At 72.0% G+C, this 57,671-nt stretch carries 41 protein-coding genes and 2 tRNA genes (1 of these 43 only partly in view); 10 read left to right on the forward strand and 33 right to left on the reverse strand.

Going from position 1 to position 57,671, the window contains the following annotated elements:
• Window positions 1-54 precede the first annotated feature (54 nt).
• From proB to galE, 3 genes are all read right to left on the reverse strand, one after another.
• Window positions 55-1,218: a glutamate 5-kinase gene (gene proB, locus ACIGHB_RS22535; protein WP_360307698.1), complete on the reverse strand. Its 1,164-nt coding sequence runs from the start codon at window positions 1,216-1,218 to the stop codon at window positions 55-57.
• A 94-nt stretch (window positions 1,219-1,312) separates the two neighbouring features.
• Window positions 1,313-1,798 (reverse strand): GtrA family protein, encoded by a 486-nt coding sequence (locus ACIGHB_RS22540; protein ID WP_399915377.1) that lies wholly within the window; start codon window positions 1,796-1,798, stop codon window positions 1,313-1,315.
• Window positions 1,799-2,041: 243 nt separating this feature from the next.
• Window positions 2,042-3,028: a UDP-glucose 4-epimerase GalE gene (galE, locus tag ACIGHB_RS22545; RefSeq protein ID WP_399915379.1), complete on the reverse strand. Its 987-nt coding sequence runs from the start codon at window positions 3,026-3,028 to the stop codon at window positions 2,042-2,044.
• 306 nt (window positions 3,029-3,334) lie between these two features.
• On the opposite strand from galE, the gene ACIGHB_RS22550 reads away from it, so the two are divergent.
• A complete protein-coding gene (locus ACIGHB_RS22550) occupies window positions 3,335-5,092 on the forward strand; it encodes a stealth family protein (protein WP_360307358.1) in 1,758 nt (585 codons plus the stop codon).
• 87 nt (window positions 5,093-5,179) lie between these two features.
• Here ACIGHB_RS22550 and ACIGHB_RS22555 read toward each other — a convergent pair whose 3' ends face one another.
• The 8 genes from ACIGHB_RS22555 to ACIGHB_RS22590 all read right to left on the reverse strand — a co-directional run bounded on the left by ACIGHB_RS22555 (window position 5,180) and on the right by ACIGHB_RS22590 (window position 17,623).
• Window positions 5,180-7,999, reverse strand: a complete 2,820-nt coding sequence (locus tag ACIGHB_RS22555; protein WP_399915381.1) for a stealth conserved region 3 domain-containing protein — start codon at window positions 7,997-7,999, stop codon at window positions 5,180-5,182.
• On the reverse strand, window positions 7,996-9,072 hold the full coding sequence (locus tag ACIGHB_RS22560) for a hypothetical protein (protein WP_399915383.1): 1,077 nt from the start codon (window positions 9,070-9,072) through the stop codon (window positions 7,996-7,998). Before ACIGHB_RS22560 ends, ACIGHB_RS22555 begins: the two co-directional genes overlap by 4 nt.
• A 443-nt stretch (window positions 9,073-9,515) precedes the next feature.
• Window positions 9,516-10,955: a GTPase ObgE gene (gene obgE, locus ACIGHB_RS22565; RefSeq protein ID WP_360307349.1), complete on the reverse strand. Its 1,440-nt coding sequence runs from the start codon at window positions 10,953-10,955 to the stop codon at window positions 9,516-9,518.
• Window positions 10,956-11,080: 125 nt separating this feature from the next.
• The gene (gene rpmA / locus ACIGHB_RS22570; RefSeq protein ID WP_030494090.1) at window positions 11,081-11,335 is read right to left on the reverse strand and encodes a 50S ribosomal protein L27; all 255 of its coding nucleotides are present in this window, start codon (window positions 11,333-11,335) and stop codon (window positions 11,081-11,083) included.
• 14 nt (window positions 11,336-11,349) lie between these two features.
• On the reverse strand, window positions 11,350-11,670 hold the full coding sequence (gene rplU / locus ACIGHB_RS22575) for a 50S ribosomal protein L21 (RefSeq protein WP_399915385.1): 321 nt from the start codon (window positions 11,668-11,670) through the stop codon (window positions 11,350-11,352).
• A gap of 259 nt (window positions 11,671-11,929) precedes the next feature.
• A complete protein-coding gene (locus tag ACIGHB_RS22580; RefSeq protein WP_399915387.1) occupies window positions 11,930-15,709 on the reverse strand; it encodes a ribonuclease E/G in 3,780 nt (1,259 codons plus the stop codon).
• Window positions 15,710-15,941: 232 nt separating this feature from the next.
• Window positions 15,942-16,733, reverse strand: a complete 792-nt coding sequence (locus tag ACIGHB_RS22585; protein WP_399915388.1) for a TIGR03936 family radical SAM-associated protein — start codon at window positions 16,731-16,733, stop codon at window positions 15,942-15,944.
• Between the two features lie 254 nt (window positions 16,734-16,987).
• Window positions 16,988-17,623 (reverse strand): hypothetical protein, encoded by a 636-nt coding sequence (locus ACIGHB_RS22590; protein ID WP_399915390.1) that lies wholly within the window; start codon window positions 17,621-17,623, stop codon window positions 16,988-16,990.
• A gap of 226 nt (window positions 17,624-17,849) precedes the next feature.
• On the opposite strand from ACIGHB_RS22590, the gene ACIGHB_RS22595 reads away from it, so the two are divergent.
• Window positions 17,850-19,871 (forward strand): glycosyltransferase, encoded by a 2,022-nt coding sequence (locus tag ACIGHB_RS22595; RefSeq protein ID WP_399915392.1) that lies wholly within the window; start codon window positions 17,850-17,852, stop codon window positions 19,869-19,871.
• 66 nt (window positions 19,872-19,937) lie between these two features.
• On the opposite strand, the gene ACIGHB_RS22600 is transcribed toward ACIGHB_RS22595, so the two are convergent.
• Complete coding sequence (locus ACIGHB_RS22600; RefSeq protein WP_360321746.1) at window positions 19,938-23,531, reverse strand: CDP-glycerol glycerophosphotransferase family protein; 3,594 nt, start codon at window positions 23,529-23,531, stop codon at window positions 19,938-19,940.
• 352 nt (window positions 23,532-23,883) lie between these two features.
• Here ACIGHB_RS22600 and ACIGHB_RS22605 point away from each other — a divergent pair, with 352 nt between their 5' ends.
• Entirely contained in the window at window positions 23,884-26,181 is a 2,298-nt protein-coding gene (locus ACIGHB_RS22605) for a CDP-glycerol glycerophosphotransferase family protein (protein WP_399915395.1), read from the forward strand.
• A 74-nt stretch (window positions 26,182-26,255) separates the two neighbouring features.
• On the opposite strand, the gene ACIGHB_RS22610 is transcribed toward ACIGHB_RS22605, so the two are convergent.
• From ACIGHB_RS22610 to ACIGHB_RS22655, 10 genes are all read right to left on the reverse strand, one after another.
• Entirely contained in the window at window positions 26,256-28,184 is a 1,929-nt protein-coding gene (locus ACIGHB_RS22610) for a TIGR03960 family B12-binding radical SAM protein (RefSeq protein WP_399915397.1), read from the reverse strand.
• A 51-nt stretch (window positions 28,185-28,235) separates the two neighbouring features.
• The gene (locus tag ACIGHB_RS22615) at window positions 28,236-29,759 is read right to left on the reverse strand and encodes a CHAD domain-containing protein (RefSeq protein WP_399915399.1); all 1,524 of its coding nucleotides are present in this window, start codon (window positions 29,757-29,759) and stop codon (window positions 28,236-28,238) included.
• A gap of 45 nt (window positions 29,760-29,804) precedes the next feature.
• Complete coding sequence (gene rodA / locus ACIGHB_RS22620; RefSeq protein ID WP_360309388.1) at window positions 29,805-31,004, reverse strand: rod shape-determining protein RodA; 1,200 nt, start codon at window positions 31,002-31,004, stop codon at window positions 29,805-29,807.
• Window positions 31,005-31,008: 4 nt separating this feature from the next.
• The gene (mrdA, locus tag ACIGHB_RS22625) at window positions 31,009-33,201 is read right to left on the reverse strand and encodes a penicillin-binding protein 2 (RefSeq protein WP_360309390.1); all 2,193 of its coding nucleotides are present in this window, start codon (window positions 33,199-33,201) and stop codon (window positions 31,009-31,011) included.
• A gap of 19 nt (window positions 33,202-33,220) precedes the next feature.
• Complete coding sequence (gene mreD, locus ACIGHB_RS22630) at window positions 33,221-33,889, reverse strand: rod shape-determining protein MreD (protein WP_360309392.1); 669 nt, start codon at window positions 33,887-33,889, stop codon at window positions 33,221-33,223.
• A complete protein-coding gene (gene mreC / locus ACIGHB_RS22635; protein ID WP_399915403.1) occupies window positions 33,886-34,950 on the reverse strand; it encodes a rod shape-determining protein MreC in 1,065 nt (354 codons plus the stop codon). Before mreC ends, mreD begins: the two co-directional genes overlap by 4 nt.
• 76 nt (window positions 34,951-35,026) lie before the next feature.
• Window positions 35,027-36,046 (reverse strand): rod shape-determining protein, encoded by a 1,020-nt coding sequence (locus tag ACIGHB_RS22640; RefSeq protein ID WP_019886273.1) that lies wholly within the window; start codon window positions 36,044-36,046, stop codon window positions 35,027-35,029.
• Window positions 36,047-36,304: 258 nt separating this feature from the next.
• Window positions 36,305-36,718: a nucleoside-diphosphate kinase gene (gene ndk, locus ACIGHB_RS22645; protein WP_360309396.1), complete on the reverse strand. Its 414-nt coding sequence runs from the start codon at window positions 36,716-36,718 to the stop codon at window positions 36,305-36,307.
• Between the two features lie 70 nt (window positions 36,719-36,788).
• Entirely contained in the window at window positions 36,789-37,157 is a 369-nt protein-coding gene (locus tag ACIGHB_RS22650) for a DUF4233 domain-containing protein (protein ID WP_360309398.1), read from the reverse strand.
• 6 nt (window positions 37,158-37,163) lie between these two features.
• On the reverse strand, window positions 37,164-38,690 hold the full coding sequence (locus ACIGHB_RS22655) for a bifunctional folylpolyglutamate synthase/dihydrofolate synthase (protein WP_399915406.1): 1,527 nt from the start codon (window positions 38,688-38,690) through the stop codon (window positions 37,164-37,166).
• 101 nt (window positions 38,691-38,791) lie between these two features.
• On the opposite strand from ACIGHB_RS22655, the gene ACIGHB_RS22660 reads away from it, so the two are divergent.
• Window positions 38,792-39,814, forward strand: coding sequence for a rod shape-determining protein (locus ACIGHB_RS22660; protein WP_360309402.1), 1,023 nt, complete (start codon window positions 38,792-38,794; stop codon window positions 39,812-39,814).
• Window positions 39,815-39,945: 131 nt separating this feature from the next.
• Here ACIGHB_RS22660 and ACIGHB_RS22665 read toward each other — a convergent pair whose 3' ends face one another.
• Complete coding sequence (locus ACIGHB_RS22665) at window positions 39,946-41,085, reverse strand: ATP-binding protein (RefSeq protein ID WP_360309404.1); 1,140 nt, start codon at window positions 41,083-41,085, stop codon at window positions 39,946-39,948.
• Window positions 41,086-41,186: 101 nt separating this feature from the next.
• On the opposite strand from ACIGHB_RS22665, the gene ACIGHB_RS22670 reads away from it, so the two are divergent.
• The 4 genes from ACIGHB_RS22670 (at window position 41,187) to ACIGHB_RS22685 (ending at window position 45,754) form a co-directional block, all read left to right on the forward strand.
• Window positions 41,187-42,407, forward strand: coding sequence for an ATP-binding protein (locus ACIGHB_RS22670; protein ID WP_399915409.1), 1,221 nt, complete (start codon window positions 41,187-41,189; stop codon window positions 42,405-42,407).
• Entirely contained in the window at window positions 42,404-43,087 is a 684-nt protein-coding gene (locus tag ACIGHB_RS22675) for a response regulator transcription factor (RefSeq protein WP_360309408.1), read from the forward strand. The genes ACIGHB_RS22670 and ACIGHB_RS22675 overlap by 4 nt, the downstream gene beginning before the upstream one ends.
• A 131-nt stretch (window positions 43,088-43,218) precedes the next feature.
• Window positions 43,219-44,361 (forward strand): non-hydrolyzing UDP-N-acetylglucosamine 2-epimerase, encoded by a 1,143-nt coding sequence (wecB, locus tag ACIGHB_RS22680; protein ID WP_360309410.1) that lies wholly within the window; start codon window positions 43,219-43,221, stop codon window positions 44,359-44,361.
• Window positions 44,362-44,407: 46 nt separating this feature from the next.
• On the forward strand, window positions 44,408-45,754 hold the full coding sequence (locus ACIGHB_RS22685) for a glycosyltransferase (RefSeq protein ID WP_360309412.1): 1,347 nt from the start codon (window positions 44,408-44,410) through the stop codon (window positions 45,752-45,754).
• Window positions 45,755-45,825: 71 nt separating this feature from the next.
• Here ACIGHB_RS22685 and ACIGHB_RS22690 read toward each other — a convergent pair whose 3' ends face one another.
• Window positions 45,826-48,447, reverse strand: coding sequence for a valine--tRNA ligase (locus ACIGHB_RS22690; RefSeq protein ID WP_399915412.1), 2,622 nt, complete (start codon window positions 48,445-48,447; stop codon window positions 45,826-45,828).
• A 138-nt stretch (window positions 48,448-48,585) separates the two neighbouring features.
• On the opposite strand from ACIGHB_RS22690, the gene ACIGHB_RS22695 reads away from it, so the two are divergent.
• Complete coding sequence (locus ACIGHB_RS22695) at window positions 48,586-49,500, forward strand: hypothetical protein (protein ID WP_399915414.1); 915 nt, start codon at window positions 48,586-48,588, stop codon at window positions 49,498-49,500.
• Between the two features lie 71 nt (window positions 49,501-49,571).
• Here ACIGHB_RS22695 and clpX read toward each other — a convergent pair whose 3' ends face one another.
• The 5 genes from clpX to ACIGHB_RS22720 form a co-directional block, all read right to left on the reverse strand.
• The gene (clpX, locus tag ACIGHB_RS22700) at window positions 49,572-50,855 is read right to left on the reverse strand and encodes an ATP-dependent Clp protease ATP-binding subunit ClpX (protein WP_360309418.1); all 1,284 of its coding nucleotides are present in this window, start codon (window positions 50,853-50,855) and stop codon (window positions 49,572-49,574) included.
• Window positions 50,856-51,020: 165 nt separating this feature from the next.
• A complete protein-coding gene (locus ACIGHB_RS22705) occupies window positions 51,021-51,683 on the reverse strand; it encodes an ATP-dependent Clp protease proteolytic subunit (protein WP_043221639.1) in 663 nt (220 codons plus the stop codon).
• Window positions 51,684-51,748: 65 nt separating this feature from the next.
• Window positions 51,749-52,366: an ATP-dependent Clp protease proteolytic subunit gene (locus tag ACIGHB_RS22710; RefSeq protein ID WP_132914109.1), complete on the reverse strand. Its 618-nt coding sequence runs from the start codon at window positions 52,364-52,366 to the stop codon at window positions 51,749-51,751.
• 263 nt (window positions 52,367-52,629) lie between these two features.
• On the reverse strand, window positions 52,630-54,015 hold the full coding sequence (gene tig / locus ACIGHB_RS22715; protein ID WP_388877699.1) for a trigger factor: 1,386 nt from the start codon (window positions 54,013-54,015) through the stop codon (window positions 52,630-52,632).
• A 187-nt stretch (window positions 54,016-54,202) separates the two neighbouring features.
• Window positions 54,203-54,279 (reverse strand) — tRNA-Pro (locus ACIGHB_RS22720).
• Window positions 54,280-54,410: 131 nt separating this feature from the next.
• Here ACIGHB_RS22720 and ACIGHB_RS22725 point away from each other — a divergent pair.
• Window positions 54,411-54,484, forward strand: a tRNA-Gly gene (locus ACIGHB_RS22725).
• A 65-nt stretch (window positions 54,485-54,549) separates the two neighbouring features.
• Here the strand turns inward: ACIGHB_RS22725 and ACIGHB_RS22730 are convergent.
• The 4 genes in view from ACIGHB_RS22730 to ACIGHB_RS22745 are tightly spaced (at most 26 nt apart) and all read right to left on the reverse strand, a layout consistent with a single transcriptional unit that may run on beyond the window.
• Window positions 54,550-55,695: a tyrosine-type recombinase/integrase gene (locus ACIGHB_RS22730; RefSeq protein ID WP_399915417.1), complete on the reverse strand. Its 1,146-nt coding sequence runs from the start codon at window positions 55,693-55,695 to the stop codon at window positions 54,550-54,552.
• Complete coding sequence (locus ACIGHB_RS22735; RefSeq protein ID WP_399915419.1) at window positions 55,695-55,895, reverse strand: excisionase family DNA-binding protein; 201 nt, start codon at window positions 55,893-55,895, stop codon at window positions 55,695-55,697. The genes ACIGHB_RS22730 and ACIGHB_RS22735 overlap by 1 nt, the downstream gene beginning before the upstream one ends.
• Before the next feature lie 2 nt (window positions 55,896-55,897).
• Window positions 55,898-57,289 carry a replication initiator protein RepSA gene (repSA, locus tag ACIGHB_RS22740; protein WP_399915649.1) on the reverse strand — a complete coding sequence of 464 codons (1,392 nt, stop codon included), beginning with the start codon at window positions 57,287-57,289 and terminating at the stop codon, window positions 55,898-55,900.
• Between the two features lie 26 nt (window positions 57,290-57,315).
• Window positions 57,316-57,671 carry the 3' portion of a hypothetical protein gene (locus ACIGHB_RS22745; protein ID WP_399915421.1) on the reverse strand. Its footprint extends 67 nt past the window's final position, so 356 of the gene's 423 nt are visible here — the last part of the coding sequence; its start codon lies off the right edge, out of view — the gene reads right to left on this strand; its stop codon occupies window positions 57,316-57,318.

Raw genomic sequence — 57,671 nt, forward strand, 5'->3', positions numbered from 1 at the left:
CGGACGCGGTGCCGGGACGCCGCAGCCTCGGTGCCGGGCGGTGGTCCGGCGGTGTCAGCCGAGGACGACGAGGTCGTCGCGGTGGACGACCTCGCGCTCGTACTCGGGGCCGAGCTCCCGGGCGAGTTCGTGCGTGGAGCGGCCCAGCATCCGGGGGAGTTCCTTGGCGTCGAAGTTGACGAGGCCGCGGGCGACGGCGCGGCCCGTGCTGTCGCGGAGCTCGACCGGGTCACCGGCGACGAAGTCGCCCTCCACGGCCGCGACACCGGCGGCGAGCAGCGATTTCTTGCCCTCGACGACGGCCCGGACGGCCCCGTCGTCCAGGGCGAGGGAGCCCTGCGGGGTGGAGGCGTGGGCGAGCCAGAGGAGCCGGTCGGCGGAGCGGCGGCCGGTGCGCTGGAAGTACGTGCCGGTGTCGCGTCCCGCGAGGGCGTCGGCGGCGCGGGACGCGGAGGTGAGGACGACGGGGATGCCGGCGGCGGCGGCGATCCGCGCGGCCTCGACCTTGGTGACCATGCCGCCGGTGCCGACGCCGGCCTTGCCGGCGGAGCCGATCTCGACGTGGGCGATCGACGCCGGGCCGGTGACCTCGGCGATCCGGGAGGTGCCGGGCTTGGCGGGGTCGCCGTCGTAGAGGCCGTCGACGTCGGAGAGGAGGACGAGGAGGTCGGCGCGGACGAGGTGGGCGACGAGGGCGGCGAGCCGGTCGTTGTCGCCGAAGCGGATCTCGTCGGTGGCGACGGTGTCGTTCTCGTTGACGACCGGCAGCGCGCCCATGGCGAGGAGCTGGTCGAGGGTGCGGTACGCGTTGCGGTAGTGGGCGCGGCGGCTGGTGTCGTCGGTGGTGAGCAGCACCTGGCCGACGCGGACGCCGTAGCGGGCGAAGGAGGCGGTGTAGCGGGCGACGAGGAGGCCCTGGCCGACGCTGGCGGCGGCCTGCTGGCGGGCCAGGTCCTTGGGGCGGCGGGTGAGGCCGAGCGGGGCGAGGCCGGCGGCGATGGCGCCGGAGGAGACCAGTACGACCTCCTTCTCGCCTCCGCTGCGGACCTTGGCGAGGACGTCGACGAGGGCGTCGACCCGGTCGGCGTCGAGGCCGCCGGCGGCGGTGGTGAGGGAGGAGGAGCCGACCTTGACGACGATGCGGCGGGCCTCGGTGACGAACGGGCGGGTCACCGACGGCGGGGTGGCGGGGCTCGGAGTCGCGTCCTGTCGGGTCATGTCCTGCTGCACCGTCGCCATCTCCGTCGCCACCTGGGCCGTCCTCGCTCGCTGTTCCGGCGCCGTGCGCTCCCGGCACGGTCGCGAGGGCAATCTACGCGAGCCGGGACGGCCGCCGCTCCTCCATTCCGCCCTCCGGACCGCCGCTCTCCGGCAGGCCGGGCTCCGCGCCGCCGCGCTCCGGCACCCCGGCCGGCTCCGGCGCGGGGCCCCGGCTGACCAGGATCCGGCGGGAGATCACGTAGGTGAAGGGGATGGCGACGACGGCGGCCACGAGTGGCGCGATCCTGTCGTCCATTCCGGCCCAGGTGACGAGCGCGTACAGGCCGGCGCTCTGCACCACGTAGTTGGTGACGTTGGTGAGGGGGAAGAGGGCGAACTTCTTCCAGGTGGGGCGGGTGCGGTAGGTGAAGTACGTGTTCAGGAAGAAGGAGCCCACCATGCTGAGCAGGAAGGCGAGGGTGTACGCGGCGAAGTACGGCATCCAGGGGTGGAGCAGCAGGTAGCAGCCGAAGAAGGTGCCGGTGTTGATCCCGCCCACCACGCCGAAGCGGATGATCTGGCCGAGCTGGTCTCGCATGGGCCCATCAGATCGCCGCGAGATGAACGGCGCATGCCGTGGGAGCGACGCCCGCACGACGAACGGCCCCCGCGCACGCCTGCGCGAGCGCCCCGGACGGCTTACGAGCCGGGCCCCCAGCGTACGAGCTCCGCGCCCCCGGCGTACGAGCCCGCGCCCCCCGGCTACGAGCCGCGCCCCGGCGTACGAGACGTACGCCGGGGCGCGAGAGGGCCGCTCGGGTGGTGCCGCGGGTCGCCGCGGTCAGGCGTTCGCGCCGCGGCGGGCGGTCCAGCCGGCCCAGGCGGAGCCGATCATGTCGCGCACGTCGTACCGGGCCTTCCAGCCCAGCTCGGCGGCGATGCGGTCGGCGGAGGCGACGACGCGGGCCGGGTCGCCGGGGCGGCGCGGGGTGACGACGGGCTCGGTGGTGTGCTCGGTGATCTCGTTGATGAGGGCGACCATCTCGGTGACGGAGACGCCCTCGCCGCGGCCGATGTTGACGGTGAGGTCGCGCGGCTCGCCGGCCTCGGCCCACTCGGCCAGCTTGCGGGCGGCGACGAGGTGGGCGTCGGCGAGGTCCTCGACGTGGATGTAGTCGCGGATGCAGGTGCCGTCGGGGGTGGCGTAGTCGTCGCCGAAGACGCGGGGCGCCTCGCCGGCGTCGAGCCGCTCGAAGACCATCGGCACCAGGTTGAAGACACCGGTGTCGGCGAGCTCGGGGGTGGCCGCGCCGGCCACGTTGAAGTAGCGCAGGCAGGCGGTGGCGATGCCGTGCGCCTGGCCGGCCGCGCGGACCAGCCACTCGCCCGCGAGCTTGGTCTCGCCGTACGGGCTGAGCGGGGCGCAGGGGGTGTCCTCGGTGACGAGGTCCACGTCCGGCATGCCGTACACGGCGGCGGAGGACGAGAAGAGGAAGTTGCGCACGCCGGCGGCGGCGACCGCCTCCAGGAGGACGGTGAGGCCGACGACGTTCTCGCGGTAGTAGTGCAGCGGCAGTTCGACGGACTCGCCGACCTGCTTCTTCGCGGCGAGGTGGACGACTCCGGTGATGCCGTGCTCGGCGAGCGTCCGGTCGAGCAGCTCGCGGTCCAGGGTGGAACCGACGACCAGCGGTACGCCCTCCGGCACCCGGTGCGCGTAGCCCGTCGACAGGTCGTCGAGGACGACCACCCGCTCCCCCGCCGCCGTCATGGCCCGGACCACGTGCGCGCCGATGTAACCGGCACCGCCGGTGATCAGGTACGTCATGCTCTCCCCACATCCCTTGTCGCTGAGCATCTGTCGCTGAGCATCTGTCGCCAAGCGTCCGTCGCTGAGCATCTGTCGCCGAGCGTCCGTCGCTGAGCCTCGCGGACATCCACCGCGGACCTCTCGCGGAAACACACCGTACCTGCTGCCCGCCAGGACGTCGAAACGCCCCCGTCCCGACGCAGGCGCACGGCGCTCCGGAGGGGCGCGTGAGCAGTGCTCGCGCGCCCCGGGGGCAGCCCCCGGAGGCTGCATACTGGTGCTGCTCACTCTCCGCATATGTACGTGTTCGAGGAGTAAACAGCAGTGCGAAATCCCGAGTCACCCCGGCTGCTGGGGGTCTACCGCCGAGCCGTCCCCGACCGCGTGCGACGGGCCGTCGTCGCACAGCTGGACGCCGATGTGCGCCGCCGCGTGAAGCTGCGCATCGCGGGCGGGACGGCCGCCGCCGAGCGGCTCCGCCTGAACCGGCTGGCCCGGCGGTACGCCGCGCTCACCGCGGGCCCCGACCGCGCGGTGATCACCGTCGGCCGCGAGCCGAAGGTGGCGCTGGTCGCCGAGGGGATCACCCCGCTGCGGGCCCGCCGGGCCAATCTGGACGCGGTGCTCGGCGCCCTCGCCGCCGCCGGCGTCCCGCACTTCTGCGTCCCCGGCAAGTCGGACACCTCCTCCGCGGTGGCCGTGCGCGAGGAGGACCGGGCCACGGCGCTCGCCGCCCTCGCCGCCGCCTGCGCGCGCGAGCCCGGCTACGCGACCGCGGTGAGCGGGAACGGCACGGCGACCCGCGGCTCCCGGCCCGGTTTCGCCGCGGCGACCTGGCACCGGCTGCGTAACGCCCCCGTCCTGCGGCTGACCTGGTACCGCGCCGACCCCACCCACCAGCTCAAGCTGGGCGAGCCGTACGGCTGCGACGTGGAGTTCTGGCGCCGGGAGGGCGGCGAGCTGACCGCGCCCCGCGCCGGCCGGATCACCGCCTGCCTCCCCTGCGAGGGCCGTCTCGTGGACGCCCCGGAGTCCTGCTTCACCGACTTCACGGACGTCCGGCCCGGCGCCAGGACCACCCCCGAGGGCGCCCCGCTCGTCCCGGCCCGCGCCGAGACCGCCGTCGTCCGCAGCGACCAGGTCACCTTCCCCGTCGACGTCGTCTACACCTGGGTGGACGGCTCGGACCCGGAGTGGCTGCGGCGGCGCGCCGAGTACGCCGGCGAGGGCTACCACGCGGAGGCGGCGAACGCGGCCCGCTACCTCAGCCGCGACGAGCTGCGCTACTCGCTGCGCTCGCTGCACCTCTACGCGCCCTGGGTGCGGACCGTCTTCCTGGTCACCGACGACCAGACGCCGGCCTGGCTGGACACCACCGTCCCCGGCCTGCGGGTCGTCTCGCACAAGGAGATCTTCCGCTCCCCCGAGGTGCTGCCGACCTTCAACTCGCACGCGATCGAGTCGCAGCTGCACCACATCGACGGGCTCGCGGAGCACTTCCTCTACCTCAACGACGACGTGATGCTCAGCCGCGAGGTGACCCCCAGGGACTTCTTCCACGCCAGCGGGCTCACCAAGTTCTTCCCCTCCCCCGCGCTCGTGCCGCTGGGCGAGCGGAGCGCCGACGACCCGCCGGTGGCCGCCGCGGGCAAGAACAACCGCCGGCTGATCGAGCAGCGGTACGGCTCCGTCCTGGTGCAGAAGATGAAGCACATGCCGCATCCGCTGCGGCGCAGCGTGCTGGCCGAGATCGAGACGGAGTTCGCCGCCGAGTACCGGCGCACCGAGGCGAACCGCTTCCGCAGCGTGGACGACATCTCGATCGCCTCCTCGCTCCACCACTACTACGCGTTCCACACCGGCCGCGCGGTCCCCTCGAACGACCTGCCGTACGCGTACCTGGACCTGACCCACCCCTGGACGGAGACGCGCCTCGGCCGGCTCCTCGCCCAGCGCGACCGCGCGGTGTTCTGCGTCAACGACACGGTCTCGACGGAGCAGGACGCGGGCGGTCAGAAGGACCTCATCACCCCGTTCCTGGAGGCGTACTTCCCGGTCCCGAGCCCGTACGAGAAGCGGTAGCGGTACGCGCGGGAGACGCGCGAGGGGGGTGCCCGGACCCGGGCGCCCCCCTCGCTCGTCTGCGGGCCCCTCAGCCCGTCGTACCGCTCAGCCCTTCTCGTACGGCGAGCGCACCGGGAAGTACGCCTCCAGGAAGGCGCGCAGCACCCGGTCCTGCTCGTCCAGCGGCACCTCCGCCTCCGCGGACTCGCCGACGCAGATGACGTCCCGGTGGCGGGCCGCGAGGAGGCGGCTGAGCGCCACGTGGTGCTTGTAGTCGCCGATGTTGGCGTACGCGGCGGAGATGCCGCCGGGCGACGCCTTGCCCGTCAGGTAGCCGTAGTGGTGGTGGAGCGAGGAGGTGATCGACAGGTCGGTCCGGCCGCGGAACGGCGTCGCGGCGGTCCGCGCGGTCTCCTCCGGCCAGCGCTCGGCGATCTCCGCGAGGACGCTGCGGCGCAGCGGGTGCGGGGTGTGCAGGAAACCGTGGGTGGCGACCCGGCCGAAGGCCGCCTCCAGGAGGGTCTGGTTGTTCTTGGCGGCGACGAAGTAGCCCTCGGTCTCCTCGGTGACGTCGCCGGGCGGGACGGCGGTCGGCGAGCGGAAGAAGAGCGAGTTGCCGTTCGACTGGAAGAACTTGTTCGGGGCGAGCGGGCGGCCGAAGAACACGTCGTCGTTGACGTAGAGGAAGTGCTCGGCGAGCCCCTCGATGCGGTGCAGCTGCGACTCGATGGCGTGCGAGTTGAAGCTGGGCAGCCACGCCGGGTCGGCGAACAGCTCGCGGTGGCTGACCACCTCGATCGACGGGTGGGCGGTGTCCAGCCAGGACGGCGCCTGGTCGTCGGTGACCAGGAAGATCCGCCGGATCCAGGGGGCGTGCGCGGCGATGGAGCGCAGCGAGTAGCGCAGCTCGTCGCGGTTGCGGAAGCGGACGTCGCCGGACTGGGCGTCGTCCGTGGCGAGCCCCTGCGCGCGGCGGGCGGCGTCGCGCTTGGCCCGCCACACGGGGTCGGTGTCGTCCACCCAGGTGTAGACGGCGTCGACCGGGAAGTCGACGTTCCACATCAGCTTCTTGGTGAAGACCTCCAGGGTCGGGTACTCCCGGCCGGCCACCAGGACCCGGGCGTCCCCGTCGAGGGAGGGCAGGCGGGGGCCGACCAGGGTGGTGCCGCGGGGGGCGGTGTACCAGCCGGTGTCGCCCTCCTCCTCGGACCAGAACTCGACGCCGCAGCCGTACACCGGCCCGTACCTGAGGGTCCGGCTGTCGCTGACCAGCGGCTTGAAGATCCGGACGCCGGCGACCTCGGGGGCGTGGGTGAGGGTCTCGGCGAGCCGGGCGCCGGGGGCGGCGGTCCGGGGGGCGACCAGCTCGGCGTAGACCGCCTGTCCGTGCAGCTCGGTGCCGAGGGCGCGCAGCGCGCGCTCCCGGTCGGGCTCCCTGACGGCGAGGCGGTGGCTGACGGTGGTGGGGTCGTGGAGCAGGACGAAGGGGACGCCGTGCCGCTCCAGGGCCTGGGCGGTCAGCTCCAGGTTGATCTCGCCCATGCGCCAGGACGGCACGTCGTCGCGGACCTCGGCGAGCCGGCCGGCCGAGCGGACCAGGGACTTGGGGTCCTTGGCCTGGAGGATCACCTCGCGGGCCTTCTGCTCGTCGGCGGAGGGCGAGAGCCTGCTGATCGGCGCGGAGACGGCGAAGCTGCGGCTGCCGCCGGCGGCGACCCGGTGGGCGGCGCGGTCGGCGCGGGCGGCGGCGCGGGTGGCCGGGCCCTCGGCGTGGAGGGCGGTGAACAGCTCGTCCCAGCGGGCGGTGACGAGCTCCGGGGCGAAGCGCTCGCGGGCCCCGGCGCGGGCGGCGGCGCCGTAGCCGGCGCGCAGCTCGTCGTCGCCCATCAGACGGGAGAGGGCCGCGCCGAGCGAGGTGATGTCGTCGGCGGGCACGAGGAGGCCGTCCACCTCGTGGCGGACGATCTGGGAGGGGCCGGTGAGGGTGTCGTACGCGACGACCGGGACGCCCGCGGTGAACGCCTCCAGCATGACCAGGCCGAAGGACTCCACGCGCGAGGGCATCAGGCAGATCGCGGCGGTGGCCCACTCCTCGGCCATCCGGCGGCTGCGGCCCACGAGTTCGACCCGGTCGTGCACGCCGAGGCCCTCCACGAGCCGGCGCAGGGCGGACAGCTGGGGGCCGTCGCCGAAGATCCGCAGCGTCCAGCCGGGGTGCTCGCCCGCGATGTCGGCGAACGCCTGGATCGCGTGGTCGAGCTGCTTCTCCGGGACCAGCCGGCCGGCCACCACGACGGTCTTCGAGCCGAGGTCGGAGCGGGGCCGGTACCCCTCGGGCATGGCGTTGGGGATGGTGGCGAGACGCGGGGCGGCGGTGCCGAGCGACTCGGCGAACCAGTCGGTGGTCAGTTCGGTGAGCGAGACCAGGGCGTCGAGCCGGGGGGCGTGGGTGAGGAGCGGTTCGCCGGTGGCGCCGCGCAGCTGGGAGACGCGGTGCTCCTGGTGGACGACGGCGACCCGGGCGGGGGCGAGGGTCACGGCGGCGGCCATCAGGGCGGGGGTGGTGGTGACCAGGACGTCCGCGTCGAGACCGGAGAGGGCGGCGGTCAGCTCGATGTCGGAGAGCCGGTCGAAGGTGGGCTCCCAGGCGGTCGCGATCAGTTCGCTGGGCAGCTTGGCGAGCGCCTCGCACTCGCCTGCGGTGAGCGCGGAGGGGCGCACCGGGCGCGGCGAACGGCCGGTGCGGTCGACCAGGTAGCGGACGGGAACCCCCTTCGCCTCCGGCAGGAACGGCTCCGCCTCCGTCCTGAACACGCTGAGGATCTCCACCTCGTGACGCGGCATCAGCTGGGCGGCCTGGGTGTAGGCGGCCATCTCGGTGCCGCCCATGGCGTCGCCCCAGGTGAGCAGGATGGTGATCTTCATACGCGTCCCTCCGCGCCGTCGGGGGCGCCTTCGAACCCGACGCAGGAGACGGCGAGCGCCCCGGCCGAGGTGATGTAGGCATGCACTCGGAGGAGCGAGCCGTCTTCCAGGGCGATGATCCGGAACGAGGTGCGGATCACCTGGTTGCGCCGGCGCAGGTCGGTGAGCCTGCGGCCGATCTTGAGGCCGGTGCGCCCCTGCTGGAGCTGGATGTCCCAGCGCAGGGCCTTGCGGCCGGAGACCATGCCGGCGAGCGGCAGGTCGAAGGCGAAGGCGTCGCCGTCCCACTCCAGCGGGGCCTGGACGACGGCGCCGCCGCCCCGGCGGACCGCCTGGGCGGTGTACGCGGCGGGCGGGGCCTGCGGGGCGACGACCCGGCCGCGGACCGAGATCCGGTCCCAGCGGAGGGCGAAGGTGTCGAGTTCGGCCTGGTGGGCGGGGGCGCGGACCTTGAGGACGGCGAAGCCGTCGACCGAGCGCATCAGGCGGAAGTGGGCGCCGCCGGCCGGGTCGGGCGAGACGGGGGCGATGGGCCCGTCGGTCGCGGGGAGCGGCACGGCGGCGACGCCGGTGCGCTGCTCCTGCCCGTCGGGGCGGGTGAGGACGGTGCCGACGCGCCACAGGCCGGGGGTGAGGGCGAGACCGGCCCGGCCGGGGGTGAGGGCGAGACCGGCCCGGCCGGGGGTGAGGCCGAGACCGGCCCGGCCGGGGCCGGTGTCCGTCCCGGTGCCGGCGGGGGCGTCGGTGAGGCGGAGGGCGGTGGTCGCGGTGAGCAGGAGGGTGCCGTCGGGCTGCGGTTCGAGCTCCAGCGGCAGCCGGTGGACGCGGCCGCCGCGGGCGAGTTCGAGCCGGGCGGAGGCGAGGTCGGTGCCGGGCGGGGCGAAGAGGGCGGCGTTGAGGGTCCGGCCGCCGAGGACCGAGAGGTGGAGGGGGCGGAGCGCGGGCCGCGGCGGGATCCCCCCGCCGAACGCAGGCGCGGTGTGCAGTCGCTCGACCCGGCGGCGCATCCGCACCGCCACCCGCCGGGCTCGTTTCGCGGCACCCACCGCGTAGGGCAGCAAGGCGTCACTCACGACAATCCCGGCTTCCGTTCTGGGGGTTGACAGTCGGGCGCCACATAGTGGCAAGGCCGTCCATTCGAAGGCAAACCGGCGCCGAAGCGTCCGTCCGGTGAAATTCCGGTGCCCGCCGACCGCTCCCGAGACGACCTCGGTACGGGCTGCGCCGCCGTTCACCGCCCCTCCCCCGGCGGGCCCGTCGTCCGCCGGGCGCCCGGCCGGGCGCCCATGACCTCGGCGTACACCCCCGCAGGGCACGTCCCCGTCGCCCGGCGCCGGCCCTCCCCCGCGGCCCGGCCGGAGCCGCGCGCCCGCGGCGAGCCGCCGCGCACGCGGTGGGCGCACGAGCCCGTCCCCGCGCCAGGCTTCTCACCCGATAGAGGGACCCCGGCACAGCGGAAACCCCCGGCGGCCGAAGCCACCGGGGGTTCCCGGACCGTTTCCGTGTACCGCTGGTACTAGAACGGGTTGAACTCGTCGTACTCGCGGTCCGCGTCGTCGCGCTCCGCGTCGCGGTCACGGCGGCGCTGGACAGCGGGACGGGGGGCGTCGAGGCGGTGGTCCTCGCCCCGGCGGCCCAGCATCTCGGCGCCCGCCATGACGGTGGGCTCCCAGTCGAAGACGACCGCGTTCTCCTCGGCACCGATGGCGACGCCGTCGCCGGCGCGGGCGCCGGCCTTCATCAGCGCGTCCTCGACGCCGAGGCGGTTGAGGCGGTCGGCGAGGTAGCCGACGGCCTCGTCGTTGTTGAAGTCGGTCTGGCGGACCCAGCGCTCCGGCTTCTCGCCGCGCACCCGGTACACGTCCTCGTGCTCCTCGTACGTGACGGTGAAGCCGGCGTCGTCGACGGCCTTCGGGCGGATGACGATCCGGGTCGCCTCCTCCTTCGGCTTCGCGGCGCGGGCCTTCCCGACGATGTCGGCGAGGGCGAAGGAGAGCTCCTTCAGGCCGGTGCGGGCGACCGCGGAGACCTCGAAGACGCGGTAGCCGCGCTCCTCCAGGTCCGGGCGGATCATGTCCGCGAGGTCCTGGCCGTCCGGGATGTCGATCTTGTTGAGGACGACGATGCGCGGACGGTCGTCGAGGCCGCCGTACTGCTTCAGCTCCTCCTCGATGACGTCGAGGTCGGTGACCGGGTCGCGGTCGGACTCCAGCGTCGCCGTGTCGAGGACGTGGACGAGGACCGAGCAGCGCTCGACGTGGCGCAGGAACTCCAGGCCGAGGCCGCGGCCCTGGCTGGCGCCGGGGATGAGGCCGGGGACGTCGGCGATCGTGTAGACGGTCGAGCCGGCGGTCACCACGCCCAGGTTCGGGACGAGGGTCGTGAAGGGGTAGTCCGCGATCTTCGGCTTGGCGGCCGAGAGGACGGAGATCAGCGAGGACTTGCCGGCGCTGGGGTAGCCGACGAGCGCCACGTCGGCGACGGTCTTCAGCTCCAGGACGATGTCCTGGAGGTCGCCGGGGACACCGAGCAGCGCGAAGCCGGGGGCCTTGCGGCGGGCGGAGGACAGCGCCGCGTTGCCGAGGCCGCCGCGGCCGCCCTCGGCGGCGACGTACGTCGTGCCGTGGCCGACGAGGTCCGCGAGGACCTCGCCCTTCTTGTCCAGGACGACGGTGCCGTCGGGCACGTACAGGACGAGGTCCTGGCCGTCCTTGCCGGCCCGGTTGCCGCCCTCTCCGGGCTTGCCGTTGGTGGCCTTGCGGTGCGGCGAGTGGTGGTACTCCAGGAGTGTGGTGACGGACTGGTCGACGACCAGGATCACGTCACCGCCCCGGCCGCCGTTGCCGCCGTCGGGGCCGCCGAGCGGCTTGAACTTCTCCCGGTGGACGGAGGCGCAGCCGTGGCCCCCGTTACCCGCGGCGACGTGCAGCTCGACGCGGTCCACGAAGGTGGTCATGGTTCTGTGCCTCCAGAAGAGCGAAGTACGGGAAAGCTATGTACGGGAATGTCTATCTAGTAACACGCGAAAGGCGGACCCTCTTCCCAGCCGGGAAGTGAGGTCCGCCTCCGCAAAGCGTCCGATCAGGCGACCGGAACGATGTTCACGACCTTGCGGCCACGGAAGGTGCCGAACTGCACCGAACCGGCCTGCAGGGCGAACAGCGTGTCGTCGCCACCGCGACCGACACCCGAGCCCGGGTGGAAGTGGGTGCCGCGCTGGCGGACCAGGATCTCACCGGCGTTGACGACCTGACCGCCGAAGCGCTTCACGCCGAGCCGCTGGGCGTTGGAATCGCGACCGTTCCGGGTGGACGATGCGCCCTTCTTGTGTGCCATTGCTCAGTCCCTCTTTACTTCGCGGCCGACGGGATGGACGTGACCTTGATCGCCGTGTACTGCTGACGGTGACCCTGGCGACGGCGGTAGCCGGTCTTGTTCTTGTAGCGCAGGATGTCGATCTTGGCGCCCTTGGTGTGGTCCACGACCTCGGCCACGACCTTGATGCCCGCCAGGACCCACGGGTCGCTGGTCACGGCGTCGCCGTCGACGACGAGCAGGGCCGAGAGCTCGACCGTGTCGCCGATCTTGGCGGTGGAAATCTTGTCAACCTCAACGATGTCGCCGACAGCAACCTTGTGCTGGCGACCACCGCTGCGCACGATGGCGTACACGCGGATCTCTCTCTCACTCGGGAACGGGACCTCTGACGCCAGCCGCTCACGCGCGGGCCCGGGGGCCCACGACGATCCGGATCGGACGAGCGGCCTCTCCCGACGGGCGGAAGGGGGGTGCTCAGAGGCGCGGCGCGTCAGAGACACGCCGACGGTCTAGGTTACGGGCGCCTGCCACAGGGGGTCAAATTCGCCCGTCCGGGTGCGGACCGCCCCGGTGGGCCCCCTCGGTCAGGAGGCCCACCGGGGCGGGACCGGCTCAGTCCTGGGCCGGGGCCGCGGTCTTCTCCGCGGCCTTCTTGGCCGTGGTCTTCTTGGCGGCCGTCTTCTTCGCCACCGTCTTCTTGGCCGCCGTCTTCTTCGTGGCGGCCTTCTTGGCGGTGGCCTTCTTGGCGGTCTTCCGCGCGGTCTTCTTGGCCGCGGGGGCGGCCTCCGTCTCCTCGGCGTCCGCCTGCGGCTCCTCGGCCGGGGCGGCCGCGGCCACCACGATCTCGGCGGCCTCGGCGCCGGCGGGGGCACCGGCCGGGGCGGTGGCCTTGCGGACCACCCGGCGGCGGGCGCGCGGCGCGGCGGCCGCGGGGGCCTCCTCGGCGACGGGCTCGGCGACCGGCTCGGGCGCGGTCTCCACGACCGGCTCCGGTACGGCCTCCGGCTCCGTTACGGCCTCCGGCTCCGCCGGCGCGAAGAAGGGCTCGGGCTCGGCCGGCTCGGCGGCCGTCGACACGACCGGGGAGGTCACGCGACGGGTGGCCCGGCGGCGGGTGCGGGGCGCGGGCGCCGCCTCCACCGTCTCCACGGCCTCGGCGACCGGCTCCGGCGCGGCCTGTGCCGCGACGGGCTCGGCCACGACGGGCTCGGGCTCCGCGATCGGGGTCGGGGCGGGGGCGGGGGTCGGGGTCACCGGCGCGGTCACCTTGCGGGTGACGCGGCGGCGGCCACGCCCGCGGGTCGCGGCGGCCTCGGCCTCGGCGACGCTGCCGTACAGCTCCTCGTCCGGGGCGATCGGGACCGGCACGGCCACCGGGGCGGCCAGCTCGGCCGCGACCTCGGCCTCGGTCTCGGCCTCCGCGGAGACCTCGGCCTCGTGCGTCTCGTGGGCGTGCTCGTGGGCGTGGTCGTGGCCCTCGCCGCCGCGGCCGCGCTTCTTCGAGCGCTTGCCGCCACCGCCGCCGCCGTGCGTGGCCGGCTGCTCCATGTGGACGATGACACCGCGGCCGTTGCAGTGGACGCAGGTCTCGGAGAAGGACTCCAGGAGGCCCTGGCCGACCCGCTTGCGGGTCATCTGGACCAGGCCCAGCGAGGTGACCTCGGCCACCTGGTGCTTGGTCCGGTCGCGGCCCAGGCACTCCAGGAGGCGGCGGAGCACCAGGTCGCGGTTGGACTCCAGGACCATGTCGATGAAGTCGATGACGACGATGCCGCCGAGGTCGCGCAGCCGCAGCTGGCGCACGATCTCCTCGGCCGCCTCCAGGTTGTTCCTGGTGACGGTCTCCTCCAGGTTGCCGCCCTGGCCGGTGAACTTGCCGGTGTTGACGTCGACGACGATCATCGCCTCGGTCTTGTCGATCACCAGCGAGCCGCCGGACGGCAGCCACACCTTCCGGTCGAGCGCCTTCATCAGCTGCTCGTCGATCCGGTAGGTGGCGAAGACGTCGACCTCGCTGGTCCACCGCTGGAGGCGGTCGGCCAGGTCGGGCGCGACGTGCGAGACGTAGCCGTGGATGGTCTCCCAGGCGTCGTCGCCGCTCACGATGACCTTGGAGAAGTCCTCGTTGAAGATGTCGCGGACGACCCGGACGGTCATGTCCGGCTCGCCGTAGAGCAGGCTCGGCGCGGACGTCGAGATCTGGGTGGCCTTCTTCTGGATGTCGGCCCACTGCGCCTGGAGGCGCTCGACGTCGCGGCGCAGCTCGTCCTCGCTCGCGCCCTCGGCGGCGGTGCGCACGATGACGCCCGCGTCCTCGGGGACGATCTTCTTGAGGATGGTCTTCAGGCGGGCGCGCTCGGTGTCCGGGAGCTTGCGGCTGATGCCGGTCATCGAGCCCTCGGGGACGTACACGAGGTAGCGGCCGGGCAGGGAGACCTGGCTGGTGAGGCGGGCGCCCTTGTGGCCGATCGGGTCCTTGGTGACCTGCACCAGGACGGACTGGCCGGACTTGAGGGCGGACTCGATGCGGCGCGGGCCGTGGCCCATGCCGAGCGCCTCGAAGTTGACCTCGCCGGCGTACAGGACGGCGTTGCGGCCCTTGCCGATGTCGACGAAGGCGGCCTCCATGGACGGCAGCACGTTCTGGACCTTGCCCAGGTAGACGTTGCCGACGTACGAGGTGGCCTGCTCCTTGTTGACGTAGTGCTCGACGAGCACGTTGTCTTCCAGGACGCCGATCTGGGTGCGCTCGCCGTTCTGGCGGACGACCATGACGCGCTCGACGGCCTCGCGGCGGGCGAGGAACTCGGCCTCGGTGATGATCGGGACGCGGCGGCGGCCCTGCTCGCGGCCTTCGCGGCGGCGCTGCTTCTTGGCCTCCAGGCGGGTGGAGCCCTTGATGGACTGGACCTCGTCGGCGCCGGTGCCGGGTTCGGCCTTCTCACGGGCCGGGCGGGGCTCGCGGACCTTGACGACCGTGCGGACGCCGTCCTCGTCGGTGGTCTCGGCCTCGCCGGAGGCGTCACCGCTGCGGCGGCGACGGCGGCGGCGACGGCGGGAGCTGCTGGAGCCGCCGAAGCCGGACTCGTCCTCGGCGTCCTCCTCGGCCTCCGCCTCGTCCTCGGCGTGCGGCTCGTCGGTCTCCTCGCCCTCCTCGGCGTCCTCCGCCTCGGCGGACTCGCCGCGGCGGCGGCGACGGCCGCCCCGACGGCGGCGGCGGGACGGGCGGTCGCCGTACTCGTCGGTGTCCTCCGCCTCCTCGGCCTCCTCGGCCTCGTCGGCGACGTGCTCGACCTCGGGCTCGTCGGCGACGGTGGACGGGACGGGCTCGACGGCGACGGGCTCGCCGCGGCGGCGGCGACGGCGGCGGCCGGCCCCGTCGCGCTCGGCGGGCTCCACGGCCTCGGCCGGCTCGACCGTCTCGACGACGGTCTCCTCGGCCTCCTCCGGCTCCTCCTCGACCTCGACCTCGGCGGCAGCGGCGGCGGCGAAGGCGGCGGTCTCCGGCGTCTGGAACATCGGCTCGGCGAAGACCGGGGCCTGGAAGACGGCGACGGCCGGGCGCTCGGCGCGGCGGCGGCGCGGGGTCTCCTCGGCGGCGGGCGGCTCGGTGAACTGCGGCGTGGCGACCCGGCGGCCACGGCCACGGCCGCGGGTGGCGGCGGCCTCGGCGGCGGCGACGTCGGCACCGTGGGAGGCGATCTCCTCGACGGTGTCCTCGGGCAGCTCCTCGCCGGAGGTCGGCGCGGCGAGCTCGGCGGCCACGTCCGGGGTGATCTCGGGCGCGGCGGCGCGGCGGGTGGCGCGGCGGCGGGTGCGGGCCGGGGCGGCGGCCTCGGCGGGCTCCTCCACCACGGCGGGCTCGGCGGCCGGGGCCTCGGCGGCGGGCTCCTCGACGGGGGCCGGGGAGGCGACCGGGGCGCTGGCGCGGCGCGTGGCGCGGCGGCGGGTGCGGGCCGGGGCGGCCTCGGGCTCGGCCTCGGCGGCCGGGGCCTCGGCGGCGACGGGCTCGGCGGCCTCCTCGGCGGCCGTCTCGTCGGCGGCCGGGGAGGTCACGGGCGCGGTGGCCTTGCGGGTGGCGCGGCGGCGGGTCCGGGCCGGGGCGGCGGCCTCGGCGGGCTCCTCCACCACGACGGCCGGAGCGGCGGGCTCCGCGGCCGGAGCGGCGGTCTTGCGGGTGGCGCGGCGGCGGGTGCGGGCCGGGGCGGCCTCGGCGGCCGGGGCCACGGTGGGCTCCACGACCTCGGCCGCGGCCTCGGCGGTCTCGCCGGCGGCGGCCACCGGCGGGCCGGCGGGCCGGGAGGCGGCGCGGCGCCTGCGGCGCGGCGGCAGCTTGTCCCCGGGTGCGTTGCTGTCGTTGTTCTCGGCGGTCTCGTTGGTGTCTTCGAGCATGCGGGCGGTTCTCCCGTCACGCTCCCGGGCGCCGCGTCGGATTCCGGTGGGCGGCACGGACGCGCGTCGTGCGCGGTGCCGCCGTCCGGGGCGCGGGCGCCGCACGGGAGCTGAATGTCTGGCTCGCCGGTTCCGTACGCCCGATGCGTACGGCCTGGCGAAAGTCTTCTGGTCAGTGCGCCGCCCGACCCAGGTGGCTCCCGAGTGCCAGGGCTGCGCTCGACGTCGTCCCCTACGCGGGGCCTGCCTCCGGCGCCGTCACCGGGGCGGTCGCGGCGGCCGTGGATGGGGCGGCCGTGACTGCCTCGCGGTCGGGCGCGAGCGGGTCGGTCACCGTGCCGGACTCCTCGTCGAAGAGCCCCTGCGCCAGCCTGGTCACCGCTGCGGGGACCGGCGGCGCCAGGTCGGCCACAGCTCGGAGACCGGACAGGACGTCGTCGGGTCGCACGGCAGGTGTCACGTGCCGAACAACCAGCCGCAGTATCGCACAGGCATCGGCGGCGGGCCTATCACCCTGGGGATCGCCCTGGGGACGGTCCGCGACGAGCCCGGCGACCGCGGAGCGGGCGTCGAAGGTACGGATGCCGTTCTTGGTCTTGCGCTGCACCTCCACCGTCTCGGCGGCGAGGAAGGCGTCGACGGCCGCGCGGGCGTCGTCGACGGGGACGCCGTCGAGCCGGAGCTCCCACACGGAGGCGGTGAGCCGGTCGGCGAGGCCCGAGCTGCGGGCCTCCACGGCGTCGGTGATGTCGAGACCGTCCGGGAGGGACTCGTCGAGCAGGGCCCGCAGGATCTCGGGGTCACGGCGCTCGGTGAGGGCGATCTCCAGGAACTCGGCCTCGGAGCCCGTACCCGTGGGGGCGGCGTTGGCGTACGACACCTTGGGGTGCGGGGTGAAGCCGGCCGAGTACGCCATGGGCACCTCGGCGCGGCGCAGGGCGCGCTCGAAGGCGCGCTGGAAGTCACGGTGGCTGGTGAACCGGAGGCGGCCGCGCTTGGTGTAGCGCAGACGGATGCGCTGCACCGCCGGTGCGGGCGGCGGGCCTTCGGGCTGTCGCTTGCCCAGTGGTTCTTCTCCTCGGTGCGGGGCGGGCGCGGGTGGCGCTCCGCCCGGAAGCTCTTGGGCGTCCCGTGGGCTCCCGCCCGGACCACCCCCGCCCGGGGCGGGGGGTTCTCGGGGGCGGGCGCCGCGCCGGGGACGTTCGTTGTACTACCCAGAGTACGCGCCCGGGCCACCTCGGGTTCCCGGGCGGGGCGCCGGGGACACGCGCGGGCGGGTCAGCGGGGGCCGCCGAAGAGGGCGGTCCGCACCTCCCCGGCGGCGGTGCGGACGGCCCGGCCGACGACGGCGAGCGGCTCCCACACCCAGGTCCGCAGCCAGTGGCCGACGGGGGTGAGGATCACCCGGTACACCCAGGCGAGGGGGCGGCCGACCGCGTTCCACAGCACCCAGCGGATCGCCCGGCCGACGGCCCCCGCGATCTGCCCGGCGATCCGCCAGGCCCAGACGACGGCCGCGCCGACGAAGCGGCAGACGGGGCCGAGCACGTACCGCCAGAGCCAGGTGAGGGGGGTGACGATCAGGAGGTCGACGACCCACCAGACGGCCCTGCCGACAGGGGCGAGGACCCATTCCCACAGCCATTGGAGGGGAATCACGAGCAGATGGTGGAGCAGCCACCGCACGGCACGGCCCGCCGGGGCGAGCACCCATTCCCACAACCACTGGAGGGGAACGACGACCAGATAGTGGAGCAGCCAGCCCAGGGCGCGGCCGACCGGGGCGAGGATCCAGCGCCACAACTGCCGGAAACACCAGGCGAGAGCGTCCCACACCAGCCGGAGGGGCAGGACGACGACGAGGGCGATGGCGCGCGCCACTCCCGTGAGGCAGCCCGGGTTTTCCGTGTTCATGCCCAGAACGACGTGCCGGGCGGTCGTCCAGTTCCGGCCGCGGCGGCCGATACCAAGGCGTTACGAGACGGTGTGCGCGGGGCATCCGTACGGTTGCGGACGGAGCCGCCCCGCTTCCGGGTCACGGCCCCGTAACCTAAGGTGCGTCACCTCCGTGCTCGACGGCACGTACCGAACGCCCCCACCCCGGGGGTTCCCCCCTCTTCCGCAGACATCGAGGCTCGGCGTGAAAATATCCTTCCTCCTGGTGGACCGCTGCCACATCGGCGGCGTAGTGAGCGCGATCCACAACCTGGCCGGGGCACTCGTGGAGGACCACGAGGTCGAACTCGTCGCCCTCCGGCGCAACCGCGACCAGGCGTACTTCCCGCTCGACCCCCGGGTGAAGACCCTCGCCCTGACCGACTACCGGAAGCACTCCCACACGTACGACGGCGACGACCCGCAGATCGAGGTCTTCCCGCACATCTACCCGAACGAGCCCACGGACAAGAAGCCGTGGATCAGCCGTCTGGGCGAGAAGCGGCTGATGGAGTACCTGGCCACCACCGACGCCGACGTCGTGGTCAGCAACAACCCCAAGATCACCATCATGCTGGCCCACTCCGACCGCGACTTCCTCAAGGTCGCGATGGAGCACTCGCGCCCCGCGCGCTACGGCCCGCACATCCGCGACGCCCTCTTCCGGGACGCGTACCCGAAGATGGACGCGATCACCGCGCCCACCCCGGACGAGTGCCGCACCATCGCCGGCGTCGTCCCCGCCGTGACCCACCTGCTCTCGCCGATGCCCAACTGCATCCCGGCCCACGAGGGCCAGATGTCCACCGGAGACAACAAGATCGTCGTCACGGCCGGCCTGCTCAAGCCGCACAAGGGCTTCGCCGACCTCATCGAGGCGTTCTCCTCGGTCGCGCCGCGCCACCCGGACTGGAGCCTGCGGATCTACGGCTCCGGCCCCGAGCGCGCCAACCTGCGCAAGAAGATCGACGAGAGCGACAGCAACAACCAGGTCTTCCTGATGGGCCCGGCCACCCCGGTCACCCCCGAGTTCGCCAAGGGCTCCATCTTCGTCCTCCCCTCCCACCTGGAGGCGTTCGGCAACGTCACCGTCGAGGCCATGGCGGCCGGCCTGCCCGCCGTCTGCTACGACGCCCCGCACGGCCCGCGCAACATCATCAAGCAGGGCGAGGACGGCTACGTCGTCCCGCTCGGCGACAAGAAGGCCCTCGCCGAGCACATCGAGAAGCTGATGGCCGACGAGGACCTGCGCCGCAAGATGGCGGCCGCCGCCGTGGCCAACGTCGTCCGCTTCCACGAGGCCGCGACCGCCGCCCGCTTCGAGGAGCTCGTGGAGACCATGCGGGCCCGCCGGGCCATCCCCCGCACGGCCGCCTCCGTGGTCACCCCGCAGGGCGACGTCCGGGTGACGGTCGCCGGCCTGCCCGGCGACAGCGGCGCCCAGCTGGTCTGCAAGGACATCCGCAAGAAGGCCGACGAGGTCGTCGTCCCCTTCGTCGGCGAGGAGGCCGTGGTCCCCGCGCTCGGCAAGCTCGTCGAGGGCGACTGGCAGCTCCAGATCCGCGCCGCCGGCTACGACCTGCCGCTGCGCTCCTCCGGCTGCGACACCCTCCAGATCCTGTCGCTGAAGCTCCCCCGCGCCGAGGGCCCCGCCCTCTCCCTGCTGCTGCCGCACGCCCACACGGACGGCACCCTGCGGGTGCAGAGCCGGGTGCGCGCCCAGCACGTGGAGGTCTCGGCCATCCAGGCCGGCGCCACCGCCATCACCGTCGACGCCGCCACGTGGGGCGTGAAGACCGGCGCCAAGAGCGTCATCGAGGCCGTCCACCGCCAGGACGCCGACAAGAACTTCACCTTCCCCGTGAAGCCCGGCGCCGACGGACGCTTCACGGCCTCCCTGGACAACGCCGCCGCGGCCCGTCTCCACCAGCCCGGCACCGAGGACGTCTGGGACATGTGGCTGCTGCCCGACCAGGACTCCCCGCGGATCCGCGTCTGCAAGCTGGCCCACGACGTGCTCGTCCCGATGGACGTCTTCACCTACCCGTACCCGGTGGTGAAGCAGTCCGGCGCCCCCGTCCCCGCCTCCGTGGACACCAGGCCGAAGAGCGGCTGGCGCAACCGGCTCTCCTCCGTGCCGACCGCCGTCGCCGGCACCCGGCACGAGCTGCGCCCCTACTTCGCCAGCAACGGGCAGCTCTCGCTGAAGATCATCGACAAGAAGTAGCCGCCTCCGGCAGAAGCGAAGGAGCCCCGGTCCGCGTCAGCGGACCGGGGCTCCTTCGTACGCGCGCTACAGCGGCGCGCCCTCCTCGGCGATCTTGAACATCAGGTCGGCGACACGGCCGGCCGCGTGGCCGTCGTCAAGGTCGCAGAACTGGTGGTGGAACTCGTCGTACTTCTCCTGGTACTCGGCCGCGACCTCGTCGATCTCCCGGATGGCCTGGAGCAGGTCGTCCGAGGTCTCCACCAGCGGGCCCGGGGCGTCGTTCTCGAAGTCGAAGTAGAAGCCCCGCAGACGGTCCCGGTAGTGCTCCAGGTCGTACGTGAAGAAGAGCATCGGGCGGCGCAGGTGCGCGTAGTCGAACATGACCGACGAGTAGTCCGTGATCATGATGTCGGCCGCCAGGTACAGGTCCGCGATGTCCGGGTACTCCGAGACGTCGTAGACGAAGCCGTTCCCGGCGCCCGGGATGCTGTCCACGATGTTGGAGTGGCGCCGGATCAGGAAGACGTGGTCGTCGCCGAGGCGGCGGCGGGCGTCCTCCAGGTCCACCCGGAGGTCGAACTTGAACTGGCCGCGGGCGTGCGACAGGTCGTCGCGCCAGGTCGGCGCGTACAGCACGACCTTCTTGTCCGCGGGCAGGCCCAGCTTCCGCTTCACCTCGGCCGCGCGCTCCTCGCGGTCCTCGGCGTACAGGTAGTCGTTGCGCGGGTAGCCCGTCTCCGCGATCAGACCGTTGTAGCCCATGGCCCGCTTGAGGATCGGGGTGGAGAAACGGTTCGACGAGACCAGGACGTTCCAGCTCTCGGCTTCCTTGACCAGACGCTCGTGGTAGTTCGGGTCGAACTTCGGCGCGTCGATGTCCAGGCCGATCTTCTTCAGCATCGTGCCGTGCCAGGTCTGCACGATCACCTGGCCCGCCCGGCGGCGGATCCAGTGCGGCAGGTGGGCGTTGGTGATGATGTAGCGCGAACGGGCCAGCGCCTCGTACCACTCACGGCCCTGGAAGCGGACCGGCCGCACCGTGTCCGGCAGCTCGACCTGACCGTCACGGACCAGCCACAAGTGCTCGACGTCGGCGCCCCTGCGCAGCAGCTCCTCGTGGATCGCGCGCGGGCTGTCCGAGTACTGCTTGCCGTTGTAGCTGATGTACAGCACCGAGTCGCGCAGCGGCAGCTCGCGGCCCTTCTCGTACACCTCCTGGCGCAGCTGGTACTGGCGGTTGTCACCGCGCTCCAGCGGGCTCAGGTCGGGCAGGCAGTTGAGCTGCGGGTGGTCCTGCCAGTGGACCTCCAGCCAGTTCTCACGCCCGTTGTGGACGCCCTGGAGCGGGAACTGGTCGACCGCGGTCCGGTCGACGACGAGCGGCAGCTGCGGCGCGTCCTCCCCGGCCTCCAGACGGAAGACCCAGCGGCCGGCCTTCAGCGGCAGGCCGCCGCCGGTGCCGGACATGGTGGACGGGCGGAAGGTCGCCTCGAAGGTTCCGTCCTTGCCGATGTTCAGCGGGACGGTCCGCTCGTCGAAGCGGTTCTTGGCGCTGATGACCAGGTGGTAGTCGGCCAGGTCCAGCGGCGCCGTGCCACGGATCAGGAAGGTGCCGTCGGTGGTGGCGATGCCGGTGATCCGGCCGCGCAGCGGACGGCCCGAGAACTTCAGGTAGCCGTTGGTGCCGGACAGGACCGCCACCTCGTTGAGCGGCGCGTCCTCGCCGAACGTCTCGGGGAGACGGACCTGGAGGTCGGTCACGCCGTCCCGGACGACGACCTTGTAACGGCGCCACTTCTCGCCCTCGGGCTGCAGCTGGAGCTGGGTGCTCCAGTTGCGGCGCATGTTCTTGGCCGGGTCGGCACCGGCGGTGTCCGTCTCCAGGTGCTCCGGGAGCAGGGCCACGTCCTTCAGCGGGACGCGGAACCGGATCTCGGTGTGGGCACCGGCCGGGGTCACCGCGTCGGCGGGGACGAAGAACGCCTCGCCGCTGCTCTGGTTGATGATCCGCAGGGAGACCTCGACACCCGGGTCGACCGTCTCGCGCAGCAGACCGTCCACGACGATCGCGTCCCCGTCCGGCGCGAAACCGGTGATCGAGAACGGGACCTTCTCGACGCGCAGCTTCAGCGCGGCGCGGCGCAGCTCGGGGACGATCCGGTGGGTCTCGTCCAGCCAGTGCGGCGAGGGGTAGGCGGTGCGGTCGGAGCCGTACGAGTGGACCGAGCGGGAGCGCACCAGACCGCCGGAGAGCACGCGCATGCCGACGTGCCAGAGGCCCTCCTGCCACTGGCCGCCCTTGCGGAAGCGGCTCAGGTCGATCTCGGTCTCCCAGCCGGCCCAGTCGAAGCTGTGCCCGCGGTTCTTCCAGCCGGCCGCCGTGGTGGCGTCCTCGGTCTGGAGGTTCTTCAGCGGGATCAGCATCCGCCGCTGGGTGCCGTCCTTCTTCAGCTGGAGCAGCTTCACCACGCTCCGCCGGCTGCTCTGGTCGACCCGGTCGATCCAGGCGTTGCCCGCCAGCCGCAGCTTCCCGCCCGGCAGCCACTCCAGCTCCTTCAGCGGCGAGCGCAGCTGGAGGTCCTGGTCCATGCGGAGGACCTTCTTGGGCAGCTGGGTGCTCTCCAGGGCCGGGTACACCGCGTACCGGCGGAAGGCGCCGTCGAGCTCGACCGGCTCGCCCAGGCGCTCGGCCTCGATGAACGACAGCAGCTCGGCCAGGGCGTGCTTGCGGACCAGCAGCCACTTGACGCGCAGCGCGGTGGGCAGCGTCTTGACCGTCTTCAGGTCGATCTGGTCGAGGAACTTGTTGGCCGCGGCCATGAACTCCGCGCGGTACTCCTCGTCGCCGTCGGGCAGCACGTTGAGGAAGATGCGCAGGTCACCGGTGAGCACGGTCTTGTCGTACTCGCGCTTGAGCTCCTCGGCACCCGGCTCGGTGCGCGCGGCGAGGAAGCGGCTGACGCTCTCCACCGCGGAGGCGCGGTCGCGGGCGGCCTTGGGCTCGGTGCGGCGCTGGGTGATCGACGGGGCGGCCTCGCCCTCGCGCAGACGCCAGTAGTACGTGGTCTCGCTGATGATGTCGACGGACTCGGCGAGGTACTGCGCCGGGACGATCACCGGGGTGTCCTCGTACAGGACGCCCTCGGGGAAGCGGAAGCCGTTGCGCTCCCAGAAGTCACGGCGGAAGACCTTGTTGCAGGCGATGCGGTCCGTGAGCAGCGCGCGCTTGCGGCTGACGTGGGTCTTCTTGACCGCGCCCCGGGAGAGGAAGCGGTGCATCGGGGACTGCCAGATGCGGGTGGAGTTGATGTGCTCCACGTTGCCGGTGGCGAAGGAGGAGCCCGTCTCGTCCAGGGTCTCGATCATCAGCCGGTAGGCGTCCGGCGGGATCAGGTCGTCGCTGTCGACGAAGGCGACGAACTCGCTCTCCGGCGCCAGGGTGTCCAGACCGGTGTTACGGGCGGCGCCCAGACCGGCGTTCTCCTTCCGGATGAGCCGGAAGCGGTCGTCCTTCGCCGCGAACTCCGCCGCGATCTCGTTGGACTCGTCGGTCGACCCGTCGTCCACCATGATCACTTCCAGGTCGTGGAAGGTCTGCACGGCGAGCGAGTTCAGGCAGGCGGGCAGGTAGTACGCCACGTTGTATATCGGGACGATGACGCTGAGCCTGGGAGCCATGTAGTTCTGCGTTCCTTTCCGGTTCAGACCCGCTCGACAGGCTCGAGCGTCTGAGGGGGTGACGGGGCGTGCTTTCGGTTGTTCCAGCGGACCGATGGGGGGTGTCTCCCCTCCGAGAAAGACCCGCCTGCCGGCCCGTCCGCCCCGGCGCCGGAGCGCAGCACCGCCGCAGCTCTTCAGAATAGACGATGGGCTCCTCGGCCGTTCGAACCCAGTTGGCCCCCGCCTCACCCGCCGGGAACACGCCGTTCACCCCGCCCGGGACCCGTACGGGCGCCCGCACCCCCGGAACGCGTTCGAGTACTCCTGTCATACTGCGCTTGAGCGGTTCGACTGAGGAGAGACACACGGTATGCCGTCTGCAGCTACCCCCCGGTTCAGCGTGATCATCCCGGTCTACGGGGTCGAGGGCTACATACGCGAATGCCTCGAATCGATCACCTCGCAGAGCTACCCGGACTTCGAGATCATCGCGGTCGACGACTGCTCGCAGGACAGCAGCGGCGCCATCATCGACGAGTTCGCCGCCCGCGACGCGCGCGTCCGCGCCGTCCACCGCGAGCAGAACGGCGGCATCGGCGCCGCCCGCAACACCGGCATCGCCCACGCCCGCGGCGACTACCTGCTCTTCCTCGACGGCGACGACTCCATCCGCCCCGGCTCCCTGCGGGCGCTCGCCGACCGGCTCGCCGAGACCGACGACCCCGAGATCCTCCTCTTCGACTACGTCCGCACCCATGTGGACGGCACCGTCGAGCCCAGCAAGTCCGGCCGGTTCATCGCCCCGCTCGGCGCCGAGGTGGTCCGCCCGGTCGACCGGCTCGAACTGCTGCGGATCTTCGCCGTCGTCTGGAACCGCGTCTACCGCCGCGACTTCTTCACCACCGGCGGCCCCGCCGGCGACGGCTTCCGCTTCACCGACGGCCTCTACGAGGACGCGCTCATGGTCTACACGACCATGGCCGCCGCCCGGCGCGTCGCCGGCCTGGAGTACGTCGTCGTCGAGTACCGCCAGCGCCGCCAGGGCAGCTCCATGCGGAGCAGCTCGCCGCGCAAGCACTTCGTGATCTTCGAGCAGTACCAGCGGGTCTTCGACCAGCTCGAAGGCCGCCCCGGCCTCGACGAGTACCGCAAGATCGTCTTCGAGCGGATGGTCAGCCACTTCCTCTACACCCTCGCCCGCGGCTTCCGAATACCGCGCAGCCACCGCCGCGCCTACGTCCGCGAGGCCGGCAAGGCGTACCGCAGGAACGAGCCCAAGGGCTTCACCCCGCCGCCCGGCATCACCGGCCTGAAGTTCAAGGTGCTGAGGACCGGCTCGTACGCGGCCTTCGAATCGCTCAAGGCGGCCAACGGCACCCGCGAGACCGCCTTCCGCGCGCTGGGCCGCTCGAAGCGCTGGGGCGGCCGCAAGGCCCTGAAGACGTACTACGCGGTGCAGCGCCGGCTCCCCGTCGACGAGAACCTCGCCGTCTACTCCGCCTACTGGGGCCGCACCCCCGGCTGCAACCCGCTCGCCGTCCACGACGCCGCCAAGAAGCTCGCGCCGAACCTGCGCGGGGTCTGGGTGGTCAACCAGGGGTACACCGACAAGCTGCCCGCGGGCATCACCCGGGTCGCCCCCGCCACCTTCGGCTACTGGAAGGCCATGGCCCGGGCGAAGTACCTGGTCAACAACGTGAACTTCCCGGACTCGGTGGTCAAGCGCCCCGGCCAGGTCCACCTCCAGACCCACCACGGCACCCCGCTCAAGCGGATGGGCCTGGACCAGCAGCACTACCCGGCCGTCGCCAAGAGCATGGACTTCGACAAGCTCATGGAGCGGGTCGACCGCTGGGACTGGAGCGTCTCCTCCAACCAGCACTCCACCGAACAGTGGGAGCGGGTCTACCCGGCGCCGTTCCGCAGCCTCAACACCGGCTACCCGCGCAACGACGTCTACTACCGGGCCGGCGCCGAGGACGTGCGCCGGATCCGCGGCGCCCTGGGCATCGCCCCCGGCAAGAAGGCGATCCTGTACGCGCCCACCGTCCGCGACCACCAGAAGGACGCCTTCGTCTCCCGCCTGGACCTGGCCCGCTTCGCCCGCGAGCTCGGCCCCGACTACGTCCTCCTGGTCCGCGCCCACTACTTCTACGGCGCCGACCCGGAGCTGAGCGCGCTCGCCGAGCGGGGCGCCCTGGTCGACGTCTCCCGCCACCCCTCGGTGGAGGAGCTGTGCCTGGCGGCCGACGCGCTGATCACGGACTACTCGTCGATCATGTTCGACTACGCCAACCTCGACCGGCCGATCGTCACCTACGCCGACGACTGGGAGATGTACCGCACCTGCCGCGGTGTGACCTTCGACCTGCTCTCCGGCGAGCCCGGTGACACCCCCGGTGTGATCGCCACCACCGAGGACGAGCTGATCGACGCCTTCCGCGGCGGCGCCTGGGCCGGCGAGCCCGCCGCCGCGCTGCGCCGGGCCTTCCGCGAGCGCTTCTGCGCGTGGGACGACGGCCACGCCGCCGAGCGCGTCGTCCGCGCCGTCTTCCTGGCCGAGCAGACCCCGAACCCGCCCGTGATCCCGGTCGCCGACCGCACCCCGGCCCCCACCCCGGAAGCCGCCGAAACCGCCACCACCCGCCCGGAACACGTCCCGGGCTGACCCCGGCACCCACGAACGAAGAGGGGCGCCCGGACGGATTTCCGTCCGGGCGCCCCTCTCGCTCGAACGGGGACCTACTTGACCACGCTCAGCGGCAGCAGCTTCTTGCCCGTGGGGCCGATCTGGATGTGGGTGTCCATCTGCGGGCAGACGCCGCAGTCGAAGCACGGGGTCCAGCGGCAGTCCTCGACCTCGGTCTCGTCGAGGGCGTCCTGCCAGTCCTCCCAGAGCCAGTCCTTGTCGAGGCCGGAGTCCAGGTGGTCCCAGGGCAGGACCTCCTCGTAGGAGCGCTCGCGGGTGGTGTACCAGGCGACGTCCACGCCGTACTCGGGGAGGGTCTTCTCCGCGCAGGCCATCCAGCGGTCGTAGCTGAAGTGCTCGCGCCAGCCGTCGAAGCGGCCGCCGTCCTCGTAGACCGCGCGGATGACGGCGCCGATGCGGCGGTCGCCGCGGGAGAGCAGGCCCTCGACGATGCCGGGCTTGCCGTCGTGGTAGCGGAAGCCGATCGAGCGGCCGTACTTCTTGTCGCCGCGGATCTTGTCGCGGAGCTTGGCCAGGCGCTCGTCCGTCTCCTCCGCCGACAGCTGCGGGGCCCACTGGAAGGGGGTGTGCGGCTTGGGGACGAAGCCGCCGATGGAGACGGTGCAGCGGATGTCGTTCTGGCCGGAGACCTTGCGGCCCTCGGCGATCACGTTCATCGCCATGTCGGCGATCTGGAGGACGTCCTCGTCGGTCTCCGTCGGCAGGCCGCACATGAAGTACAGCTTCACCTGGCGCCAGCCGTTGCCGTACGCCGTGGAGACGGTCCGGATCAGGTCCTCCTCCGAGACCATCTTGTTGATGACCTTGCGCATGCGCTCGGAGCCGCCCTCGGGGGCGAAGGTGAGGCCGGAGCGGCGCCCGTTCCGGGTCAGCTCGTTGGCGAGGTCCACGTTGAAGGCGTCGACGCGGGTCGAGGGGAGGGAGAGGCCCACCTTGTCCTCGGTGTACCGGTCGGCGAGGCCCTTGGCGATGTCGCCGATCTCCGAGTGGTCCGCGGAGGAGAGGGAGAGGAGGCCGACCTCCTCGAAGCCCGTCGTCTTGAGACCCTTCTCGACCATCTCGCCGATGCCGGTGATGCTTCGCTCCCGCACGGGGCGCGTGATCATGCCGGCCTGGCAGAAGCGGCAGCCGCGGGTGCAGCCGCGGAAGATCTCGACGGACATGCGCTCGTGGACGGTCTCCGCGAGCGGGACGAGGGGCTGCTTGGGGTACGGCCACTCGTCGAGGTCCATGACGGTGTGCTTGGACACGCGCCACGGCACGCCCGAGCGGTTGGGGACGACGCGGCCGATGCGGCCGTCCGGCAGGTACTCGACGTCGTAGAACGCCGGGATGTAGACGCTGCCGGTCTTGGAGAGGCGGAGGAGGACCTCCTCGCGGCCGCCGGGGCGCCCCTCGGCCTTCCAGGCCCGGATGATCTCGGTCATGTCGAGGACGGCCTGCTCGCCGTCGCCGATGATCGCCGCGTCGATGAAGTCCGCGATCGGCTCGGGGTTGAAGGCCGCGTGGCCGCCGGCGAGCACGATGGGGTGGTCGACGGTGCGGTCCTTCGACTCCAGCGGGATGCCCGCCAGGTCGAGCGCCGTGAGCATGTTGGTGTAGCCCAGCTCCGTGGAGAAGGACAGGCCGAACACGTCGAAGGCACCGACCGGGCGGTGGCTGTCGACCGTGAACTGCGGCACCTTGTGCTCGCGCATCAGCTCTTCGAGGTCCGGCCACACGCTGTAGGTGCGCTCGGCGAGGACGCCCTCGCGCTCGTTCAGCACCTCGTAGAGGATCATGACGCCCTGGTTGGGCAGACCGACCTCGTAGGCGTCCGGGTACATCAGCGCCCAGCGGACGTCGGCGCTCTCCCACGGCTTGACCGTGGAGTTCAGCTCTCCACCGACGTACTGGATCGGCTTCTGCACGTGCGGGAGCAGAGCTTCGAGCTGCGGGAAGACAGACTCGGCAGCAGACATCTCGAACCTTCGTGAGCTGGCAGGGGGCGACTCTCAAGCGTACCCCGGTGCTCAGTGGCCCAGCGCCGCCCGGAGTCCCGGCGTCACGGCCTTCTCCCACACCTCCGGCAGCCTCCGCTCCTGGGCCGCGGCGGCGGCTTCCTGGCGGGCGTGGAGAACGCCCCAGGTGAAGGAGGGTTCGCCGGCCGATTCGGCCTGGCGGGCGAGGTCGTCCAGGGCGGTGCGGGCGACGACGGTGTCCTGGTGGTCGCCGAGGAGGCTCTGGACCTTCTTCACCTTCTTGGCGAACCGCTTCGCCGGCTTGCCGAGGGCCGGGGCGGCGGCCTCGGCGGCGTACCGGGTCCGTTTGGCGGCCTTGCGGGCCTCGTGGAGGGCGAGGTCGCGCTCGTGGCCGGGGTCGAGGCCGAGCGCGGGGCCCATCCGGTCGGCGAGGCGCCGGTGGTCGCGGCGGATCGCCTTCGGCAGTACCTTGCCGGCCTTCTTCCGGGCGGCGGGCCGCAGCGGCGGGTCGGCGAGCAGTCCGTCGAGGGTGTCGAGGAGGGCGAGGTGGCGGGGTGAGTCGAGGGCGTCGAGGGCCTGGTGCCGGGCGCTACGGGAGCGGGCGTTGCCCCAGGTGCGGAGGCGGCCGCGGACGGGGCCGTGGCGCAGGTCGCGGGGCAGCGCGTCGAGGGCGTCGCCGATCCGGGCGTCCAGGACCTCCTGGTCGCGGGAGTGGCCGAGCTCGCCGGCGAGCCACTTGAGCTCGGCGCCGATCGGGTCGGTGACCTCGCGGTCGAGGACCTTGCGGTAGGTCTTGAAGGCGCTGCGGAGGCGGCGGCAGGCGACCCGCATCTGGTGGACGGCGTCGGGCAGGTCGCGGCGGACGGCGGGGTCGAGCCGGACGACGGCCTCGATCTGTTCCCGGACGTACGCGAGGACGGCGGCGCCCGCCGTGCCGTCACCGGCCGGCGGCGTGGGGTGGCGGGGCTGGGGGGCGAGGCCGGTCCGGTCGAGGGCGTGGGCCAGTTTGGAGGGGGCTTCGGAGGGGTGGATGCCGGCTTTCCGCAGCCGCTTCTCGACGGCGTCGAGGACCGCCGGGTCGGTGTCGTCGGCGAGCTCGACCTCGATCTCGGTCCAGGCGGCCGAGCCGCCGCCGCCGAGGAGGCGGTCGGCGTGGACGGTGTCCACGGAGAGCTCGGCGAGGATCGTGCCGTCGGCGTCCCTCAGGTGCTTCACGTCGCGGGAGGAGCGGAGGCGGACGACGGGGACGACCTCGGTGTGGCGCAGCCGGGAGCGCAGGAGCTCCGCCAGGGAGGGCGGGAGGGTCTCCGAGAGCGGGGCCGCGATCTCGTCGCGGACGCCGGCGGCGACGGGGAACTTGAGGTGCCAGCCGGCGTCCCGGCCGCCGGTGCGGCGCCGGAGCGTGAGGGAGTCGGCCGCGAGTCTCAGGTCGGCCGTGTCGTAGTAGACCGCGTCGAGCGCGGTGACGCCCTCGCCGGTGACCGAGGCGACCCCGGCCGCGCGGGTGAGGTCCGGCAGCCGGGTCTCCTCGGTGGCTTCGTACTTCCGCTCGATCTCGCGCTTGGTCTCCGCCATACGTCGAATCTAACCGCCGGGGCGGTCTCGCATGCCTCGGTCGCGTCAGGCGGTCATCGGGCGCTGCACCCGGATGGACTGGAGGAGTCCGATCGCGACCCAGACGGCGAACATCGACGAACCGCCGTAGGAGACGAAGGGCAGCGGCAGGCCGGCGACGGGCATGATGCCGAGGTTCATGCCGATGTTCTCGAAGGACTGGAAGGCGAACCAGGCGATGATGCCGGCGGCGACGATGGTGCCGTACAGCTCGGTGGTCTCGCGGGCGATCCGGCAGGCCCGCCAGAGGACGATGCCGATCAGCAGCAGGATGAAGCCGGAGCCGATGAAGCCCAGCTCCTCGCCGGCGACGGTGAAGACGAAGTCGGTCTGCTGTTCGGGGACGAACTGGCCGCTGGTCTGGTGGCCGTTGAAGAGGCCGGCGCCCCTGAGTCCGCCGCCGCCGATGGCGATGCGGGCCTGGTTGGTGTTGTAGCCGACGCCGGAGGGGTCGAGGTCGGGGTTGGCGAAGGCGGCGAAGCGGTTGATCTGGTACTCGTCGAGCATGCCGAGGGTGGTGACGAGGACCGCGCCGGCGATGCCGGAGCCGATGAGGCCGAGGACCCAGCGGTTGGAGGCGCCGGAGGCGAGCAGGACGCCGAGCACGATCACGATCATCACCATGACCGAGCCGAGGTCGGGCATGAGCATGACGATGCCCATGGGGAGGGCGGCGAGCACCAGGGACTTGGCGACGGTGCCGTGGTCCGGATGGATCTGGTCGCCCGCGTCCACCTTCGAGGCGAGCAGCATCGCCATCACCAGGATGATGGTGATCTTGACGAACTCGCTGGGCTGGAGCGAGAAGCCGCCGCCGACCACGATCCACGCGTGGGCGCCGTTGATGGTGGCGCCGAGCGGGGTGAGGACGGCGAGGATCAACACGATCGACAGGCCGTAGAGGAACGGGACGGCGCCGCGCAGGGTGCGGTGGCCGAGCCAGACCGTGCCGATCATCAGCACCACGCCGATGCCGGTGTTGAGCAGGTGGCGGAAGAGGAAGTAGTACGGGTCGCCGTTGTTCAGCTCGGTGCGGCCCCGGGTCGCCGACCACACCAGCAGCGAGCCGATGAGGGAGAGCGCCAGGGCCGAGAGCAGGATCGGCCAGTCGAGCCGGCGGACCACCGAGTCGCGGGCGGTCAGCCGGGCGAGGGTGCCGCGCTCGGGGGCGTAACGGGAGACGAAGAATCTTCTCCGCTTCGGCATCGGGTCAGTCCCTCCTGTTGGGGGGCGTGCCCGCGAGCGGCGGCGGCGCGGCGCCGTTCGCCTCGTTCGGGTCGACCAGCTGGGACTTGGGGTCGTACGCCTTGATCGTCGGCGCGTCGATGGTGCCGTCGGGCTGGACCTTGGGCAGCGTCTTCTGCGGCCCGGGGAGCAGGGCGCGCTTGAGGTCCTGGTTGCCGGCGTCGTCGAGGCCGTAGAGGGCGTCGTAGATGTTGCGGACGGCGGGGCCGGAGGCGCCGGAGCCGGTGCCGCCCTGGGAGATGGTCATGACGATGGTGAAGTCGTCGGTGTAGGTGGCGAGCCAAGAGGTGGTCTGCTTGCCGTAGACCTGGGCGGTGCCGGTCTTGGCGCGCATCGGGATCTTGTCCTGGGGCCAGCCGCCGAAGCGCCAGGCGGCGGTGCCGCCGGGTTCGACGACGGAGCGCAGGCCCTTGTCGAGGTCGCGGACGGTCTCGGCGCTGACGGGCAGCTTGCCGTGGGCCTTGGGCTTGATCTCGCGGATCTGCTTGCCGTCGGGGCTGATGACGGCCTTGCCGACGGAGGGGTCGTAGAGGGTGCCGCCGTTGCTGATGGCCGCGTAGATGGTGGCCATCTGGATGGGGGTGACGAGGACGTCGCCCTGTCCGATGGCGAAGTTGATGCTGTCGTACGCCTTCAGCTGGTTGCCTTCGAGGCAGTTCTCGTACGCGATCTGCTCGACGTAGCTGCCGCCCTTCTTGCCCTGCTTGCACCAGGCGTCCTTGTTGGCCTCCCAGAACGCCTGCTTCCACTGGCGGTCCGGGATCCGGCCCTTGACCTCGTTGGGCAGGTCGATGCCGGTCTCCGAGCCGAGGCCGAAGTCGCGGGCGGTCACGTAGAACCAGTCCTTGGAGTCCTTGTTCGCGGTGATGCCGCCGTCCTTCTGCCACTCCTTGTGGCCGAGGGCGTAGAAGACGGTGTTGCAGGAGTACTTGAGGGCGTCCCCGAGGGTGATGGGGCCGTGGCCCTGGGACTCGAAGTTGGCGAAGCTGCGGCTGCCGAGGCTGTAGGAGGCGCTGCAGTTGTACTTGTCGTTGAAGTCGTAGCCGGCCCGGACGGCGGCGCTCGCGGAGATCACCTTGAAGATGGAGCCGGCCGGGGCCTGGCCCTGGATGCCGCGGTTGAGCAGCGGGTAGTTGGAGTTCTTGCTGGTGAGGGCGGCGTAGTCCTTGGCGGAGATGCCGCCGATCCAGACGTTGGGGTCGTAGTCGGGCTGGGAGGCCATGGCGACGACGCGCCCGGTCCTGGTCTCCATGACGACGACGGCGCCGGAGTCGGCCTCGTACTTGCGGCCGGTGATCTTGTCGGTCTCGCCGCGGACGGTCTTCATCGCCTGCGCGAGCTCGTACTCGGCGACGGACTGGACGCGGGCGTCGATGCTGGTGACGAGGGTGGAGCCGGCCACGCCCGGGTCGGACTTGGTCTGGCCCATGACGCGCCCGAGGTTGTCGACCTCGTAGCGGGTCACGCCGGCCTTGCCGCGCAGCTCCTTGTCGTAGGTGCGCTCGATGCCGGAGCGGCCGACCTGGTCGGAGCGGAGGAAGGGGGAGTCGGTGTCCTTGGCCTTGGTGATCTCGTCGTCGGTGACGGGCGAGAGGTAGCCGAGGACCTGGGCGGTGCGGGCCTTGCCGGGGGCCGGGTAGCGGCGGACGGCGGTGAGCTCGGCGGTGATTCCGGGGAAGTCCTCGGTGCTCTCCCGGATGGTGAGCGCCTGCTGGACGGTGGCCTCGTCGGTGACCGGGATCGGCTGGTAGGGCGAGCCGTTCCAGCAGGGCTTGGGCGTCTTGGAGTCGCAGAGCCGGATCTTGTTGGCGACGTCCTCGGGCTTCATGTTCAGGACGCCGGCGAGCCGGGTGAGGACGGCTTCGCCGTCGTCCTTCATCTTCATCAGCTCGGTGCGCGAGGCGGAGACCACGAGCCGGGTCTCGTTGTCGGCGAGCGGGACTCCGCGGGCGTCGAGGATGGAGCCGCGGACGGCCGGGGTGACGACCTGCTGGATGTTGTTGGACTTGGCCTCGTCGGCGTACTCCTTGCCGTTGCGGATCTGGAGGTACCAGAGCCGGCCGCCCAGGGTGAGCAGCAGCGAGAAGACGAGGACCTGGATGACGATGAGCCGGGTCTGGACCCGTGGGGTCCGTCCGGTCTCGGGGATGTTGCTCATGCTGCCGGTGCCCCCTCGGTCACAGTCGCTTGACTCCCTTGATGCGTCCGGCGCGGCCGGCGCGGGTGCGGGCGGCCTTGACGCGGAGGCCGCCGCGCTGGGTGCCGATCCTCAGGCCGGTGCCGGAGGCGAGCCAGCCGGAGGCGACGTCTCCCGCGCCCGCCCCCGTGGCGTCGGCGACCGGGTCGTTCTCGGCGCGGCGGGCCAGCGCCATGATGAGCGGCACGGTGAAGGGGGCCAGCAGCAGGTCGTAGACGACGGCGGTGAAGAGCAGCGAGGCGAGGCCGACGTGGCGGGCGGCGGTGTCGCCGACGAGGGCGCCGACGCCCGCGTAGAGCAGGGTCGAGCCGACGGCGGCGCCGACGACGGCGGCCATCGGGCCGATCGCGGAGGTGAAGCGGCCGTTCTCGGGCCGGACGAGGCCGACGAGGTAGCCGACGACGCAGAGGACGAGGGCGTAGCGTCCTGCGGCGTGGTCGGCGGGCGGGGCCAGGTCGGCGAGGAGGCCGGCGGAGAAGCCGACGAGCGAGCCGGTGACGGGGCCGTGGACGAGCGCGAGGGCGACGACGGTGAGGAGGACGAGGTCGGGGACGGCGCCGGGGAGCTGGAGCCGGGCGAGGACGGAGACCTGGACGACGAGGGCGACCACGATCAGGGTCGCGGAGAGGAGGATGCGGTTGAACTTCACGGTGTCGCGTCCTCCTGGTCGTCCGGGTTCTGATCCTGAGCCTGGCCCTCGTTCCGCGGCTGGGCCTGGTCCTGCGCGGCCGGGTTCTGGTCCTGGTCCTGGATCGGCTGCTCGGCCTGGCCCTGGGGCTGTTCGCCGGCCTGCTCGCCGTCGGCGGGCGGCTTCGCGGTGACCGTGACGGTGACGGTCGGCGCGGGCTTCGGCTTCTCCGGCAGCACCGTGTCGCGCGGGTCGGAGCGGGGGGCCTGCACGACGACGCCGACGATGTCGAGCTTGCTGAAGCCGACGTACGGGCGGACGTAGACGTTGCGGGTGAGGCCGCCGCCCAGCGGGTCGACGCGGACGATCTCGCCGACGGGCACGCCGGGTACGAACGGCCGGTTGCCGGCCGAGCCGAAGGTGACGAGGCGGTCGCCCGCCTTCACCTTGGCCTTGCCGTTGAGGAGCTGGACGAGGAGCGGGCGGTCGCCCTGGCCGGTGGCGAAGCCGAGTTCGTCGCTCTTCTCCATCCGGGTGCCGACGGTGAAGTCGGGGTCGTTGGCGAGGAGGACCGTGGAGGTGGACGGGCCGACGGTGGTGACCCGGCCGACGAGTCCGGCGCCGTTGAGGACGGTCATGTCGCGCTGGATGCCGTCGCGGGCGCCGACGTCGATGGTGACGGTCCAGGAGAAGCCCTGGGCCGACCCTATGGCGATGACCTGGGCGCCCTTGATGCCGTACTGGCCGGCGCCGGCGGTCTTGAGCAGGGCGTCGAGTTCGCGCACCCGGTTGCGGTTGCGGTCGTCGCTGCCGAGCTCGGCCTTGAGCTCGGCGTTCTCCTTCTCCAGGGCGGCGATGCGGGTGTTGCGCTCGCCGGAGTCGCGGACGGCGCCTATGGCGTTGCCGATCGGGTCGACCGCGGCCGCGACGCCGTTCTCGACGGGGCCGAAGACGGCGGCGGCGGCCTGCCGGGCGCCGTCGACCGGCGACTCCTGGCCGCCGCGGATGTCGACCGTGATCAGCGCGAACGCGACGGCGACCAGCAGCACCAGGAGCAGCCGGCTCTCTCGTGTGTCCCTCACGTGCGGCGGCCGTGCCCTTCCTCGTGGTTCGTTGTGCAGATGTTCGTACCGTACGGGCTCGCGCCCGGCCGATGGGTCAGCGGCGCGGCTGGGCGTCCAGGACCTGCTGGAGGGCCTCGAACTCCTCGACGCACTTGCCCGATCCGAGGGCGACCGAGTCCAGCGGGTCCTCGGCGATGTGGATCGGCATGCCGGTCTCGCGGCGCAGCCGCTCGTCGAGGCCGCGCAGCAGGGCGCCGCCACCCGTGAGAACGATGCCGCGGTCCATCACGTCACCGGAGAGCTCCGGCGGGCACTTGTCGAGGGTGGTCTTCACGGCGTCGACGATCGCGTTGACCGGCTCCTCGATCGCCTTGCGGACCTCGGCGGCCGAGATGACGACGGTCTTCGGGAGGCCGGAGACGAGGTCGCGGCCGCGGATCTCGGTGTGCTCGTCCTGCTCCAGGTCGTAGGCCGAACCGATGGTGATCTTGATCTGTTCGGCGGTGCGCTCGCCGAGGAGGAGCGAGTACTCCTTCTTGATGTGCTGGATGATCGCGTTGTCCAGCTCGTCGCCGGCGACCCGGATCGACTGTGCCGTGACGATTCCTCCGAGGGAGATGACCGCGACCTCGGTGGTGCCGCCGCCGATGTCGACGACCATGTTGCCGGTGGCCTCGTGGACGGGGAGGCCGGAGCCGATGGCGGCGGCCATGGGCTCCTCGATGATGTGCACCTGACGGGCGCCCGCCTGGGTGGACGCCTCGATGACGGCGCGGCGCTCGACTCCGGTGATGCCGGAGGGCACGCAGACGACGACCCGGGGGCGGGCGAGGTAGCGCCGCTTGTGGATCTTGAGGATGAAGTAGCGGAGCATCCGCTCGGTGATCTCGAAGTCGGCGATGACGCCGTCCTTCAGCGGGCGGACGGCGACGATGTTGCCGGGGGTCCTGCCGATCATCTTCTTCGCCTCGGCACCCACCGCGAGGATTCCGCCGGTGTTGGTGTTGATCGCGACGACGGACGGCTCGTTGAGGACGATGCCTCGACCCCTGACGTACACCAGCGTGTTGGCGGTCCCGAGGTCGACAGCCATGTCACGGCCGATGAACGACATGAAGTTCCCCTTGTTTCCCATGGCTGAGGGTGGTGCGGCGAAGAGTTTTCATCGTAGTGCCGCTCACGCGGGATGGCGCGCGCTGGTCCACCTCTGTACTAGGTGACGGTAGGACGCGGCGATCCGTTCCCGGGATTGGCGTTCATATGCCTGGGGGCGGCCGAATTCCTTCGGTCGCCCCACAACTGGCTGCTGTTCGGCTGACGGCGGGTCAGCCGGAGGTCGCCGCGCGGCGGACCGGGCCGGGGAGGACCCGGGTCAGGCGAGACCGGGGAAGAAGATCTTCAGCTCGCGCGCGGCGGACTCCTCGGAGTCCGAGGCGTGGATGAGGTTCTCGCGGACGATGGTGCCGAAGTCGCCGCGGATGGAGCCCGGGGCGGCGGCGATCGGGTCGGTCGGGCCGGCCAGCTGGCGGACGCCCTCGATGACCCGCTCGCCCTCGACGACGAGCGCGACGACCGGACCGGAGGACATGAAGCCCATCAGCGGCTCGTAGAAGGGCTTGCCCTTGTGCTCGCCGTAGTGGAGCTCCAGCGTCTCCTGGTCCAGCTCGCGCAGCTCCAGGGCCGCGAGGGTCCAGCCGGCCTTGCGCTCGATGCGGCCGATGATCTCGCCGATCAGGCCGCGGCGGACCGCGTCGGGCTTGAGCAGGACGAGCGTGCGCTGGCTCACGGGGGGAACTCCTTCGGGAGGGGTGTGCATGTGCGGGCCTACGAATCTACAGGGCCCGCACCGCTCCCCGTCACGCAGCGTCAGGCCCTGCGGATCCCTGGGCCGTGGCGTTCGAGGCGGCCCAGCGGGCCTTGATCTCGTCCACCTTGCGCCCGTAGTGCACCGAGCACCACCACAGGACGGCGAAGACGGCCCCGAGGAAGAACATGACGGGGACGAAGAAGCCGCTGAGGATCAGCCCGATCTGGAGGGCCCAGCCGAGCTGCACGCCACCGGGACGGGTGATCATCCCGCAGAGCAGCACGGAGAGGACCATGGCGACGCCGCACACCCACCAGACGGTGGAGGTGGTGAGGGAGTCGTCCTTCATGGCGACGAGACCGGCGAAGCCGATGACGAAGAACTCGCCGATGAGGGTGGACGAGCAGAGCGTACGCATACCGGGTCAGCCCCTCTTGAGCAGCAGCCGGGCGTCGCCGACCGTGAAGATCGAACCGGTCACCAGCACGCCGGCGCCGCCGTACTCGGCCTCCTCCTCGGCGAGCGTGATCGCCGCCTCCAGGGCGTCGGGCAGCCGGGGCTCCACGACGACCCGGTCCTCGCCGAAGACCTCGACGGCGACCGCGGCGAGCGCGTCGGCGTCGGTGGCGCGGGGGGTGGAGTTCTGGGTGATGACGATCTCGGCGAAGATCGGCTCGAACGCCTCCAGGAACCCGCGGGCGTCCTTGTCGCCGCTGGTGGAGACGACGCCGATGAGCCGGGAGAAGCCGAACGCCTCGGAGACGGCCTCGGCGGTGGCGCGGGCGCCGTGCGGGTTGTGCGCGGCGTCGAGGATGACCGTCGGGGAGGAGCGGACCACTTCGAGGCGGCCGGGCGAGGAGGTCTGCGCGAAGGCGCGCCGGATCGTGTCGATGTCGAGGGTGCGGGCGTGCTCGGCGCCGATGCCGAAGAACGCCTCGACGGCGGCGAGCGCCACGGCCGCGTTGTGCGCCTGGTAGGCGCCGTGGAGCGGGAGGAAGATCTCCTCGTACTCGCCGCCGAGGCCGCGCAGGGTCAGCAGCTGTCCGCCGACGGCCACCTCGCGGGAGACGACGCCGAACTCCATGCCCTCGCGGGCCACGGTCGCGTCGACGTCGACGGCCTTCTTGAGGAGCACCTGGGCGGCGTCGACCGGCTGCTGGGCGAGGATGACGGTGGCGCCCTGCTTGATGATCCCGGACTTCTCCCCGGCGATCTCGCCGGTGGTCTCGCCGAGCCGGTCGGTGTGGTCCAGGTCGATCGGGGTGACGACGGCGACGGAGCCGTCGATCACGTTGGTCGCGTCCCAGGTGCCGCCCATGCCGACCTCGACGACGGCGACGTCGACCGGGGCGTCCGCGAAGGCGGCGTAGGCCATCGCGGTGAGCACCTCGAAGAAGGAGAGGCGGTACTCCTCCCGGGCGTCGACCAGCTCCACGTACGGCTTGACGTCCTGGTACGTCTCGATGAACCGCTCGGCGGTGATCGGGGCGCCGTCCAGGCTGATCCGCTCGGTGATGGTCTGCACGTGCGGCGAGGTGTAGCGGCCGGTGCGCAGCTCGAAGGCGCCGAGCAGGGACTCGATCATGCGGGCTGTCGACGTCTTGCCGTTGGTGCCCGTGATGTGGATCGAGGGGTACGCGCGCTGCGGCTCGCCGAGCACGTCCACGAGCGCCGCGATCCGCTGCACCGAGGGGTCCAGCTTGGTCTCGCCCCAGCGGGTCGAGAGCTCGGTCTCGACCTCGCGCAGCGCCTTGTCCAGCTCCGGGTCCTCGGGGCGGGTCGGCACGGGGTCGCCCTGCGGCGGTCCGGCCTGGGTGCGCAGGGTGCGGCTGCCGGCCTCGATCACCGCCAGGTCGGGGTCTCGGGCGGTCTCTTCGCCGACGATGTCGTCGAAGCCGTCGAGGTCGTCGGTGTGGTCGGTGTGCTCGCGCGGGTCGCTGGGGTCACTCACGCCCCCAAGTCTACGGAGACCCACCGACAGGACCTTGGACCCACCCCATCCGGGACCTTCGGCCCGCCGTCCGCCGGGGCCGCCGGGCAGACTTGGCGATCATGGACATAGGCATCGATCTCGGCACGGCCAACACCCTCCTCTACGCGCGTGGGCAGGGCATCGTGCTCAACGAGCCGTCCGTGGTGGCGGTCCAGGAGGGCTCCCGGCACGCGCTCGCGGTCGGCGCGGAGGCGAAGGAGACGATCGGCCGGACCCCGGGGTCGATCACCGCGATCCGGCCGCTGCGGGACGGGGTGATCAGCGACTACGAGGCCGCCGAGGAGATGATCCGGCACTTCGTCCGCAAGGCGGTGCCGGGGCGGCGCCGGCCGCGCACCCGGATGGTCGTCTGCGTGCCGAGCGGGGTGACGCCGGTCGAGCGGCGGGCGATCGTGCACGCGTCGATCTCGGCGGGCGCGCGGGCCGTCCACCTCATCGAGGAGCCGATGGCGGCGGCCATCGGGGCGGGGCTGCCGGTCTCCTCGGCGCGCGGCTCGATGGTCGTCGACATCGGCGGCGGGACGACCGAGGTGGCGGTGATCTCGCTCGGCGGGATCGTCACCGCGCAGTCCCTGCGGGTCGGCGGGGACCGTTTCGACGCGGCGATCACCGACCACGTCCGCAAGCGGCACTCGCTGCTCGTCGGGGAGCGCACGGCGGAGGACGTGAAGGTCGCGATCGGCTCGGCGTGGCCGGTGCCGGGCGGCGAGGAGTTCGAGCGGCGCACCTTCACCGTGCGCGGCCGGGAGAAGGTCAGCGGCCTGCCGCGGACGGTGGAGCTGACCGTGCCGGAGGTCCGGGAGGCCCTGGACGAGCCGGTGGAGGCGGTCATCGCGGCGGTGCGGGTGACACTGGAGGAGTGCCCGCCGGAGCTGTCCGGCGACGTGATGGAGCACGGCATCGTGCTGACCGGCGGCGGGGCGCTGCTGCCGGGCCTGGACCTCAGGCTGGCCTCGGCCACGGGCATCCCGGTCTTCGTCGCCGACGCCCCCCTCGACTGCGTGGCCCTCGGCTCCGGCCGCTGCGTCGAGGACTTCGACGGCCTCCAGCGGGTGCTGGGCAAGGCGGAACGGGCGCGGTAGGGCGGGCTCGGGGGCGTACGGGGGCGTACGGGGGCGGGCTCGGGGGCGTACGGGGGGGGCGGGCTCGGGGCTTACGGGTTTACGGGCCCACCGGCCTGGCGGGGCCTCCCGGGTCGGATGCCGGAGCCCGGTCAGCGGCGCAGGCCCGACGGGAGGGTGGCGCGGACCTCGTAAGTGTCGTCCCGGGCGCCGGCCGTGAGGGTGCCGCCCATGCTGGCGACCCGTTCGTCCATGGAGACGAGGCCGGTGCCGGTGGAGACGGGGGCGCGGTCCGGCGGGCTCTTCGGCAGCGGGTTGCGGACCTCGATCCACAGGTCGGGGCCGGCGACGCCGATCGCGACCCGCACCGGCAGCCCCGGCGCGTGCTTCGCCGCGTTCGTCAGGCACTCCTGGACAACGCGGTGGACCGCGGTCTGCCGCAGCGGCGACAGCGCCTTGACCTCCTCGGCCACCTCCAGGTCCACCGGGCTGCCCATCCGCTCGCTCTCGGCGGCCAGGTCCGCCAGGCCCTCCAGGCCCGGCGTGGCGCCGTCCCGGTCGGCGCGCCGCACGATCGTCTCGTTCAGCATGAGGTGGGCGCGCCGCGCGGTGTCGGCCAGCTCCTCGAAGTCCTTCTGGTGGGCCTCCCCGCGGGCCCGCACCGCCAGCACCTCGGCTCGTACCGACAGCACCGTCAGCTCCCGCCCGACCAGGTCGTGCACGTCCCGGCCGACCTGGATGCGCTCCTCCTGGACGGCCTGCCGGGCGGCGGCCTCGCGCCGCTGGACCTCCAGGGCGCGGACGAGGTCGTGGCGGTGGGCGGCGATGCCCACGCCCGCCGCGAGCACCCCGATGGGGATGACGAGGCTGAGGAAGTCGCTCAGCGTGGCGCCGTGCCGGACCGGCCAGCCGGGCGTCAGGAAGTACCCGTACGCCACCCCGACGTAGAGCAGGGTGGCGGCGACGGCGGCCCGCCGGCCCCGGAAGCGGCCGATCGAGTACAGCGCGAACTGGATCAGCGTCACCTCGTGCAGCCAGCCCATCAGCGCGAGCGCCACGAGGTACGGAACCCAGGGCGCCCGCCGGCGCAGGACCAGGGTGGCCGCGCCGCCGGCGAGGACGAGGGTGGCGGTGACGCCGGTGAGCGAGTTGTCGGCGCGGGCGAGCCCCGGCACGTCGAGGAGCATCAGCGCGAAGGCGCTGAGCGCGGCGACGACGTCCAGGGCGCGCGGCGAGGCGGCCCACCGGTCCGCACAGCGGCGCAGCGCGGGGACGGTGGGGAGGCGGACCATGCCTCCATCATCCAGGGTCCTTGGTCCCGACGCCGTGGACCTGAAGTCCCGTCTGCTGTGAGATCGGGCACTTCGTCCCTATTCCTGTTTGACTCGGAGACGTGCCCGATTCCCATCCCGCCGCGGATCCCCCCGCGCGGCCGGCGGTCGCGGACCTCCTCGACGCGCTGCCGCAGGCGGCCGCCGTCGTCGGGGACGGCCCCCGGGTCCTGGGGGCGAACCGGCGCTTCCGCGCCCTGCTCCGGCTGCCGGACGGCCTGGACCCGACCGGGCGGGACGGCGGCGAGCGGCTCCTCGCCCACGTCGCCGCGCTCCTCGCCCGTCCGGAGGAACGCGCCCGTTTCCTCGCCGACGCCCGCGCCCACGGCCCCGTCACCCGGACCGCCGACTACCACCTCGCGGACGGGCGGATCCTGCGCCGCCGCCGCTCCCCCGCCGGCGCCACCGCCCACCTGCTCCTGATCGAGGACGTCACCCGCCGGTACGAGGCCCGGGACGAGCTCGACCAGCGGGAGCGCCGTCTCGCGGAGCTCACCGACGAGCGCACCGCCTTCGCCGGCCGGGCCCTGCACGAGCTGCGCACCCCGCTCGCCACCGTCCTCAGCTTCACCGAGCTGCTGCTCGACCCGGCGAGCGGCCCGCTCGGCCCCGAGCAGACCGCCTATCTGGAGGCCATCCTGCGCAACGCCCGCCGGATGACCGCGATCGCCGAGAAGCTCCCCCGGGCCGCCGGCGAGGACCCCGCCGACCCCCGGCGCGCCGCGCCCCGCCGCGACCGGGTCCTCGTCCCGGAGCTGGTCGAGCGGGTGGCCCTGGAAGCGCTCCAGCGGACCGGCGGAGCGGGTCCTTACCTCACCGTCGACGTCCCGGCCGGCGGCCCGCCGCTGACCGCCGACGGCTGGCTGCTCACCGGGGCCCTGGAGGAGCTGGTCGCCAACGCTCTGCGGTTCACCCCGGCCGGCGGGCGGGTGGAGATCAGCGCGCGGGCCGGGGACGGGCACTGGACCGTCCAGGTGAGGGACACCGGGATCGGTGTCCCGCTGGAGTACCAGGAGGAGGTCTTCACGCCGTACGTCCGCGCCCCCAACGCCCGGCGCGGCGGCTACCCCGGCACCGGCCTCGGCCTGGCGAGCGCTCTGGAGGCGGTACGGCTGCACGGCGGCACCCTCACGGCCCGGGACCGGCGCGACGGCCCCGGCGCGGTCTTCACCGTACGGCTGCCGCTGACCGGCACGGACGGAGGCCCCGGACGCACGGCGGACGACGGCCCCGGACCCGCCCCGGGCGACGGCCCCGCGCCGGACGGAGGCCCCGGGCCGTGACCCGGCTGCTCGTCGTCGAGGACGATCCCGATCTGTCGCTGGCGCTGCGGGTGCTGCTGACCCGCAGCGGTTACGACGTCTCCCTCGCCGCCGACGGGCGCGAGGCGCTGCGGCTGCTCTTCGCCGAGCGGCCCGCGCTGATGGTGCTCGACCTGGTCCTGCCCGCCCTCGACGGCTGGGAGGTGCTGGACCGCACCCGGGACATGAGCGACCTGCCGGTCCTCGTCCTCTCCGGCCTCGGCGAGCTCGACGACCGGGTCAGGGGGCTGCGCTCCGGCGCCGACGACTACCTGGTGAAACCGTTCGCCCAGGCCGAGCTGCTGGCCCGTATCGAGGCCCTGCTCCGCCGTACCGGCCCCGGCTCCTGGGCCGGCGAGGCGGTCGAGGAGGACCTCCGGCTGATCCCGGAGCGCCGCTCCGCCCTCTGGCTCGGCTCCGAGATCCGGCTCAGCGACATCGAGTACCGCCTCCTCCAGCTCCTGGTCCGCAACCGGGGCCGGGTGGTCACCATCGAACAGCTCCTCGACCAGGTGTGGGACGACACCTCCGCCGTCGGCCGCGACCGGGTCAAGTTCGGCGTGCTGCGGCTGCGCCGGAAGCTGCGGTACGCGGGCGGGCCGCAGGCCCGCGACCCGATCGAGTCGGTCCGCGGCCTCGGCTACCGGTACGAGACGGGGTGACGCAGAGCACCCGGTTCCGGGGACGAAGGTCCCGGGCCCACCGTCCCGAACACGGGCGAACCGACCGGGACAACCGTCCGGCAACCGTGCGCCACCGGAGCGCGCCACCGGCCCGCGTCACCGTCGAGGCCATGCACACCCTTCCCGCCCGCAGTGTCGCCGTCGTCCTCGGTACCCGCCCCGAGCTGGTCAAGCTCGCCGAACTCGTCCGGGTGCTCGGTCCCGCCGCCCGGGTCGTCCACACCGGGCAGCACTACGACGAGGAGCTGTCGGGCGGCTTCCTGGCCGAGCTGGGCCTGCCCGAGCCGGAGTACCTCACCGGCGTCGGCGGCCACCCGCGCGCCGTCCAGGTCGCCGCCGCGCTCGCCGCCCTCGACGAACTCTTCGCGGCCGAGCCTCCGCTCGCCGTCATCGTGCAGGGCGACACCAACGCCGCTCTCGCCGGCGCGCTCGCCGCCAACGCCCGCGACCTGCCCCTGGTCCACGTCGAGGCCGGGCTGCGCAGCCACGACCGGGCGATGCCCGAGGAGCACAACCGGGTCCTCATCGACCGCCTCGCCGACCTGCTCTGCGCCGCCACCCCCGACAACCGCGCCCTGCTGCTCGCCGAGGGCCTGCCCGAGGAGCGGATCGCCGTCACCGGCAACCCGGTCGTCGAAGCGGTACGCGACCACCTGCCGCCCGTCCGGGAGCGGGCCGCGCTGCTCGCCGCGCACGGCCTCGTGCCCGACGCGTACGTGCTGGCCACCGTGCACCGCCCCGAGAACACCGACGACCCGGCCGCCCTCCGCGCCGTCCTCACCGAGCTCGCCGGACTCGCCTCCGAGCTGCCCGTCGTCCTCCCCCTCCACCCGCGCACCCGGGCCCGGATCGACGCCGCCGGACTGACCGGACTGCTCGACGGCGTCACCGTGCTGCCGCCCGCCGGCTACGGCACCTTCCTGGCGCTCGCCCGGCACGCGGCCGTCCTCGTCTCCGACTCCGGCGGCGTCCAGGAGGAGACGACGGTCCTCGGCCGCCCGCTGGTGGTCGTCCGCCGCTCCACCGAACGCCCCGAGGCCATGGCCGACTTCGCCGAACTCGTCACCCCCGGCCCGCGGATCGGCGCCGCCGTCCGCCGCCGCCTCGCCGAGGGCGCGCCCGGCCTCGACCGGCTGGCCGCGCTGCCCAGCCCGTACGGCGACGGCACCGCCTCCCGCCGGATCGCCACCCTCACCGCCCGTCTGGCCGTCGCCCGCGCCGTCCCCGACCGGGTCGCGGCGATGGCCGCCTGAGCCCGAACTCCCCGCTCCTGCCGCCCACCCACCGGAGACCGTCCCCATGACCCTCCCACTCGTCCTCTACGTCTTCCCGTTCGCGCTCCTCGGCTGCTTCCTCGTGTACTGGGCCGGGGCCCGGCACGCGTACGCCCGGCGCCGGCCCACCGAGCCCGGCGAACCGGCCGCGTACGACTGGCACTTCTTCGTGCCCTGCCGCGACGAGGAGGCCGTGATCGCCACCACCGTCGCCCGGCTGCGGGCCGGCTTCCCGAGCGGGCACGTCTGGGTCATCGACGACGCCAGCGACGACCTGACCGCCCCGATCGTCGCCTCGCTCGGCGCCCGCGACCCGCGCGTCCACCTGGTCTCCCGGCACCGTCCGGACGCCCGGATCGGCAAGGGCGCGGCCCTGAACGCCGCCTACGACGCGCTGAACACCCATCTCCCGGCCGGCGCCGACCGCGCGCGGGTGATCGTCTGCGTCGTCGACGCCGACGGGCAGCTCTCCCCCGACGCCCTGGCCCTGGTCAGCGGACCGGAGGCGTTCGGCGACCCGGACACGGGCGGCGTGCAGATCGGCGTCCGGATGCGGAACGTCGACGACGAGCGCCCGCTGCCCGACCGGGGCCGGGCCGCCAACGCGTACGCCCGGCTCCTGATCCGCACGCAGGACGCGGAGTTCGCCGTCTCCAACACCGCGATGCAGCTGCTGCGCCGCCGCACCGGCTCCGTCGGCCTGGGCGGCAACGGGCAGTTCACCCGGCTCACCGCGCTCGACCGGATCGCCGCCGCCGAACGCCGCCCCTGGCAGCGGGACGCGCTCCTGGAGGACTACGAACTCGGCCTGCACATGCGGCTGGCCGGCTACCGGGTCACCCACGTCCACGACACCTGGGTGAGCCAGGAGGCGCTGCCGTACACCCGCCGCTTCCTCACCCAGCGCACCCGCTGGGCGCAGGGCAACATCTCCTGCGTCCGCTACGCCGGCCGGATCGTCTCCTCCCGCCACTACAAGGCCCGCGGTGTCCTGGAGTCGCTCTACACCTTCTTCCAGCCGATCGCGCACCTCGCGACCCTGCTGCTGACCGCCGCCATGTTCGTGGCGCTCGTCGCCGGCGGCACCGCCGCCGAGGTCGTCCTCGCCGCCTGGCCGCTCGCCCTCGCCCTCGCCCTGATCTCGATCGTCCCCTTCGTCCTGTGGGGCCCGGTCTACCGCCGGGAGTTCGCCGGCGACCGCTCGCGGGTGAAGGGCGTCCTGTGGGGCCTCGCCCTCTGGCTGTACGCCTACCACCTGTTCCTCGTCTCGGCCCGCGGCTTCGTCCGCCTGCTGCGGGGCCGCACCGGCTGGGCCAAGACCCGCCGCAACGCGGAGCGGGCGGGCGTCGGCCCGGTGGCGACGGAGTCCTGACGGACGGCGTCGCCGGGGGTACGCGGAAGGGCCCGGAACCGTGACGGTTCCGGGCCCTTCCCTCGTACGCGCTACGCCTGCGGCAGCTTGTCCAGCTGGGCCTGGATGCGGGCGATGTCCTCGTCCGCCTTGGCGAGGCGGCCCTTGATCTTGTCCACGACGTTGTCGGGCGCCTTGGCGAGGAACGCCTCGTTGCCGAGCTTGGCCTCGGCCTGCGCCTTCTCCTTCTCGGCGGCGGCCAGGTCCTTGGCGAGCCGCTTCCGCTCGGCGGCCACGTCGATGGTGCCCGAGAGGTCGAGCGAGACCGTCGCACCCGCGACCGGCAGGGAGGCGGTGGCCTCGAAGGCGTCGCCCTCCGGCTGGAGCCGCAGGATCTGGCGGATGGCGGCCTCGTGCGCGGCCAGCGCGGTACCGCTCAGGTCCAGGCGGGCCGGGACCTTCTGGGCGTCCTGGAGGCCCTGCTCCTTGCGGAAGCGGCGAACCTCGGTGACGACCCGCTGGACCAGCTCGATCTCCCGCTCGGCGGCCTCGTCACGGAAGCCGCTGTCCTGGGGCCAGTCGGCGACGACGAGGGACTCGCCGCCGGTGAGCGTGGTCCACAGGGTGTCGGTGACGAACGGGACGATCGGGTGCAGCAGCCGCAGCATGACGTCCAGGACCTCGCCGAGGACCCGGCCGGAGACCTTGGCGCCCTCGCCGCCCGCGAAGAACGTCGTCTTCGACAGCTCGACGTACCAGGCGAAGACCTCGTCCCACGCGAAGTGGTAGAGCGACTCGCTCAGCTTCGCGAACTGGAAGTCGTCGTAGTACGCGTCGACCTGCGCGACCGTCTCGTTGAGGCGGGACAGGATCCACCGGTCGGTCGCCGACATCGCGGAGGCGTCCGGCAGCGGGCCCTCGATGGTGGCGCCGTTCATCATCGCGAAACGGGTCGCGTTCCAGATCTTGTTGGCGAAGTTCCGGGACGCCTGGACCCAGTCCTCGCCGATCGGGACGTCCGCGCCCGGAGTGGCGCCCTTGGCCAGGGTGAAGCGGACGGCGTCGGAGCCGTACGCGTCCATCCACGTGATCGGGTCGACCGCGTTCGGGTTGGACTTCGACATCTTCTTGCCGAACTCGTCGCGGACGAGGCCGGTGAGCGCGACCGTCTTGAACGGGACCTGGCCGTCCATCGAGTACAGGCCGAACATCATCATCCGGGCGACCCAGAAGAAGATGATGTCGTGGCCGGTGAGCAGGACGTCGGTCGAGTAGAACTTCGCCAGGTCCGGGGTCTTGTCCGGCCAGCCGAGGGTGGAGAACGGCCACAGGCCGGAGGAGAACCAGGTGTCGAGGACGTCGGGGTCCTGGGTCCAGCCTTCGCCCGCCGGGGCCTCGTCGTCCGGTCCGACGCAGACGACCTCGCCGTTCGGGCCGTACCAGATCGGGATCCGGTGGCCCCACCACAGCTGGCGCGAGATGCACCAGTCGTGCATGTTGTCGACCCAGTCGAAGTAGCGCTTGGAGAGCTCCTTCGGGTGGATGTCGACGGAGCCGTCGCGGACCGCGTCACCGGCGGCCTGCGCCAGCGGGCCGACCTTGACCCACCACTGCATCGACAGTCGGGGCTCGACGGTCGTCTTGCAGCGCGAGCAGTGGCCCACCGAGTGCATGTACGGGCGCTTCTCGGCGACGATCCGGCCCTGCTCCTTGAGCGCGCCGACGATCGCCGAGCGGGCCTCGAAGCGGTCCAGGCCGAGGAAGGGGCCGTGGACGGTGATGACGCCGTGCTCGTCCATGACCGTCAGGGACGGCAGGTCGTGGCGGCGGCCGATCTCGAAGTCGTTCGGGTCGTGCGCCGGGGTCACCTTGACGGCGCCGGTGCCGAACTCCGGGTCGACGTGCTCGTCGGCGACGACGGGGATCGTGCGGTCGGTCAGCGGCAGCTTGATCCGCTTGCCGACCAGGTGCCTGTACCGCTCGTCCTCGGGGTGGACGGCGACGGCGGTGTCGCCGAGCATCGTCTCGGCGCGGGTCGTGGCGACGACGAGGCTGTCCTCGCCCTCCCCGTACCGGATGGAGACCAGCTCGCCGGCGTCCTCCTGGTACTCGACCTCGATGTCGGAGATCGCGGTCAGACAGCGCGGGCACCAGTTGATGATGCGCTCGGCGCGGTAGATCAGACCGTCCTCGTACAGGTCCTTGAAGATCTTCTGGACGGCCCTGGACAGGCCCTCGTCCATGGTGAAGCGCTCGCGCGACCAGTCGAGACCGGCGCCGAGGCGGCGCAGCTGGCCGAGGATCCGGCCGCCGTACTCGTCCTTCCACTGCCAGACGCGCTCGACGAACTCGTCACGGCCCAGGTCGTGGCGGGACTTGCCCTCCTCGGCGAGCTGCTGCTCGACCTTGTTCTGGGTCGCGATGCCGGCGTGGTCCATGCCGGGCAGCCACAGGGTCTCGAAGCCCTGCATACGCTTGCGGCGGGTCAGGGCGTCCATGAGCGTCACCTGGAAGGCGTGCCCCAGGTGGAGGGCGCCCGTGACGTTCGGCGGCGGGATGACGATGGTGTACGGCGGCTTGTCGGACGTGGCGTCGGCGGTGAAATAGCCCCGCTCTACCCAGCGCTCGTACAGCGGCCCCTCTACCTCGGCCGGCGCGTACTGGGTCGGCAGTTCGGTCGTGGGCGCTGTCTGCTGCTGAGTGTTCTCGGTCACGGGCCCAGTTTAGGGGGGTCTCGGCCTTGTCCCGAAACGCGATTGTTCCGTAACGGTGTGACCCCCACCGCTCCACCGCCCCTCGGCTTCCGACAGGATGTTCGCTACGCATAAACGTCCTGTGAGGGGAAGCAGTAGATGAGCTACAACCAGCCGGGTCCGTACGGGGGCCAGCAGCCTCAGCAGCCCGGGCCCTACGGCCAGCAGCCCGGCCCGTACGGCCAGCCGCCGCAGGGGCAGCCCGGTTACGGCTACCCCCAGCAGGCCCCCCAGGGCGTGCCGCCGCAGCCCGGCTACGGCTACCCGCAGCAGCCCGGCCCCTACGGCCAGCAGCCCCAGTACGGCGCCCCCCAGGGCCCCGGCGGCTACGTGCCCCACCCGCCGGCCCCGAAGAAGTCCAAGACCCCGCTGATCATCGGCGCGGTGGCCGTCGTGGCGGCGATCGCGGTCGGCGCGTACTTCCTGATCGGCGGCGGTGGCGGCGCCGACGTCGCGAACGACGGCCCGCACAAGCTGGTGACGCCGGAGACTGTGCTGACCGAGTACAAGAAGAACGCGAAGGGGTCCGAGTCCGACGGCAAGGACGCTCTGAAGGAGGCCGAGAAGAACGGCGTCAAGAACGCGAAGAGCGTGGACGCCACCTACAAGGCCGGGGACGAGTCGAACCCGCTCGCGGGCAAAATGCTCTCCTTCAGCGGCCTCTACGGCGAGATCGAGGACCCCGAGAAGGTCGTCGACTCGCTGTTCGCCAGCATCAAGACCGAGGCGGAGAAGGACAAGGACGGCGGTGAGCTCGCCGGCAGCCCGCAGGCGTTCACCCCGGCCGAGGCCGACGGCGCCGTCCTCAAGTGCCAGTCGGCGAAGGGCAAGGCCGACGCCGCCGCGGGCACCCCGGCCTTCTCGATGAACTTCTGCGTCTGGGCCGACCACAGCACCGTGGGCTTCGTCGTCCCGATGGACATGTCCGCGATCCTCACGGGCAAGGGCGGGTCCCTCGAAGAGGCGGCCACCATCACGGCCAAGCTCCGCAAGGAAGTCCGCGTCAAGATCTGACGCACGCGGCGCACGCGAAAGGGGCGCCCCCACCGGCTCGGTGGGGGCGCCCCTTCGTCGTGTGCTTCCGGTTACGCCGACTTCTCGTGGCGGCCGTCGTTCTTGACGATCCTGGGGACCAGGGTCGGGTTCACGTTGTTGCGGACGACGTCCGCCGTGATGACCACGCGGGCCACGTCCTTGCGGGACGGGACCTCGTACATCACCGACTGGAGGACCTCCTCCATGATGGCGCGCAGGCCGCGCGCGCCCGTGCCGCGGAGGATGGCCTGGTCGGCGATGGCCTCCAGGGCCGGGCGGTCGAAGTCCAGCTCCACGCCGTCGAGTTCGAAGAGGCGCTGGTACTGCTTCACCAGCGCGTTGCGCGGCTCGACGAGGATCTTCAGGAGGGCCTCGCGGTCCAGGTTGTGGACCGAGGTGATGACGGGGAGACGGCCGATGAACTCGGGGATCATCCCGAACTTCACCAGGTCCTCCGGCATGACCTCCTGGAACTGGTCGCTCGCCTCGATCTCGCGCTTGGAGCGGATGGTCGCCCCGAAGCCGATGCCCTTGGCGCCCGCCCGCGACTCGATGATCTTCTCCAGGCCGGCGAAGGCGCCGCCCACGATGAAGAGCACGTTCGTCGTGTCGATCTGGATGAACTCCTGGTGCGGGTGCTTCCGGCCGCCCTGCGGCGGGACGGAGGCCGTGGTGCCCTCCAGGATCTTCAGGAGGGCCTGCTGCACGCCCTCGCCGGAGACGTCTCGCGTGATCGACGGGTTTTCGCTCTTACGGGCGACCTTGTCGATCTCGTCGATGTAGATGATGCCGGTCTCGGCCTTCTTGACGTCGTAGTCCGCGGCCTGGATCAGCTTCAGCAGGATGTTCTCGACGTCCTCGCCGACATAGCCGGCCTCCGTCAGCGCCGTCGCGTCGGCGATGGCGAACGGGACGTTGAGCATCCGGGCCAGCGTCTGGGCCAGGAGCGTCTTGCCGGAGCCGGTGGGGCCCAGCAGCAGGATGTTGGACTTCGCCAGCTCGATGGCGTCGTCACGGCCCGCCCCGCCGCCGTTCTCGCCGGCCTGGACGCGCTTGTAGTGGTTGTACACCGCGACGGAGAGGGCCTTCTTCGCCGGCTCCTGGCCGACGACGTACCCCTCCAGGAACTCGTAGATCTCGCGGGGCTTGGGGAGTTCCTCCCAGCGCACCTCGCTCGTCTCCGCGAGTTCCTCTTCGATGATCTCGTTGCAGAGGTCGATGCACTCGTCGCAGATGTACACACCGGGTCCCGCGATGAGCTTCTTCACCTGCTTCTGGCTCTTTCCGCAGAACGAGCACTTGAGCAGATCGCCGCCATCACCGATGCGTGCCACGAGGTGCTTCCCCTTCGCCTGGGAGCGCCTGGTTCAGCGACTCCTGGTGCCTCATATTCGACGGTACCTTGCCGGGCCCCCCGTTCGGGCCCCCCTTGGCACGGTTCACATGGTCGCGATTCGGCCACGCGAGCCGTGGGGACCGTGCCAGGGGAAGGTCGGACGTCAGTGTGCCGCGGCGGCCGTGCTCTTGCGGGTCGAGACGATCTGGTCGACCAGGCCGTACGCGAGGGCGTCCTCGGCCGTGAGGATCTTGTCGCGCTCGATGTCCTCGCGGATCTTCTCGATCGGCGTGGTGGAGTGCTTGGCCAGCATGGTCTCCAGCTGGTCGCGCATCCGCAGGATCTCCTTGGCCGCGATCTCCAGGTCGGAGAGCTGCTCGCGGCCGGTGCCGCCGGAGGGCTGGTGGATCAGCACACGGGCGTTCGGCAGGGCCATCCGCTTGCCGGGGGTGCCGGCGGCGAGCAGCACGGCCGCGGCGGAGGCCGCCTGGCCCATGCAGACCGTCTGGATGTCCGGCTTCACGAACTGCATCGTGTCGTAGATCGCCGTCAGCGCGGTGAAGGAGCCGCCGGGGCTGTTGATGTAGATCGAGATGTCGCGGTCCGGGTCCATCGACTCCAGGCACAGCAGCTGCGCCATGACGTCGTTGGCCGAGGCGTCGTCGATCTGGACGCCGAGGAAGATCACGCGCTCCTCGAAGAGCTTCGCGTACGGGTCGTACTCGCGGATGCCCTGCGAGGTGCGCTCGACGAAGCGCGGGACGACGTAGCGGTTGTCCATCGGCGCGCCGGTGTACAGGCCGCTCGGGGAGAGGTTGTTCTGCATGTGGGTGTTCACCGTCCTGGTGGCGTTCGGCGGGGGGCTGGGGCTCTGTGGCGGGCTGCCGGCGCTCAGGCGCCCGTGCCGCCGCCGCCCGGAACACCCGCGGCGTGCGTGATGATGTCGTCGATGAGGCCGTAGTCCTTGGCCTCCTCCGCGGTGAACCAGCGGTCGCGGTCGCCGTCGCGGATGATCGCCTCGACGGTCTGGCCGGAGTGGTGCGCGGTGATCTCGGCCATGCGCTTCTTCGTGCGAAGGAGGTACTCGGCCTGGATCTTGATGTCGGAGGCGGTGCCGCCGATGCCGGCGGAGCCCTGGTGCATCAGGATGTCGGTGTTCGGCAGCGCGAAGCGCTTGCCGGGGGTGCCGCCGGTGAGCAGGAACTGGCCCATCGACGCCGCCATGCCCATACCGATGGTGACGACGTCGTTCGGGATGTACTGCATGGTGTCGTAGACGGCCATGCCGGCCGTCACGGAGCCACCGGGGCTGTTGATGTACAGGTAGATGTCCTTCTCCGGGTCGGCGGCCAGGAGGAGCATCTGGGCGGTGATCTTGTTGGCGATCTCGTCGTCGACCTGCTGGCCGAGGAAGATGATGCGCTCGCCGAGCAGCCGGTTGTAGACATGGTCGCCGAGGCCACCACCGATGGACGGCTCACCCGCGGCGTAAGGCTTCAGATTCGTCACGTATCCACCTGCTCGTCTCCGACGGCCCCGGGCCGTCTCAGCGTCTCGTTCTGAGGGCAGTGCCCCCGTCTTCATGGACCCTAACGCGCAGGTAGGACAACGCCATCCCGGTTCCCGAACTGTTCGCTCGGAGCGCAAGGTAGTTGGCGGCGCATAAAAGGTCCGCGTACGTCCACGGGCCCGGCCGCACAGCAGTGCGTCCGGGCCCGTGGCGCGATACGGAGCGCGCGAGGCGGGGGCCCCGGCGTCGGCCTGGTGGGGCCTTACTTCTCCTCGGCGACCTCGGCCTCGCCGGTGACGGCCTCGACCGTCTCGGCGGCGGCCTCGACCTCGTCCTCGTCGTCGGAGAGGTCCACGACCTCGCCGTTGGTGTCGACGACCTTGGCGGCCTCGACGACGACCGCGAGGGCCTTGCCGCGGGCGACCTCGCCGACCAGCATCGGCACCTGGCCGCCCTGGACGACGGCCTGGGCGAACTGGTCGGGGGACATGCCGGAGGAGGCGGCACGGCGGAACAGGTGCTCGGTGAGCTCGTCCTGCTCGACGTTCAGCTCCTCCTTGGAGACGAGCTCGTCGAGGAGGAACTGGGTCTTGATGCCCTTGACCGCCTGCTCCTTGGTCTCGGCCTCGAACTCCTCGACCGTCTTGCCCTGGAGCTCCAGGTACTTCTCCAGGCTCAGGCCCATCTGGCCGAGCTGGTGGTGCTCCAGGTTGTGCTTGCGGGTGTTGACCTCGTCCTCGAGGAGCTTCTCGGGGACGGGGATCTCCGCCAGCTCCAGGAACTTCTCCAGGACGCGCTCCTGGGCCTGGGTGGCCTGGTCGAACTGCTTCATGTTCTCGAGGCGCTTGCGGCTGTCGGCCTTGAGCTCGTCGAGGGTGTCGAACTCCGACGCCATCTGCGCGAACTCGTCGTCCAGCTCGGGGAGCTCACGGGCGGCGACGGCGGTGACCTTGACGGTGACCTCGGCGTCCTTGCCCGCGGCGGAGCCGCCCTTCAGCTGCGAGGTGAAGGTGGCCTCGCCGCCGGCCTCCAGGCCGGTGACGGCGGCGTCGATGCCGTCGAGCAGCTCGCCGGAGCCGATGGTGTACGAGACGCCGTCGGCGACACCGTCGGGCAGGACCTCGCCGTCGACCTTGGCGGTCAGGTCGAGGGTGACGACGTCGCCCTCGGCGGCGGCGCGCTCGACCGGGTTGGTGGAGGCGAAGCGCTCGCGGAGCTGCTCCACCGACTTCTCGATGTCCTCGTCGGTGACCTCGACGGCGTCGACCTCGACCTCGATGCCGGAGTAGTCCGGGATCTCGATGGCCGGGCGGACGTCGACCTCGGCGGTGAAGGCCAGCAGCTCGCCGTCCTTCAGCTCCGTGATGTCGACCTCGGGCTGGCCCAGCGGGTTGACCTCGGCCTCGTTCACGGCCTCGGTGTAGAACTTCGGGAGCGCGTCGTTGACGGCCTCCTCCAGCACGGCGCCACGGCCGAAGCGCTGGTCGATGACGCGCGCGGGGATCTTGCCCTTGCGGAAGCCCTTGACCGTGACCTGCTGGTTGATCTTCTTGTACGCCGCGTCGAGGCTGTCCTTGAGCTCCTCGAAGGGCACCTCGACAGTGAGCCGAACCCGGGTCGGGTTCAGGGTCTCCACGGCGCTCTTCACGGTTCGGTCTCCTTGTGGCTGATTCCTGGATTCCGGCGGAGCCGCGCGGGGCGGTTCCGGCCGATGGGCCCGGTCAGAAAGACACACGGGCACGCAGCTTGCATAGTAACCGCACGTGGGATCAGGCCCACAACGTGATCAAGAACCCGCGAGGTCGGGGGACCGCGGTGGATCAAGAGGATCAGGTTGGTCGGGGTGGCGGGATTTGAACCCACGGCCTTCCGCTCCCAAAGCGGACGCGCTGCCAAGCTGCGCCACACCCCGTCGGTGCGACACGTAGGGTACATGCACGGAGACGCTGTGACGCCCCCGGTTTTCACGGGCGTGCACGGACGGCTCCGGACCGGCTACGATGCTGTCCGTGCCGCGGCCTTCCGGCCTGTGGCGCGTCCTGTGCGGGCGTAGCTCAATGGTAGAGCCCTAGTCTTCCAAACTAGCTACGCGGGTTCGATTCCCGTCGCCCGCTCCACATGGCTCAGGGCCAGGTCAGAGGATCATCCTCCAGCCTGGCCCTGATGCGTTTCCGATCTTCGCTCAGCTCTGCGTGCCCGCTGCGTGCCCGTTCGGCGCGGGTCCCTGCTTCCGGGCCTGCTCTACGACAGCGCTCACGGCCTGCCCGATCAGCCTTTCTCGCTCAGCCGTTGCGTGCTGATAGATCAGCGCGGCACGGGCGGTGCTGTGGCCCATTCTCGTCATCAGCTCTCGCGTGCTCGCGCCGGTCGCGGCTGCAAGGGTGTTCCCCGTATGGCGAAGGTCGTGGAAGTGCAGCCCCTTGATGCCGGCCTTCTCGCATGCCTGACGCCAGAGCTTGCCGAAGTGATTGCGTCGCGGAGTCGCACTCTTCGCCCCGATGAAGACCCGGCCGTCGGCGCCCGCCTCTGAGTAGACGGCGAGATGAGTGGCGAGTTCGTGGGAGATCACCGCAGGAATGGCCACCGTGCGCTTCCCGGCCGCACTCTTGGGCTCCTTCACCAAGCGTCGCCCGCTGTGGAGTTCGGCGATGTTCCGGCGAACGCGCAGGGTGCCCGCGTCAAGGTCGATGTCACGGCGCGAGAGGCCGATGAGCTCGCCCCAGCGGAGTCCCGTGAAGGCCGCCAGAAGGACCAGCGCGCGGTAGCGGGACTGGATGGCGCCCGCCAGGTCGTAGACCTCCTGAATGGTCGCCGTGGGCCGCTCCGGGGTGGGAGCGACGCTCGCGCCCTTGACTCGACAGGGATTGCGCCGGATCAACCGGTCCTCGACAGCGGTCATGAGAACAGCCCGCATGAGCGCGTACGCCTTGGCCACCGAGGAGGCGCCGGCACCTGCTTCCAGGCGAGCTACGCGCCAGGCCCGGACCGAAGCGGGACTGATGTCTGCAAGCGCGACGTTCCCAAAGGTCGGTTGAAGGTGGTTCCGAAGAAGCGATCGGTACAGGTCCGCAGTCGAGGCACTGATGCCACGCTCCTTGATCCAGGTCGAGGCATAGGACCCGAAGGGCACCCTGGCGGCATCCGGGTCGGTCCAGTCCCCCGCACGCAGCTCGGCTTGCCGCTCGGCCAACCAGTCGTCAGCTTCACGCTTCGTACGGAATGTGTGGGGTGCCGGGCGGTCGATTCCATCGGGGGCCGGGTAGCGAGCCTGGTAGCGCCCGGAGGGCAGTTTGCGAACACGGCCGAACGCTCGCTTCTTTCCCGCCATCAGGCCACGCTCCGCAGACGACGCAGGGTCGGTTCGACGGTGTTGGCCGTGACGAAGGCGGTGACCGCGCTCTCCGGGATGCGGACGTGTCGGCCGACCTTCACGAAGGTGATCCGGCGCTCCTCGATCAGGCGCCGAGGGAAGCGAACGGTGGTGCCCAGAAGCTCGGCCACCTCTCCCACGCTCAGCAGTCGGTCCATGGTCACCACTCCCCCAGTTCGGCGTCTTCGAGTTCGGTTCGTGCTTCGCGTGCGGTGTCTCGGTTGGTGCGGATGTCTCGGGCGATGCCGGCGGCGAGCCAGGACTCTCCCGGGGTGTGGCCGTGTCCGGCGTAGGTCCAGTGGGCGATCACGAGGGTGGAGCCCTCCGGGTCGTCGTCCGGTTCGGGCAGGCCGCGTTCGCGTCGTTCCTGGGCGGCGCGGTAGTCGGCGCGGGTCTGGCGCAGGGCGCCGAGGGTGGTGGAGTAGGCGCGGGACTTGGTGGAGAAGTGGCCCCGGAAGCCGAGCATGTGGGCCCAGCGGGCCAGCATCCGGCCGGGGAACTCGGCGTCGAGGTTCCAGCAGGCTTCGATCAGGCGCCGGGTGTGTGCGGGGATGTCGAGGGTGGCCAGCTCCGCCAGCTCGCCGATGCGGCGGTCGATGGTGCCGGTGGTCTCGGCGGCCTTGGTGGCGTACTTGGCGACGTATGCGGCGACGGCCTGTTCGGTCAGTTCCTCCTGGCCGAGCGCGCCGATGGGCTGGACGTCGACCTGGGTGCCCCACCGCAGCGTCCGGGCGGGCTGGGTGTCGGTGGCGGGGAGGGTGACGGCGACGCGGGCGGCAGCGGCGCGGATCGCGTCGTTCAGCACAGTGACCGAGGCCCAAGGGGGTGGGGCGGTGTCGGGTCCGTCGGGGCCGTCGAGGCGGACGACGGCGTGGAAGTGGATCGCGCCTCGCTTTTGGAACTCGGCGACTTTCCCGAACGAGACCCGGCACGACTCCTTGAGCGCGGCCTGGGTGATGCCGGCGCGGGCGGCGATCTCGCGGCGGAGGTAGATGGTGAAGCGCTGCCAGAGCTGTCCGGCGTGGTTGTTCCACAGCACCGCGCCCGCGTAGTCGTAGCGGGCCGCGTCCAGGGCCGTGCCGAGGGCGGGATCGTTCTCCGGATGAATGGTGTCGCAGCGGCAGCGGCCGGAGGCGGGACGGTTGTGGACCAGGCCGAAGGACGGGGCGGTCAGGGTCGCGAAGACCCGGGGATGGTCCCGGACGGCCGCGGGGACGCTCTTGCGTTCGTCGCCGGTGATCCCGGCGCGGATCAGGTGGTAAGTGTCCCCGGCGTAGGTCCAGGCGCACGAGGGACAGCGCGAGGCCCGCCGATTGCCGCAGGCGACCCGTAACCGGCCCCCCGGCTCATCGACGGTGGAGTACGAGTACAGGACGTCCCCGGTACGGCGGTCACGGGTCACGGTGCTGCCGGACAGGTGGATCGGGTCCGAGCAGCCACCCGTACGCCGGACCTGCTCACGCCACCGCTCGAACCCGGGGGTGTTCGCCACCCGCAGGAGATCCGCCAGCGCGAGGGGATCGGTGCCCAGAGAGGCCGCGACACCTGCCACGGCCTCCGGGGCGACGGGGAAGACCGTCACGCGGCCACCGCCACACCGACGGACGCCGTCTCGAACAGCGGGTGGCGGGAACGCTCGATGGCTTCGGCACTGGTCCGGTACGTGAAGGTGACCAGGGCGGCCAGGGTCTGCGCCTGGTCGAACCGCTTACGCTCCGGGAATCGGCCGAAGTGGGCGGCGTCGTGGCCCGGCGTGTTCTGCTCCTCCACCCACAGCCCCAGGTAGCCGCCGGTGTAAGCGGCGGCCAGGTACAGCTCCTCCAGCCCCAGCCGGGCCGCACCCTGGAAGATCCAGGCGCACAACTTCGCGCCGTCGCCCTTGCGGTACCGGTACGAGGCCGGCATGTCCGAGGCGTAGAGCGCGATGGTGCGCT

Source organism: Streptomyces sp. NPDC085460 (genome assembly GCF_044541975.1).
GTDB lineage: Bacteria > Actinomycetota > Actinomycetes > Streptomycetales > Streptomycetaceae > Streptomyces.

What these genes read in the sequence shown, in the direction of transcription:
- ACIGHB_RS22730 (WP_399915417.1), bottom strand. Translation starts at nt 55,695, where the DNA reads ATGGCGGGAAAGAAGCGAGCGTTCGGCCGTGTTCGCAAACTGCCCTCC.
- ACIGHB_RS22685 (WP_360309412.1), top strand. Translation starts at nt 44,408, where the DNA reads ATGACCCTCCCACTCGTCCTCTACGTCTTCCCGTTCGCGCTCCTCGGC.
- proB (WP_360307698.1), bottom strand. Translation starts at nt 1,218, where the DNA reads ATGACCCGACAGGACGCGACTCCGAGCCCCGCCACCCCGCCGTCGGTG.
- ACIGHB_RS22705 (WP_043221639.1), bottom strand. Translation starts at nt 51,683, where the DNA reads ATGCAGAACAACCTCTCCCCGAGCGGCCTGTACACCGGCGCGCCGATG.
- ACIGHB_RS22590 (WP_399915390.1), bottom strand. Translation starts at nt 17,623, where the DNA reads ATGAACACGGAAAACCCGGGCTGCCTCACGGGAGTGGCGCGCGCCATC.
- rodA (WP_360309388.1), bottom strand. Translation starts at nt 31,004, where the DNA reads ATGCCGAAGCGGAGAAGATTCTTCGTCTCCCGTTACGCCCCCGAGCGC.
- rpmA (WP_030494090.1), bottom strand. Translation starts at nt 11,335, where the DNA reads ATGGCACACAAGAAGGGCGCATCGTCCACCCGGAACGGTCGCGATTCC.
- galE (WP_399915379.1), bottom strand. Translation starts at nt 3,028, where the DNA reads ATGACGTACCTGATCACCGGCGGTGCCGGTTACATCGGCGCGCACGTG.
- ACIGHB_RS22605 (WP_399915395.1), top strand. Translation starts at nt 23,884, where the DNA reads ATGCCGTCTGCAGCTACCCCCCGGTTCAGCGTGATCATCCCGGTCTAC.
- ACIGHB_RS22600 (WP_360321746.1), bottom strand. Translation starts at nt 23,531, where the DNA reads ATGGCTCCCAGGCTCAGCGTCATCGTCCCGATATACAACGTGGCGTAC.
- obgE (WP_360307349.1), bottom strand. Translation starts at nt 10,955, where the DNA reads ATGACCACCTTCGTGGACCGCGTCGAGCTGCACGTCGCCGCGGGTAAC.
- mrdA (WP_360309390.1), bottom strand. Translation starts at nt 33,201, where the DNA reads ATGAGCAACATCCCCGAGACCGGACGGACCCCACGGGTCCAGACCCGG.
- ACIGHB_RS22555 (WP_399915381.1), bottom strand. Translation starts at nt 7,999, where the DNA reads ATGAAGATCACCATCCTGCTCACCTGGGGCGACGCCATGGGCGGCACC.
- ACIGHB_RS22695 (WP_399915414.1), top strand. Translation starts at nt 48,586, where the DNA reads ATGAGCTACAACCAGCCGGGTCCGTACGGGGGCCAGCAGCCTCAGCAG.
- ACIGHB_RS22735 (WP_399915419.1), bottom strand. Translation starts at nt 55,895, where the DNA reads ATGGACCGACTGCTGAGCGTGGGAGAGGTGGCCGAGCTTCTGGGCACC.
- ACIGHB_RS22650 (WP_360309398.1), bottom strand. Translation starts at nt 37,157, where the DNA reads ATGCGTACGCTCTGCTCGTCCACCCTCATCGGCGAGTTCTTCGTCATC.
- ACIGHB_RS22665 (WP_360309404.1), bottom strand. Translation starts at nt 41,085, where the DNA reads ATGGTCCGCCTCCCCACCGTCCCCGCGCTGCGCCGCTGTGCGGACCGG.
- ACIGHB_RS22640 (WP_019886273.1), bottom strand. Translation starts at nt 36,046, where the DNA reads ATGTCGTTCATCGGCCGTGACATGGCTGTCGACCTCGGGACCGCCAAC.
- ACIGHB_RS22610 (WP_399915397.1), bottom strand. Translation starts at nt 28,184, where the DNA reads ATGTCTGCTGCCGAGTCTGTCTTCCCGCAGCTCGAAGCTCTGCTCCCG.
- ACIGHB_RS22580 (WP_399915387.1), bottom strand. Translation starts at nt 15,709, where the DNA reads ATGCTCGAAGACACCAACGAGACCGCCGAGAACAACGACAGCAACGCA.
- wecB (WP_360309410.1), top strand. Translation starts at nt 43,219, where the DNA reads ATGCACACCCTTCCCGCCCGCAGTGTCGCCGTCGTCCTCGGTACCCGC.
- ACIGHB_RS22660 (WP_360309402.1), top strand. Translation starts at nt 38,792, where the DNA reads ATGGACATAGGCATCGATCTCGGCACGGCCAACACCCTCCTCTACGCG.
- ACIGHB_RS22540 (WP_399915377.1), bottom strand. Translation starts at nt 1,798, where the DNA reads ATGCGAGACCAGCTCGGCCAGATCATCCGCTTCGGCGTGGTGGGCGGG.
- ACIGHB_RS22615 (WP_399915399.1), bottom strand. Translation starts at nt 29,759, where the DNA reads ATGGCGGAGACCAAGCGCGAGATCGAGCGGAAGTACGAAGCCACCGAG.